General features: G+C 63.3%; 51 protein-coding genes and 1 riboswitch (1 of these 52 running past the window's edge). Of the genes, 17 read left to right on the top strand and 34 right to left on the bottom strand.

Annotated elements, in window-relative coordinates:
• Window positions 1-43: 43 nt before the first annotated feature.
• The 4 genes from metF to ACTJKE_RS25695 form a co-directional block, all read right to left on the bottom strand.
• Complete coding sequence (gene metF / locus ACTJKE_RS25680; protein ID WP_113514412.1) at window positions 44-994, bottom strand: methylenetetrahydrofolate reductase [NAD(P)H]; 951 nt, start codon at window positions 992-994, stop codon at window positions 44-46.
• Window positions 995-996: 2 nt separating this feature from the next.
• Complete coding sequence (locus ACTJKE_RS25685; protein WP_113133027.1) at window positions 997-2,016, bottom strand: metalloregulator ArsR/SmtB family transcription factor; 1,020 nt, start codon at window positions 2,014-2,016, stop codon at window positions 997-999.
• Window positions 2,017-2,245: 229 nt separating this feature from the next.
• On the bottom strand, window positions 2,246-3,895 hold the full coding sequence (ettA, locus tag ACTJKE_RS25690; RefSeq protein ID WP_057253423.1) for an energy-dependent translational throttle protein EttA: 1,650 nt from the start codon (window positions 3,893-3,895) through the stop codon (window positions 2,246-2,248).
• 167 nt (window positions 3,896-4,062) lie between these two features.
• The gene (locus ACTJKE_RS25695) at window positions 4,063-4,845 is read right to left on the bottom strand and encodes a ribonuclease T2 (RefSeq protein WP_440692868.1); all 783 of its coding nucleotides are present in this window, start codon (window positions 4,843-4,845) and stop codon (window positions 4,063-4,065) included.
• Window positions 4,846-5,030: 185 nt separating this feature from the next.
• Between ACTJKE_RS25695 and ACTJKE_RS25700 the strand changes: the two genes are divergently transcribed.
• Genes ACTJKE_RS25700 through ACTJKE_RS25710 form a run of 3 tightly spaced genes read left to right on the top strand, consistent with a single transcriptional unit; the run spans window position 5,031 to window position 8,623 of the window.
• Window positions 5,031-5,966 carry an alpha/beta fold hydrolase gene (locus ACTJKE_RS25700; protein WP_440692870.1) on the top strand — a complete coding sequence of 312 codons (936 nt, stop codon included), beginning with the start codon at window positions 5,031-5,033 and terminating at the stop codon, window positions 5,964-5,966.
• 11 nt (window positions 5,967-5,977) lie between these two features.
• Window positions 5,978-6,931, top strand: coding sequence for a DMT family transporter (locus tag ACTJKE_RS25705; RefSeq protein WP_113514468.1), 954 nt, complete (start codon window positions 5,978-5,980; stop codon window positions 6,929-6,931).
• A 45-nt stretch (window positions 6,932-6,976) separates the two neighbouring features.
• A complete protein-coding gene (locus tag ACTJKE_RS25710; RefSeq protein ID WP_113514416.1) occupies window positions 6,977-8,623 on the top strand; it encodes a thiamine pyrophosphate-binding protein in 1,647 nt (548 codons plus the stop codon).
• A gap of 264 nt (window positions 8,624-8,887) precedes the next feature.
• On the opposite strand, the gene ACTJKE_RS25715 is transcribed toward ACTJKE_RS25710, so the two are convergent.
• From ACTJKE_RS25715 to ACTJKE_RS25725, 3 genes are all read right to left on the bottom strand, one after another.
• Entirely contained in the window at window positions 8,888-9,238 is a 351-nt protein-coding gene (locus ACTJKE_RS25715) for a cupin domain-containing protein (RefSeq protein ID WP_113514418.1), read from the bottom strand.
• A 65-nt stretch (window positions 9,239-9,303) separates the two neighbouring features.
• Complete coding sequence (locus ACTJKE_RS25720; RefSeq protein ID WP_057253408.1) at window positions 9,304-9,642, bottom strand: TIGR01244 family sulfur transferase; 339 nt, start codon at window positions 9,640-9,642, stop codon at window positions 9,304-9,306.
• 90 nt (window positions 9,643-9,732) lie between these two features.
• Window positions 9,733-10,578, bottom strand: a complete 846-nt coding sequence (locus ACTJKE_RS25725) for a DUF4432 family protein (RefSeq protein ID WP_113514420.1) — start codon at window positions 10,576-10,578, stop codon at window positions 9,733-9,735.
• Between the two features lie 164 nt (window positions 10,579-10,742).
• Here ACTJKE_RS25725 and ACTJKE_RS25730 point away from each other — a divergent pair, with 164 nt between their 5' ends.
• From ACTJKE_RS25730 to ACTJKE_RS25740, 3 genes are all read left to right on the top strand, one after another.
• Entirely contained in the window at window positions 10,743-12,170 is a 1,428-nt protein-coding gene (locus ACTJKE_RS25730) for a L,D-transpeptidase family protein (RefSeq protein ID WP_113514422.1), read from the top strand.
• Between the two features lie 500 nt (window positions 12,171-12,670).
• On the top strand, window positions 12,671-13,960 hold the full coding sequence (locus ACTJKE_RS25735) for an NAD(P)/FAD-dependent oxidoreductase (protein ID WP_113514424.1): 1,290 nt from the start codon (window positions 12,671-12,673) through the stop codon (window positions 13,958-13,960).
• 402 nt (window positions 13,961-14,362) lie between these two features.
• Window positions 14,363-14,893, top strand: a complete 531-nt coding sequence (locus ACTJKE_RS25740) for a dihydrofolate reductase family protein (RefSeq protein ID WP_093234444.1) — start codon at window positions 14,363-14,365, stop codon at window positions 14,891-14,893.
• Window positions 14,894-14,988: 95 nt separating this feature from the next.
• Here the strand turns inward: ACTJKE_RS25740 and ACTJKE_RS25745 are convergent, their stop codons facing one another.
• The 8 genes from ACTJKE_RS25745 to ACTJKE_RS25780 form a co-directional block, all read right to left on the bottom strand.
• Window positions 14,989-16,509, bottom strand: coding sequence for a globin-coupled sensor protein (locus tag ACTJKE_RS25745; RefSeq protein ID WP_162764782.1), 1,521 nt, complete (start codon window positions 16,507-16,509; stop codon window positions 14,989-14,991).
• Between the two features lie 452 nt (window positions 16,510-16,961).
• Window positions 16,962-17,681 carry a ParA family protein gene (locus ACTJKE_RS25750; RefSeq protein ID WP_113514429.1) on the bottom strand — a complete coding sequence of 240 codons (720 nt, stop codon included), beginning with the start codon at window positions 17,679-17,681 and terminating at the stop codon, window positions 16,962-16,964.
• A 188-nt stretch (window positions 17,682-17,869) separates the two neighbouring features.
• Window positions 17,870-18,616 (bottom strand): ParA family protein, encoded by a 747-nt coding sequence (locus ACTJKE_RS25755; RefSeq protein ID WP_113514431.1) that lies wholly within the window; start codon window positions 18,614-18,616, stop codon window positions 17,870-17,872.
• A gap of 237 nt (window positions 18,617-18,853) precedes the next feature.
• Window positions 18,854-19,999 (bottom strand): iron-containing alcohol dehydrogenase, encoded by a 1,146-nt coding sequence (locus tag ACTJKE_RS25760; protein WP_113514433.1) that lies wholly within the window; start codon window positions 19,997-19,999, stop codon window positions 18,854-18,856.
• The gene (locus ACTJKE_RS25765; protein ID WP_112994771.1) at window positions 19,996-21,381 is read right to left on the bottom strand and encodes an aldehyde dehydrogenase family protein; all 1,386 of its coding nucleotides are present in this window, start codon (window positions 21,379-21,381) and stop codon (window positions 19,996-19,998) included. Before ACTJKE_RS25765 ends, ACTJKE_RS25760 begins: the two co-directional genes overlap by 4 nt.
• 83 nt (window positions 21,382-21,464) lie before the next feature.
• Window positions 21,465-22,829 carry a glutamine synthetase family protein gene (locus tag ACTJKE_RS25770; RefSeq protein WP_093234439.1) on the bottom strand — a complete coding sequence of 455 codons (1,365 nt, stop codon included), beginning with the start codon at window positions 22,827-22,829 and terminating at the stop codon, window positions 21,465-21,467.
• 150 nt (window positions 22,830-22,979) lie between these two features.
• Window positions 22,980-24,527, bottom strand: coding sequence for an amino acid permease (locus tag ACTJKE_RS25775; RefSeq protein WP_057253390.1), 1,548 nt, complete (start codon window positions 24,525-24,527; stop codon window positions 22,980-22,982).
• Between the two features lie 113 nt (window positions 24,528-24,640).
• Window positions 24,641-25,414 (bottom strand): N-formylglutamate amidohydrolase, encoded by a 774-nt coding sequence (locus tag ACTJKE_RS25780; protein ID WP_083203687.1) that lies wholly within the window; start codon window positions 25,412-25,414, stop codon window positions 24,641-24,643.
• 174 nt (window positions 25,415-25,588) lie between these two features.
• Between ACTJKE_RS25780 and ACTJKE_RS25785 the strand changes: the two genes are divergently transcribed.
• From ACTJKE_RS25785 to ACTJKE_RS25815, 7 genes are all read left to right on the top strand, one after another.
• Entirely contained in the window at window positions 25,589-26,467 is an 879-nt protein-coding gene (locus ACTJKE_RS25785; RefSeq protein WP_057253386.1) for a MurR/RpiR family transcriptional regulator, read from the top strand.
• A 205-nt stretch (window positions 26,468-26,672) separates the two neighbouring features.
• On the top strand, window positions 26,673-27,779 hold the full coding sequence (locus ACTJKE_RS25790; protein ID WP_057253383.1) for an ABC transporter substrate-binding protein: 1,107 nt from the start codon (window positions 26,673-26,675) through the stop codon (window positions 27,777-27,779).
• Between the two features lie 186 nt (window positions 27,780-27,965).
• A complete protein-coding gene (locus ACTJKE_RS25795) occupies window positions 27,966-28,847 on the top strand; it encodes an ABC transporter permease (RefSeq protein ID WP_057253381.1) in 882 nt (293 codons plus the stop codon).
• Complete coding sequence (locus ACTJKE_RS25800; protein WP_057253380.1) at window positions 28,844-29,626, top strand: ABC transporter permease; 783 nt, start codon at window positions 28,844-28,846, stop codon at window positions 29,624-29,626. Before ACTJKE_RS25795 ends, ACTJKE_RS25800 begins: the two co-directional genes overlap by 4 nt.
• Window positions 29,627-29,637: 11 nt before the next feature.
• Entirely contained in the window at window positions 29,638-30,699 is a 1,062-nt protein-coding gene (locus ACTJKE_RS25805) for an ABC transporter ATP-binding protein (RefSeq protein WP_057253378.1), read from the top strand.
• 95 nt (window positions 30,700-30,794) lie between these two features.
• Window positions 30,795-31,139, top strand: a complete 345-nt coding sequence (locus tag ACTJKE_RS25810; RefSeq protein WP_162261321.1) for a TfoX/Sxy family protein — start codon at window positions 30,795-30,797, stop codon at window positions 31,137-31,139.
• A gap of 490 nt (window positions 31,140-31,629) precedes the next feature.
• Window positions 31,630-31,780, top strand: a riboswitch (FMN riboswitch).
• A gap of 91 nt (window positions 31,781-31,871) precedes the next feature.
• On the top strand, window positions 31,872-32,345 hold the full coding sequence (locus ACTJKE_RS25815) for a 6,7-dimethyl-8-ribityllumazine synthase (protein WP_058321849.1): 474 nt from the start codon (window positions 31,872-31,874) through the stop codon (window positions 32,343-32,345).
• Window positions 32,346-32,721: 376 nt separating this feature from the next.
• Here ACTJKE_RS25815 and ACTJKE_RS25820 read toward each other — a convergent pair whose 3' ends face one another.
• The 19 genes from ACTJKE_RS25820 to ACTJKE_RS25910 form a co-directional block, all read right to left on the bottom strand.
• A complete protein-coding gene (locus tag ACTJKE_RS25820; protein WP_113514435.1) occupies window positions 32,722-34,005 on the bottom strand; it encodes a low temperature requirement protein A in 1,284 nt (427 codons plus the stop codon).
• Between the two features lie 155 nt (window positions 34,006-34,160).
• Window positions 34,161-34,601 (bottom strand): D-erythrulose-4-phosphate isomerase, encoded by a 441-nt coding sequence (derI, locus tag ACTJKE_RS25825; protein WP_057253372.1) that lies wholly within the window; start codon window positions 34,599-34,601, stop codon window positions 34,161-34,163.
• Window positions 34,602-34,644: 43 nt separating this feature from the next.
• The gene (locus ACTJKE_RS25830) at window positions 34,645-35,412 is read right to left on the bottom strand and encodes a triose-phosphate isomerase (RefSeq protein WP_113514437.1); all 768 of its coding nucleotides are present in this window, start codon (window positions 35,410-35,412) and stop codon (window positions 34,645-34,647) included.
• Window positions 35,409-36,194 carry a DeoR/GlpR family DNA-binding transcription regulator gene (locus ACTJKE_RS25835; RefSeq protein ID WP_113514470.1) on the bottom strand — a complete coding sequence of 262 codons (786 nt, stop codon included), beginning with the start codon at window positions 36,192-36,194 and terminating at the stop codon, window positions 35,409-35,411. Before ACTJKE_RS25835 ends, ACTJKE_RS25830 begins: the two co-directional genes overlap by 4 nt.
• A 100-nt stretch (window positions 36,195-36,294) precedes the next feature.
• Complete coding sequence (locus ACTJKE_RS25840; protein WP_058326774.1) at window positions 36,295-37,233, bottom strand: sugar phosphate isomerase/epimerase family protein; 939 nt, start codon at window positions 37,231-37,233, stop codon at window positions 36,295-36,297.
• A 14-nt stretch (window positions 37,234-37,247) separates the two neighbouring features.
• Entirely contained in the window at window positions 37,248-38,093 is an 846-nt protein-coding gene (locus tag ACTJKE_RS25845) for a TIGR01459 family HAD-type hydrolase (RefSeq protein WP_058326775.1), read from the bottom strand.
• Window positions 38,090-39,370, bottom strand: coding sequence for an FGGY-family carbohydrate kinase (locus tag ACTJKE_RS25850; protein WP_440692876.1), 1,281 nt, complete (start codon window positions 39,368-39,370; stop codon window positions 38,090-38,092). The genes ACTJKE_RS25845 and ACTJKE_RS25850 overlap by 4 nt, the downstream gene beginning before the upstream one ends.
• On the bottom strand, window positions 39,367-40,419 hold the full coding sequence (locus tag ACTJKE_RS25855) for a class II aldolase (RefSeq protein ID WP_113514441.1): 1,053 nt from the start codon (window positions 40,417-40,419) through the stop codon (window positions 39,367-39,369). Before ACTJKE_RS25855 ends, ACTJKE_RS25850 begins: the two co-directional genes overlap by 4 nt.
• A gap of 11 nt (window positions 40,420-40,430) precedes the next feature.
• A complete protein-coding gene (locus ACTJKE_RS25860) occupies window positions 40,431-41,966 on the bottom strand; it encodes a glycerol-3-phosphate dehydrogenase (RefSeq protein WP_440692879.1) in 1,536 nt (511 codons plus the stop codon).
• A gap of 12 nt (window positions 41,967-41,978) precedes the next feature.
• Window positions 41,979-42,641: a class II aldolase/adducin family protein gene (locus tag ACTJKE_RS25865; RefSeq protein ID WP_058326777.1), complete on the bottom strand. Its 663-nt coding sequence runs from the start codon at window positions 42,639-42,641 to the stop codon at window positions 41,979-41,981.
• Between the two features lie 10 nt (window positions 42,642-42,651).
• Window positions 42,652-43,689, bottom strand: coding sequence for a 2-hydroxyacid dehydrogenase (locus tag ACTJKE_RS25870; RefSeq protein ID WP_440692881.1), 1,038 nt, complete (start codon window positions 43,687-43,689; stop codon window positions 42,652-42,654).
• Window positions 43,686-45,263, bottom strand: a complete 1,578-nt coding sequence (locus ACTJKE_RS25875) for an FGGY-family carbohydrate kinase (protein WP_440692883.1) — start codon at window positions 45,261-45,263, stop codon at window positions 43,686-43,688. The genes ACTJKE_RS25870 and ACTJKE_RS25875 overlap by 4 nt, the downstream gene beginning before the upstream one ends.
• Window positions 45,263-46,387 (bottom strand): ABC transporter ATP-binding protein, encoded by a 1,125-nt coding sequence (locus tag ACTJKE_RS25880; protein WP_113514445.1) that lies wholly within the window; start codon window positions 46,385-46,387, stop codon window positions 45,263-45,265. The genes ACTJKE_RS25875 and ACTJKE_RS25880 overlap by 1 nt, the downstream gene beginning before the upstream one ends.
• The gene (locus ACTJKE_RS25885) at window positions 46,384-47,502 is read right to left on the bottom strand and encodes an ABC transporter ATP-binding protein (RefSeq protein WP_113514447.1); all 1,119 of its coding nucleotides are present in this window, start codon (window positions 47,500-47,502) and stop codon (window positions 46,384-46,386) included. Before ACTJKE_RS25885 ends, ACTJKE_RS25880 begins: the two co-directional genes overlap by 4 nt.
• Before the next feature lie 3 nt (window positions 47,503-47,505).
• Entirely contained in the window at window positions 47,506-48,363 is an 858-nt protein-coding gene (locus ACTJKE_RS25890) for a carbohydrate ABC transporter permease (RefSeq protein WP_057253349.1), read from the bottom strand.
• An 11-nt stretch (window positions 48,364-48,374) separates the two neighbouring features.
• Entirely contained in the window at window positions 48,375-49,298 is a 924-nt protein-coding gene (locus ACTJKE_RS25895) for a carbohydrate ABC transporter permease (RefSeq protein ID WP_113514449.1), read from the bottom strand.
• Between the two features lie 185 nt (window positions 49,299-49,483).
• The gene (locus ACTJKE_RS25900) at window positions 49,484-50,926 is read right to left on the bottom strand and encodes an extracellular solute-binding protein (RefSeq protein WP_440692886.1); all 1,443 of its coding nucleotides are present in this window, start codon (window positions 50,924-50,926) and stop codon (window positions 49,484-49,486) included.
• Between the two features lie 122 nt (window positions 50,927-51,048).
• Window positions 51,049-52,014 (bottom strand): sugar-binding transcriptional regulator, encoded by a 966-nt coding sequence (locus tag ACTJKE_RS25905; RefSeq protein ID WP_057254368.1) that lies wholly within the window; start codon window positions 52,012-52,014, stop codon window positions 51,049-51,051.
• Window positions 52,015-52,578: 564 nt separating this feature from the next.
• Complete coding sequence (locus ACTJKE_RS25910; RefSeq protein WP_440692941.1) at window positions 52,579-53,349, bottom strand: helix-turn-helix transcriptional regulator; 771 nt, start codon at window positions 53,347-53,349, stop codon at window positions 52,579-52,581.
• A gap of 219 nt (window positions 53,350-53,568) precedes the next feature.
• On the opposite strand from ACTJKE_RS25910, the gene ACTJKE_RS25915 reads away from it, so the two are divergent.
• The 4 genes from ACTJKE_RS25915 to ACTJKE_RS25930 form a co-directional block, all read left to right on the top strand.
• Window positions 53,569-54,651, top strand: a complete 1,083-nt coding sequence (locus tag ACTJKE_RS25915; RefSeq protein ID WP_110878442.1) for an ABC transporter ATP-binding protein — start codon at window positions 53,569-53,571, stop codon at window positions 54,649-54,651.
• Window positions 54,652-54,721: 70 nt separating this feature from the next.
• Window positions 54,722-55,882 carry a polyamine ABC transporter substrate-binding protein gene (locus ACTJKE_RS25920; protein ID WP_440692888.1) on the top strand — a complete coding sequence of 387 codons (1,161 nt, stop codon included), beginning with the start codon at window positions 54,722-54,724 and terminating at the stop codon, window positions 55,880-55,882.
• Window positions 55,883-56,148: 266 nt separating this feature from the next.
• Window positions 56,149-57,015: an ABC transporter permease gene (locus ACTJKE_RS25925; RefSeq protein WP_058321833.1), complete on the top strand. Its 867-nt coding sequence runs from the start codon at window positions 56,149-56,151 to the stop codon at window positions 57,013-57,015.
• Window positions 57,015-57,671: the 5' portion of an ABC transporter permease gene (locus tag ACTJKE_RS25930; RefSeq protein ID WP_440692890.1), read on the top strand. It continues 162 nt past the right edge of the window; 657 of the gene's 819 nt are visible here — the first part of the coding sequence; its start codon is at window positions 57,015-57,017; the stop codon falls past the right edge of the window. The genes ACTJKE_RS25925 and ACTJKE_RS25930 overlap by 1 nt, the downstream gene beginning before the upstream one ends.

The raw sequence follows: 57,671 nt of genomic DNA on the forward strand, positions 1-57,671 counted from the left end.
CTTTAATCGGCTACGATTAAAGGACAAAAACATGCAGTAGGGTTCAGGCGGCGGCGCCCGCCGCCCTCGTCCGTGGCGCTTCGTCGAGAGCATCGTTCGCCTCGAGCGCTACCTGCTCGAAACCGACGAGATCCAGGACCGCGGTCACCAGCGGCGAACGGTTCATTGTGTAGAGGTGGAAGTCGCGAACACCGCGTCGGGCGAGATCGACGATCTGCTCGGCAGCGATATGGGTCGCCTCCTTGAAACGCTCGACCGGCTGGTCTTCCAGATGCACGAGCCGGGTGACGATCGCCTCCGGCACGCTCGCGCCACAGAGGCCGGCAAACTTCTGCACCTGCGCCAGATTGTTGATCGGCAGGATGCCCGGCACGATCGGAATGTTGATACCGGCGCGGCGCACCCGTTCGAGATAGCGCTCGAAATCGTTGTTGTCGAAAAAGAACTGGGTCAGTGCCCGGTTGGCTCCGGCATCGACCTTGCGCTTCAGCATGTCGATATCGGCGGCCACGTCAGGGCTCTCCGGATGCTTCTCCGGATAGGAGGAGACGGAAATCTCGATATCGTCGCCCCGCGCGCGGATCGCCCGCACCAGGTCGGTGCTGCTCGCATAGCCGTCCGGATGCGGCTGATAGGCGCTGCCGATGCCGCCCTGCGGGTCGCCGCGCAGCGCCACGAAATGGCGGACGCCATAATCGATGTACTCATCGATGACCGCATCGACTTCCGCCTTCGGTGCGCCGACGCAGGTCAGGTGCGCGGCCGTATTGGCAAAGCCCTTCTCCTCGACCATCCGCCGCACGGTCGTCAGCGAGCGCGCCTTGGTCGAGCCGCCTGCGCCGTAGGTAACCGTCACGAAGGCAGGACCGAAGATGGAAAGATCTCCCGCCGTCTGGAAGAGTTGCACTTCCATTTCGTCGGTCTTGGGGGGGAAGTACTCGAAGGAGAGCCTCAGATTGCCACGCTCGGCCGGATAAAGCGTCTGTGCCGTCATTCTCAAACTCCCCCTGCATGGACGCGCGGCCGCGGCGTTTCATTCTCATTCACGGCGCGCCGGTCGCGCGCCAGCCAGATCGTCACCGTCAGCTTTTCTTCCTCGGCCCCTTCCGGCGAAAGGTCCGTGGTCTTTTCGAGCACCAGGCCGGCCTTGGCGAGCCAATCGGAGATTACCTGATGCGAGAAGCCAAGGCGCGCATGGGCGTGTTCGTCGCGCAGATGCTCGAGCCCGTGCGGCGCAAAGTCGATGATGACAAGACGACCGCCCGGCATCAGCATGCGTGCAGCTTCCGCAATCGCCGCCTCCGGCTCGTCGAGGAAATGCAGCACCTGGTGAATGGTGACGAGATCGAAGGCGTGCCCGTCGAGCGGCAGGTTGAAGATATCGCCGTGGCGGATTGACGCCTTGGTAATGCCGGCGCGTTCGAGATTGGAGCGCGCCACGGCCAGCATGTCGCGGCTGGCATCAACGCCGACGCCGCGACGATAGAGCCCTTCGAAGAGCTGCAGGATGCGCCCGGTGCCGGTTCCGAGATCGAGCAGGCTCTCGACCGGTTCGTCGCCGACCATCTCGCGCAGCTTCGCCTCGACATCGCGCTCGCTGACATGCAGGCGGCGAAGCTCGTCCCAGCCGGCGGCGTTGCGGCTGAAATAGGCCTGCGCCTTCTCGGCCCTCGCCTTCTTCAGGGTGGTCAGCCGCGCCGCATCGCGCGAAAGCACCGCGTCGTCAGCGGACGCCGACGCCAGCATGGCCCGCACGAGCCCAACACGGGCACCCTCCTGCCTGAGACGGAAATAGGCCCAGGCGCCTTCCTGATAACGGTCGATGAGCTCGACTTCGGCAAGCAGCTTCAGGTGCCGCGAAATACGCGGCTGCGATTGCCCGAGAATTTCGGTGAGATCGGTAACGGTGAGGTCGCCGGCGGCAAGCAAGGCGACGAGACGCATGCGGGTCGGCTCTCCTGCCGCCTTCAGCACGTCCACCAGCGCATCCAGACCCAGTTCTTTCTGAACAGCCATCGCGATCCCCATCAACACATAAAGATATGTTTATGTGATTTGCGAGGTCGGTGCAAGCGGATTTGCGCGGAAAGGCCGAACAATGACGCTTGCGGAACAGGGCATGCAAAGGAAAACGGGCGGAGCCTGCGCTTCGCCCGTTCCCGTACAATAGACTTTCAGTTCCAGCGTTCGCGGCGCTGCCGCGGTGCGCTGGGCGCCGCAAGGAAATGCGGCGCCTTGGCTCTGATCAGCGCGTCAGGCGCTTGTAGGTGACGCGCTTCGGGTTGACCGAGTCCGGGCCGAGGCGGCGGATCTTGTCCTTCTCGTAGTCTTCGAAGTTGCCTTCGAACCATTCGACCTGGCTGTCGCCTTCAAAGGCGAGGATGTGCGTTGCCAGGCGGTCGAGGAACATGCGGTCGTGGCTGATGATAACGGCGCAGCCGGCGAAGTTTTCCAGCGCGACTTCGAGTGCTGCGAGCGTCTCGGTGTCGAGGTCGTTGGTCGGTTCGTCGAGCAGCAGCACGTTGCCGCCGGCCTTCAGCATCTTGGCGAGGTGAACGCGGTTGCGCTGACCACCTGAGAGGTTGCCGACCTTCTGCTGCTGGTCGCCGCCCTTGAAGTTGAAGGTCGAGCAATAGGCGCGCGAGTTCATCTCGTACTTGCCGAGCTTGATGACTTCGGCACCGCCGGAGATTTCTTCCCACACGGTCTTGTTGCCGTCGAGCGCATCGCGGCTCTGGTCGACATAACCGAGATGCACAGTGTCGCCGATGCGGATCGAGCCGCTATCGACCTGCTCCTGGCCTGTGATCATGCGGAAAAGCGTCGTCTTACCGGCGCCGTTCGCGCCGATTATGCCGACGATGCCGCCCGGCGGCAGCTTCAGCGACAGGCCGTCGATCAGCAGGCGATCGCCGTAGCCCTTGGTAACGCCCTCCATCTCGATGACCACCTGGCCGAGACGTTCGCCGACCGGGATGATGATCTGCGCGTCGCCCGGACGCTGGTTTTCCGCCGCGTTGACCAGTTCGTCATAGGAGCGGATACGTGCCTTGGACTTGGCTTGGCGGGCCTTGGGGCTCGATGCGATCCACTCCTGTTCGCGGGCAATCGCCTTCTGGCGGGAGGCCTCTTCACGGCCCTCCTGCTGCATGCGCTTGGCCTTGGCGACGAGATAGGCCGAGTAGTTGCCTTCGTAGGGAATGCTGCGGCCACGGTCGAGCTCGAGGATCCAGCCGGTGACGTTGTCGAGGAAGTAGCGGTCGTGGGTGATCATCAGCACGGCGCCCGGATATTCGCGCAGGTGCTTTTCGAGCCAGGCGATGGTCTCGGCGTCAAGGTGGTTGGTCGGTTCGTCGAGCAGCAGGAGGTCCGGCTGCGACAGCAGCAGCTTGCAGAGCGCGACACGGCGCTTTTCACCGCCGGAAAGGCTGGTGACGTCGGCATCACCCGGCGGGCAGCGCAGCGCTTCCATGGCCATCTCGACCTGGCTTTCGAGATCCCAGAGGTTCTGGCTGTCGATGATGTCCTGGAGCTTCGCGCCCTCTTCCGCCGTCTCGTCGGAATAGTTCATCATCAGTTCGTTGTAGCGCTCGACGATCGCGGTCTTCTTGGCAACGCCTTCCATCGCGTTCTCAAGCACCGTCTTCGTCGGATCGAGCTGCGGCTCCTGCGGCAGATAGCCGACGGTGGCACCCTCGGCTACCCAGGCTTCGCCGGTGAATTCCTTGTCGAGGCCGGCCATGATGCGCAGAACCGTCGACTTACCGGCGCCGTTCGGGCCGAGGATACCGATCTTGGCGTCCGGGTAGAACGACAGATGAACGTTCTCGAGAACCTTCTTCGCGCCGTAGGACTTATTAAGTCCGGCCATATGATAGATGAACTGACGTGCCATAAGGGAATGCTCCGCAGGGAAAGGAAATTTGCCCGCTATGTAGGCGAATTATAGGAAGGGGGCAATGAGCAAAGGCATTCGCCTCGGCTTGTCCCCCCACCTATCCCATGCGGCAACCCTGCGCCTCCAGCACATTCGCTGCCGAAGAACAGTGCCTGCAAAGCGGGTCAGCTTCGCCCGGCCGTATCGGCAATACCCTTGGCGCATTTGAACTCGGTCGGCCCCGCCGCCTGGATCAGCGGTGCGAGGCTGGACGCCTTCATGACGTCGCCGGTCAGCCCGATCGTCAACCCGGTGATGATGCTGCGCCCCTGAACCGTCTGGCAGCGCATGCGCACCCGGTCGCCGGCGCCAGTGCCAAAACTCTGGTCGAAGGCCTGCTTGATCGTCGCCTCGTCGAGTTCGGAGCCGATGCGCTGACGGAACAGCGCGCCGACCGCCGAGCGGTTGAGCTCCTCCAGCATGCGCAGCTGCGCCGAGAAATAGTCGTCGATCGAGCCGCTCTGGCAGGTGCCGCTGCGCAGCCACTGGTGCCGGTCGAGGCCGGATTGCACGCCGGGCATGGCGATCAGCAGCCGCGCCGCCGTGTCGTCTGCCATGGCGAGTTTCGGCAGTTCAAGCCAGCTGCCCTTGCGATCCTGCGCGCGCACCTCGGCCGTTACCCCGCAATAGCTTTTGCGCAGGGGCCAGAGGCCATGCAGCGAGAGATTGGTGGCGTCGAAACGCTCTGCGGTCTGGCTTTCGCATTCCTTGCGTTGCGGCCGCGTTTCGCAGAAGCCCGGCTGCCAGCTCACCGCCAGCACATATTCCGTGCGGCTGGTCGCGCCTTCGGAACCCCCTTGTTCCGACATTTCCTCGCCGGCAGCAAAGGCGGCCGGCGCAAGGAACAGCGCCAACGCCGCCAGCAGTCCTGCCATCGGACCCGATATCGCCTTACAGAAACTAACCATGATATCCTCCTGCGGAAACAAAACAGGAACGAATATCGCTCAAAACGGGAAAATTGCAACTCTTAATTAAGATGAGCGCACATTCGCGTGTGACCTCATGCGCAACGAGCAACAAGCGGCGATTGCCTTTGCCTTGCAAATCGATTTGATATCGAATTGGTCTGTCGTTGTTGCCGGGGGAAATCGTGTTCGGGCAGGTGAAGACACATCAGAGCCCGACCGGAGCCACCTTGAGCTGGCGCCATTTCCCCGCGACCGCTCATGCGCGCGGCATCCTCCTCATCAGCCACGGCCTTGCCGAACATTCCGGCCGCTACGCCCGCTTTGCCGAAGCGATGGCCGCGTATGGCTTCCAGGTCTATGCCCACGACCATCGCGGCCATGGCGAGACGCGCGCGCCCGACGCCCCGCTCGGCATGTTTTCGAGCCGCGACGGCCTCGACAAGATCTTCGCCGATATCCGGGCTGTGCGCGAAATCGCGACCGCCGCCCATCCGGGTCTTCCGGTCATCCTCTTCGGCCATTCCATGGGCGGGCTGATTGCGCTGAACGCAGCCGAGGCTGATCCCGGCCTCTATGATGCGCTCGCCGTCTGGAACTCCAATTTCCGTCCCGGCCTCGCCGGCCGCGGCGGCCAGATGATCCTGAAAATCGAGAAGGCGCTGAAGGGTTCGGATGTGCCGAGCCCGCTCCTGACCAAGCTTACCTTCGGCATGTGGGGCGGCGCGATCAAGGATCGCAAGACCGATCTCGACTGGCTCTCGCGCGACGATGCCGAGGTCGCGAAATACGCGGCCGACCCGCTCTGCGGTTTCGATGCGACCGTCTCGCTCTGGCTCGACCTTTTCCGGCTATCCTTCGGCGGCGCCCGGCCCGACCGGCTGACGCGGCTCCGCAAGGACCTGCCCATTCATCTCGTCGGCGGCAGCGCCGACCCGTCAACCGAGATGGGCAATGCCATTCGCTGGCTCGGCGCCAAGATGAAAGCGGCCGGTCTGACCAACGTTACCGTCACCGTTTATGACGGCATGCGCCACGAGACCCTCAACGAACTCGGCCGGGAACAGGCGACGGCGGACTTCGCCGCCTGGTGCTTGGGCGCCATCGCAGGCAGGCGCTGACCGGAAATATCATGGCCGACATGTCTCTTCAAAAGATCGCCACAGACCACAACCGCATCTCCTTCGGGCTGACGCTGATGGTGATCTCGGTGCTCCTGTCGCCGCTGATCGACATCTTCGCCAAGCTGGCGATCGCGACCGTCCCCTCGGCCGAAATCACCGCCGTCCGGTTCCTGCTTCAGGTCGTCTTCATCCTGCCGATCGTGCTCTTCCGCGGCAGCCTCTTTGATCTCACCTGGCGCAAGACCGGGCTCCATGCGTTGCGCGGCGGCCTCCTGGTCGTGACGATGCTCTCCTTCATCACCACGCTGAAGGTGATGGAGGTTGCCGACGCAATTGCGATCTTCTTCGTCGAGCCGATCATCCTGACGATCCTCGGCAGCATCTTCCTGAAAGAGACCATCGGCTGGCGGCGTTACACCGCCTGCGGCGTCGGCTTCTTCGGTGCGCTGCTCGTCATCCAGCCGAGCATGCAGGAGGTCGGCTGGATCGCGCTTCTGCCTGTTGTCGCCGCCTTCGGCCTTGCCGTGTTCCTGCTCGTCACCCGCATGGTCGCGCAGAACGAGGACCCCTGGTCGATGCAATTTCATGCCGGCATCTGGGGCGGGCTCTTCTGCCTCGTGCTGCTCTATTTCGGCGAAGGCACGGGTTCCGGCATCTTCGATCCGGTCTGGCCGCAGGACTACACCTGGTACTATCTGCTCGGCGTCGGCGTCACCGCCACCATCTCCGGCGTGCTCGGCGTCTATGCCTATCGCGCCGCCCCGGCTTCAGTGCTGGCGCCGCTGCAATATCTCGAAATCGTCTCGGCGACGATCTTCGGCTGGCTCGTTTTCGGCGATCTGCCTGATGCACTGAAGTGGCTCGGCATCGCCATCATCATCGGCTCCGGCCTCTACATCATCTGGCGCGAGCGCCGCATACACAAGGACACGAGCGTCGCTCCGGTGTCGCCAGCCATCTGACAACAACAATCAGACTACAAAAGAAAGACCATCGGGAGGAAGATCATGAAAACTGGAGGCCAGCTCGTCGTCGACGCACTCGTCGCCAATGGCGTGAAACGCATCGCCTGCGTGCCGGGGGAAAGCTACCTGGCCGTGCTGGATGCGCTCTATGACACCGACATCGACGTGCTCGTCTGCCGCCAGGAAGGCGGCGCCGCAATGATGGCGGATGCCTGGGGCCGGCTGACCGGTGAGCCCGGCATCTGCATGGTGACCCGCGGCCCCGGCGCGACCAACGCTTCGGCGGGTCTCCATGTCGCACGGCAGGACTCGATTCCGATGATCCTCTTCATCGGCCAGGTGCAGAGCGAGGCGCGCGAGCGCGAAGCCTTCCAGGAGATCGAGTACCGCCGCGCCTTCACCGAAGTGGCCAAATGGGTGGGCGAGATCGACGATCCCGCCCGCATTCCGGAATTCGTCACCCGCGCCTTCGCCGTCGCCACGTCCGGCCGCCCCGGCCCCGTCGTGCTGACGCTGCCCGAAGACATGCTGACCCGCAGCGCCGAGGCGCCGGCCGCCAAGCCCTACCAGCCGGTCGAAGGCCATCCGGGCCCGGCGCAGGTAAAGCGGCTCGGCGAAATGCTTGCCGCCGCCAAGCGGCCGATCGCCATTATCGGCGGCACCCGCTGGACCTCGGAAAGCGTGGCGGATTTCCAGCGCTTCGCCGAGCGCTGGAAGCTGCCCGTCGGCTGCTCCTTCCGCCGCCAGATGCTCTTCGATCACCTGCATCCGATGTATGCCGGCGATGTCGGCATCGGCATCAACCCGGCACTCGCCAAGGAGATCAAGGAAGCGGATCTCGTGCTGCTTCTCGGCGGCCGCTTCTCCGAAATGCCGTCCTCCGGCTACACGCTGATGGATAGCCCCTACCCGCGCCAGACGCTGGTGCATGTGTATCCCGATAGTTCCGAACTCGGCCGCGTCTACCGGCCGGAGCTGGCGATCGCCGCAAGCCCGAACGACTTCGTCGCCGCCCTCGAGGGCCTTGCGCCCGCAGGCGAACCCGTCTGGTCCGAGCGCAGCGAAATCATGCACGCGGCCTATCTCAAGTGGTCGACCCCGCCGGAGACCGGACCTGGTGCGGTGCAGATGGGCCAGATCATGAACTGGATCGAGGCGAACGTGCCTCAGGATACGGTCTTCACCAACGGTGCCGGCAACTATGCCACCTGGGTGCATCGCTTCCACCGCTTCCGCCGCTTTGCGACGCAGGCTGCACCTGCTTCCGGCTCGATGGGCTACGGCCTGCCGGCGGCCGTTGCCGCCAAGCAGCTGCATCCGGATCGCGAGGTCATCTGCTTTGCCGGCGACGGCTGTTTCCTGATGCATGGACAGGAATTCGCGACCGCCGTGCGCTACCGCCTGCCGATCATCACCGTTGTCGTCAACAACGGCATCTACGGCACGATCCGCATGCACCAGGAGCGTGAATATCCCGGCCGCGTCAGCGCCACCGACCTCACCAATCCGGATTTTGCGGCGCTCGCCCGCGCCTATGGCGGCCACGGCGAAACGGTCGAGAAGACGGAAGAGTTCGCCGATGCATTCCTCAGGGCGCGCGCCAGCGGCAAGCCGGCAATCATCGAGATCAAGCTCGATCCCGAAGCGATCACGCCGACGCGCACGTTGACGGATATCAGGAACGGCTGATCGGGTCTTGTTGGCGAAGGTTCAATCACGGCGCGGACGCGCCGTGGCTGGATTCCTGTGACAAGCACAGGAATGAGGGCGTTGGGACCTAGCACCCCGGTCATCCGACGTAGTCAGCCTCCGTGGAAACCAGGCATAACTATGCGGCAGCATCTCCTGGCATTCCCTCATTCCTGTGCTTGTCACAGGAATCCAGCAGCGCCGCGTCGGCGGCGCGGGAAATAGCCACGCCTGCAACCGACCCTATCCTGCGACCCGAGCCGCCTACTCCAGCCATTCCGTCGAGAACGTACCGGCCGCATGCAGGTCGGTCGTCTCCAAGCGCCCCGGCCCGAGATTCTCGAACTTGTGCGGCACGTTGGCCGGCGCCACGACGATCTGGCCGGCTTCGGCGTTGATCGTGCGATCGCCGACGGTGAAGCGCGCCCGGCCGACGCGTACGATGAAGGTCTCGGGATAGGGATGGCGGTGCAGCTTCGGCCCGTAGCCGATCTCGTCCGTGGAAACGAAGATCACCGAGAGTCCGGCGCCAAAGGCGCCGCCCTCGAATTCGCCCTTCCAGACCTCGGGCTCATCCGCCCATTGCTCACGCGAAATCAGATGCGCTTCGGCCATGCCGATCCTCCGTCGTTCGATCACACGAACGCGGCCGAGCGCGATCTATAGAACTGGAGCCTGGCTCAGCCGCGGATATGCTGGGTCTGCTGGTAGACGGCCGTCGAGCGCGCGCCGGAGCGGCAATAGCCGAGCATCGGGCGCTGGAACTCGTCGAGCGCATCGACCATGCTCGTTACCGCGTCTGCCGTCACGCCCATCGGGCCGACGGGGATGTGCTTGGTTTCGATGCCGAGCTCTTCGGCGCGGGCAGCGATCGAATCGAAGGTCGGCTGATCCGGCGCCTCGAAATCCGGGCGGTGGCAGACGATGGACTTGAAGCCAAGCGCCTTGATCTGGTCGAGATCCTCGACGGTGATCTGGCCGGAGACCGAGTATTCGTCGTTGATCTGGCGGATGTCCATGGTCGTCTTCCTCAGGAAATGTGGTGGCCTCTGATGTAGGCGCAGCCCTTCCCCGCGTCAATTCAAAAGCCGCGTGTTCCAGATGCCAGATCAGGCAACTGAGAAGGCGATCGCGTAGCTCCGTGCCTCACCCGGCGGGAGCGGGATCAACTCTCCGGCCGCCGCCAGCTCCGGACGTTTGGCGATACGGTGCGACACCGGCTCGATGCTGATCACATCCGCCTCGCCGCGCTGGCAGCGCCACATCTGCAGGAAGGGCAGCGTGTCGATGCGGAACCGCACCTGGAGATTGCGCCCACCGAGTCCGGCAAGGCCCACAAGCGTGACGTCCGACCAGCCGTCGGAACCGATGGCCGCTGGCAGGCAAAAATGCGCGCTCTCGCCATTGCCGAAGCGCCAGGCGCTCTCCCCGCCTGCAAGCGAAGCGCTGAGGATACGGGTGTCCGGCCCGAGCAGCCTGCCGGCGATGTTGACGTGATACATCATCATCGGCGGAAAGGCCGAGGTCCCCACGTTGACGACGCGATCCTCGAGCACGACTTCGTGCCGCCCCGCATCGATCCGCCACCGCCGCTCGATCCGCGCCTGCCCGCCATCGGCGAGCGCCACCTCGATCGTCGCCGTGCACTCGGCTCCATCGCTCGCCATCTGCGTGTGGCTGACCGCAGTCCCGGCAAGCGACCCATGCAGCGGGTAGCGCGCGCCGTCCGCGCCGCCCTCGATCGGCTCAGGATGGCGGATATGCTCGGGGCCGCAGGTGAAGAGAAAGCCGGCAAGCGCCCGGTCGATCCTGATATCGCCGTCAGAGGGGATCGCGGCACCCGGCGACAGGTCGACGCCATCGACGACGAAGGCGGCGATGTCGAGCGCGGAAAGACGATCGAACAGCACATGATTCCATTGGCCGTCCGCAGGTTCTTCGAGCGTTCTCAGCATGTCCTCTTCCTCAAATCGGCCGTAGAATCACTGCAATCACAAAGCGATGATATCTGAGGAGAGCCACATTTCATTGGTTGAAGCCGAAGTCTGCTCCGCCTAGATAGAATTTAACCGCTTGTTCATGATGAATTCATTTTTTTCACATTAACGTCGAAATCCAAATGTACCGCGCCACATTCGCTACAATGAAAACAGGTTCTCACGTGACGTCAGCGACCCGCATCGGCCTCTCGCTTCTCGCCGCAGCCGGCTTCTTCGCCGTGGATTTGACGGCCGCTTTCGCGCAGGATTATCGCGGCAGAAATCGCTATGGCGACGACGTCATGCTGGTCACGCCCGATGGCGAAATTCTCGACTACGTGCCGCGCGCCGATGAGGTGCAGACCATGCGCGACAGCCGCGGCCGCACGCTGCTGATCGATAGCTGGGGCAATGTGGTGGCGACCGTCGTGCCCAATCGCGGCCGCCAGGATGGCTATGGCGGCTATCGCCGCGAGGGCGACGTCGACATCTATTCGAACCGCCGCAACCGCGACACCGAGCGCGGCTACGGCTATTCCGAGCCTGGCGAAGTCACCGGTTCCATCCCCGACTACCGCGACGTGGTGCCGCCATCCACCGATGGCAACGAGCTGCCGAACAGCCTTCCGGGCCTGATCGACGGCACCGAAGAGGCCGCGATCGATCCGAACGACACCCAGCCCATGCGCCAGTCGATGCCGCCGGCAATGACGGTCAAGTCGAAGTCGCGCGCCGAGATCACCGCGCTGCAGGTCTTCCTCGACCGAGAAGGTTTTTCGCCCGGCGTGATCGACGGCAAGATGGGCTCGAACGTGACCAAGGCGATCGAGGCCTGGCAGCAGTCGACCGGCGAGACGCTCGACCCCAACAATACCGAGGACATCCTCGAGCGGCTGCGCATGAGCGGCGGCATGCCGATCACCAGCTATACGATCACGGCGGCCGATGCTGCCGGCCCCTATGTCGCGTCGATCCCGGAGGACTACGCGCACAAGGCGATGCTGCCGCATATGTCCTTCACCTCGACGACGGAAATGCTCGGCGAAAAGTTCCACATGGACGAAGCCTATCTGCGCGAGCTGAACCCGGGCGTCGACTTCACCATCCCGGGCACCATCATCAAGGTGATCAATCCGGGTGCGAACAAGGCCGGCAAGGTTGCCCGCATCCTCGCCGACAAGGCGCGCAAGCAGGTGCTCGCCTATGACGACACCGGCAAGCTGATCGCCGCCTATCCGGCAACGATCGGCTCGTCCGACACGCCATCGCCTTCGGGCACCGTCAATGTCGAGCGCATCGCGCTCAATCCCGGCTACACCTACAACCCGAAGATCAACTTCAGGCAGGGCAACAACGACAAGATCCTCACATTGCAGCCCGGCCCGAACGGCCCGGTCGGCACCGTCTGGATCGCGCTCTCGAAGCCGACCTACGGCATTCACGGCACGCCGGAACCCTCCAAGATCGGCAAGACCCAGAGCCACGGCTGCGTGCGCCTGACCAATTGGGATGCGACCGAGCTCGCCAAGATGGTCAGCCCCGGCGTTACCGTCGAATTCGTCGATTGACGCCATTGCGTTCGGCTACTGCATGTTTCCTTTCATCGTAGCCGATTGAAGGACAAAAACATGCAGCACTTCAAAGCGCACAGCGAACTTTGCGCGTCTTGATAAGACGCTCGGCGCTGTAGGCCAACCACCGCTGCCGAAAGTTTTTTTGCACCATTTCCCCCAATTGGGTGAGTGACTTCGGCCAAACGGCATAGAAGATGGCATTGCCTGATTGACCATCCACGACAGGCACATTTTTAAAGATGTATCGCCGAAGCGAGACGACGTTTCGGCAAAGATTTTTCAGACGTATACATTTACAAGACCGCAGCTGCCGACGACCCAGCTGCGGTTTTTCTTCATCACCCCCCATCGCACAGCGCCCCGATGCCTCTCGCGCCGGCCTTGCATCATGACTTCATGAAACATTGTCATGAGAATTTTCCCCGCAATCGGCTATCACCGACAGAACCCTGACCTATAGCCGGACGTCCGGCCGCACTTGAAGGAATGCCGCGATGGCGACGGAGCGCACCCTGCCCAACCTCTGGCATGCGACGGCACCGGCCGCGCCCGAAACCAGGCCGCTCAGCCGCGACCTGACGACCGATGTCGCGATCATCGGCGGCGGCTTCACCGGCCTATCGGCAGCGCTGCACCTCGCCGAAAAGGGCGTGAAGGCGACGGTGATCGAGGCGAAGATGATCGGCTTCGGCGGCTCCGGCCGCAATGTTGGCCTCGTCAATGCCGGCATGTGGGTCAAGCCCGACGATCTCATCTCGACCCTCGGTCCGGCCGCCGGCAACCGCCTGCTCACCGAGCTCGGCGATGGCCCGTCGATGGTCTATGCCCTGGTCGAAAAACACGGCATCGCCTGCGAGGCGGTGCGCAACGGCACGCTGCACATGGCCGTCGGTAGCGAAGGTGTCACGGAAATCAGGGATCGCGAAGCGCAATGGCAGAAGCGCGGCGCCCCGGTAGAGGCGCTCTCCGCCGAGCGGGCGCATGCGCTCACCGGCGCCGAAGGCTTTTCCGGCGCCCTGCTCGATCGCCGCGCCGGCACGATCCAGCCGCTCGCCTATGCCCGCGGCCTGGCACGCGCAGCCCTTGCTGCCGGTGCCGAGATCTACACCGACACGCCGCTGACAGGCGCCGAGCGCCAGGGCGAGACCTGGGTGCTGAAGGCCGGCAACAGCGTCATCCGCGCCAAGCAGGTGATCCTTGCCACCAACGCCTATGGCGGCCTCTTCGCCGAAAGCCCGTGGCAGGCGCATACGCAGGAACTGACGATCCTGCCCTATTTCCAGTTCGCCACCAATCCGCTGCCCGATGCGGTCGCGGGCCGTATCCTGCCGGAACGCCAGGGCACCTGGGACACCGGCCTCGTCATGACGTCGTTCCGCATGGACCAGCAGAACCGGCTGATCTTCGGCTCGATCGGCCGGCTCGACGCGATCGCCGAAGGCACGCATCGTGCCTTTGCCGCCCGCTCCGTGCGCAAGCTCTTCCCCTATATCGGCGATTTCCGCTTCGAATACTGGTGGGACGGCCGCATCGGCATGACCACCAACAACCTGCCGGCCGTGCATACACTCGCGCCCAACGTGGTTTCCGTCAGCGGCTACAACGGCCGCGGCATTGCGCCGGGCACCGTCTTCGGCCGGGCTCTGGCGAACCACGTCACCGGCGAGACCTCGGCGATCCCGCTTGCCGAAACACCGGTAACCCCAGACACCTGGCGCACCGTGAAGTCGGCCTTCTACCATGCCGGCGCCCAGGCCAAACATTTCATCGACCGGCGCTTCTGAGCAGCTACCAGAGGATGCACCGGACCGGTCGTGCCGGTCCGTTACCTCGATGACAGCTTTCTTTCTCTGTCATCCCGAAGGAAAGCTCCGCGACCATTCTGGGTCGGTTCCGGCAGACCGGCCTTCTCCGGGCCACCAGCCGGCCGGCCAGAATGGTTCCGGCTATCTGCACCTCTGACCGGGTCAACAACTCGCGGAAGTTACGGCCGTCAGGCACATCGGATCGCGAGATGACGATCAAGCTCCAGCGCCCCAGCCCTTGAGAGTCACTTTGATCGAGTAGCGCGGGCGCTCATGCGCCCCCCAAAACCGATTGCGTTACAAAAGCAGTCGATCTATCCTACACCGATTGCAATCCACAATCAGATGCGTGCGATATTCCATGTAGGGAAGGATGCGGTTATGGCAAAGCTCGTGTTCGGAATGAACCAGTCGCTGGACGGCTACGTCGACCACATGGAGTTTGCGCCGAGCCCCACGCTCTTCCGCCACTTCATCAAGGAGGCCGAACAGCAGACGGGCAGTCTATACGGTCGCGGTATTTACGAGATCATGCGCTACTGGGACGACGAGCATCCTGAATGGGATGAAGACGAACGGGCCTTCGCGACGGCGTGGCGGAAGCAGCCGAAATGGGTCGCCTCGCGCTCCCTGACCTCTGTGGGCCCCAATGCCCGGCTCGTCGACGGTGATCTAGCGGCCGCGGTGCGCAAGCTGAAGGCCGAGCACGACGGCGAGATCGAGGTGGCTGGCCCGGTCCTCGCGCACAGCCTCACCGAGCTTGGCCTGATCGACGAGTACCGGATCTACCTGCACCCGGTCGTGCTCGGTCGCGGCAATCCCTATTTCGCCGGCCCCCGACCGCCGCTCCGTCTCGTAGCTCACGATCCGATTGGCGAGGATGTGGTGAGGTTGACCTACGTTCCTGCTTGATCTCGCTGGCGAAAACGCAGGCCGCCCAGTCCTACAAATAAACGCCCCGGATCATGCCTGACCCGAGGCGTCGTCTTTCAAGACGGAATGCACGATCACGCCGCCGCGCGATAACCCGAACCAGCACTGACCTGTACCTGCCCAGAGGTCCGGAAGGCGCGCAGGCGCATGGCGATGTGCTCGGCCTCGCCCGTCAGCGCCTGGCTTGCGGCGTTGGCCTGCTCGACCATGGCGGCATTCTGCTGGGTGATCTGGTCCATCTGGGTGATGGCGGTGTTGACCTCCTGCAGGCCCGTCGCCTGTTCGGCGGTGCTGGCGCGGATGGCGCCGAAGACGGAGCTGACTTCCACCACCTGGGCGACGATCTGCTGCAGCGACTGGGCCACCTGATTGACCGAGTTCACCCCGTCGTCCACCTGGCCGCGCGACTTGGCGATCAGGCCCTGGATATCCTTCGCAGCGTCAGCGCAACGCTGAGCAAGCGCGCGGACTTCGGACGCGACAACGGCAAAACCCCTGCCCGCCTCGCCGGCCCGCGCCGCTTCGATACCGGCGTTCAGCGCCAGGAGGTTGGTCTGGAACGCGATCTCGTCGATCACGTCGACGATCCGGGCGATGCTGGCCGACGACGTCTGGATCTCCTGCATCACCTCGATCGCGTGGCTGACGATCTCGCCGCTCTGTTCGGCATTGGCGCGCGCGGCAATGACGGTCGAGTTCGCCTGGTTGGCGCCTTCGGCCGTCTGCTTGACGGTGCGCGTCACCTGCTCGACGGCTGCCGCCGTCTCCTCGAGATTGGCGGCCTGCCGCTCCGTGCGCTTGGCCAGATCGTCGGCGGCCGCGGCGATTTCCTTGGCACTCGTATGGATCTGGCTGGCGCCGGCCTCGATGCCGCCGATGGCACGAGAGAGTTCGCCGATCGCGTGGTTGAAGTTTTCGCCAAGCTCCTGATAGGCGACCGGCAGATCGGCGCCGATGCGCGCTGTCAGATCGCCGTCGGCGATCTTCTTCAAGGCGGCGCCGAATGTCTTGCTGATCAGCGCGCGCTCGGCCGCCAGCACTTCTTCCTGGACGGCGCGCTGCTTGGTGACATCGGACGCATCCATGTAGACGGAGATCGACAGATCCATATCGAGGAAGACGCCCTTGACGAGGCTCGACAGCATCGCGCCCATGTCTTCGGCCGAGGTGGTCTGGCGCGAAAACAGACCGGCCTTCGGCCAGTACGCCCTAACGATTTCGGTAATCAGATGTTCGGCGATCAGCGCATAGCCGCCGATGTACCAACGGGGCTCGAGGCCGATGCGCGCGTGGACCTGGCCGATGGTGCAGACCTTGGCGCTGTAGTCTTCATTGAAGTTGGCGTCGGCGATGTTTGCCCAGTGGCCGACCTGCGCGCCCTTGGCACGATCAATATGGCTGTCGGACGAGAAGAAGCGCTTCGTCTCAGGCGTCGCCTTCACCTTGCCATAGAACTTGTCGAGCGCCGGCTTCAGTTCCTTCTCGAGGATCGGCTTCAGCGCCTTGAGGCTCGTTCTGGCGGCATCATCGAGCGCCATGAAATTCAGACGACCGGCAACATCCTGCGTGCCGGCAGCGGTGTGTTCCGTTTTCATGCGCGAACTTCCCTGCATGCTCTGCCGCATGTTTTTTCGATCTGGGGACGAAAACACGCAGCAGTTCGAAGTGATACAACGACCTTGGCACCTTTGGTTGGGCGCGGCGCTGTTGTGGATCATGGAGACAGGATCGACGGCGCACTGCATGTTTCCTTTAATCGTATTCGATTAAAGGACAAAAACATGCAGCACTTCAAAGTGCTACAGCGACCTTTGCGCGTCTGATAAGACGCGCGGCGCTGTAGGCGTCTGAGATCATCGCCGCAGTCATGGCGGCCGATTGCCGATTGCGGTGATCGCGAGGGGCAAGCTGTGTCCTTGGCCACTGTTAGAAGCCTAGGGTAAAGGAAGCCTTACGGGCGACAGCTATTTCGCGAGTGCTGAAACAGGATTCAACCGGAACTGACGAACGTCAATTCCGGTTGAAAGGGAACAATTCGAGGAAAAGATCAGGCGGCGTTGCGCGACGCCCAGGACGGAATGCGTGCGGCCCAGGAACGGCGCGCCTTGACCGGCAACAGCGACTGCACTTCCTTTGCCAGCGCAAACGCGTTTTCGCGCGCCTTGTCGAGGTTGCTGACACGGGTCGGATCCATCGTCTGCAGCGTGCCGCCGCAGTCGAAGATCTCGCGATAGGCGGCGCGTTCGACGATCGGCGTATCGAGCACCGAGACGCCGCGTTCTGCAAGCATGGCCTTGATCGTCTGCAGCGCGCGCGTGGTGACAAGCGAATTGACGCGGGTGAGCACGACCGAATGGTTGATGCGTTGCTTGGACCGATCCTCGATCTGGCGGATGAGTTCGAGGATCTGCGCCGCGCCGCGCGCGTCCATGGCGCAGCCCTGCACCGGGATCAGCACCTGATCGGAAATGGCCAGCGCCAGTGCGACAATTTGGTCTTTCGCGCCCGCGAGATCGATGACGATGTAATCCGCCTCGTCCTTCATCTCGCGGATATGACATTCGAGCGAGCCGGGCGTGATATGCGAGATGACCGTGAGATTGGCGATGTGGCCGGAAGCTTCGGCCCAGCTTGTGATCCAGCGCTGCGGATCGGCATCGAGAACCACGACACGATGTCCTTGCCTTGCCAGCTCCGTCGACAGGATCAGCGCTGCCGTCGTCTTGCCCGCGCCGCCCTTTGCATTGGCGAAAGTGATGACCGCCATGATATTCCTCATTCTGTGCGTGTTCCGCGCTGAACCCGACGGCCACGGCCGGTGGTTCGCTTCTTAACGAAACCTTTCAGAACATGGTTAACGAATTGGTAACGCACGAACGTGAAACCTGACAGTCACGCGGCCGGAAGACCGGCGGCACGCTGCAATGAAGATCAAAACAGCAGAGGTTCCGGCTCTCAGGCCGGCAGTACGACCGGGTCCGCCGTCCGCTCCGAGCGGTAGCACATCGACGAGAACGGACCGTGCCGCATTGCTTCTCCGGCCGGGTTGAGCAGCCTCAGCACGTCATCGGCAAAGGCGCGGGCATTGGCCTGGGCCTTTGCCAGATTGCTGACCCTGGCAGCATCGAGCGAATAGAGCGTATCGCCCTGCTCGAACAGTTCGCGGAAAGCCGTGCGTTCTACCAGCGGCGTATCGACGAGGCGGATCTTGCATTCGGCCAGCATCAGCTTGACCTTGCGCATCGCCCGCGTCGTCACGATGGCATTGACCCGCGTCAACAGCACCGCATGGTTGATATTGGCGTGCGCATTGTTCTCGATATAGCGGATCAGCTCGAGCACCTGCGTGGCACCGCGCGCATCCATGACGCAGCCCTGAACCGGGATCAGCGTCAGGTCTGAAAGACCGATCGCAAGCGCAACCAGCACGTCGGCCGCTCCCGAGAGGTCGATGACCACATGCTCGACGCAACCTCGCAGCCGTCTGAGGTGGTCGCTAAGGGTCGTCGTGGTGACACCGGAGATGACGGAGAGATTGCTGTCGCTTCGACCGTGCCTAAACCAGTCGGCCATGCAGGCGAGCTGGTCGCAATCGAGAACCGCAACCCGGTCGCCGCGCCGGACAAGCTCGCTGGCGAGCAGCAACGCCGCCGTCGTCTTGCCAGCTCCCCCCTTCGCATTCGCGAGGGATATAATCGCCATTGCTCGACCCTAACTCACCGCGGCCCTTGGTTCCGGGCCGAAACATACGCATACCCTAATGGAAGCGTTTCAGATCGCGGTAAACGAACTGTGAAGGACGCACTTCCAGCGAACCAAATCGTGACAGTTCCGTGACAATTAGGTACAAATCGGCTGCAATGGCAAGTGGTATTTTCGATCCCTCTAAACTAAGGGGGATCTGGCGCCTCACCCGGGCGAGGCGCCAGCAACACTATGTCAGATGCACTCGCGGAAGAGTTTCTTCGCGGCATCCAGCGTCAGTTCGACCGGGTTGCCGCCCGCCGTCGGGTCGACGATCGCCATCTCCGACATTTCGTCGATGCGGTCCGTACCGACGCCGAGTGCCGACAGCTTATCCGGAACGCCGAGTTCCTCGCGCAGCTTCAGCACGTAGTCGTAGAAACCGTCGAAACCGCCGGAAATGCCGAGATAGGCGGCGGCGCGCACGATCTTGTCCTCAATCGTCGGGCGGTTGAAGCGCAGCACCGGCGGCATCACCACCGCATTGGTCATGCCGTGGTGGGTGTTGTAGATCGCGCCGACCGGATGCGACAGCGAGTGAATGGCGCCGAGGCCCTTCTGGAAGGCGACGGCACCCATGGCAGCCGCACTCATCATGTTGGCGCGGGCCTCAATGTCCGTGCCGTCCTTGTAGGCGCGCGGCAGATACTCTTTCACCAACCGCATGCCTTCGAGCGCGATGCCGGCCGACATCGGATGGTAGAAGGGCGAGGAATAGGCTTCCAGGCAATGGGCGAAGGCGTCCATGCCGGTGCCGGCGGTGATCACCTTCGGCATGCCGACCGTCAGTTCCGGGTCGCAGATCGTCACTGCCGGCAGGAACTTCGGATGGAAGATCACCTTCTTCACGTGGCTTGCGGAATTGGTGATGACGCTGGCGCGTCCGACTTCCGAGCCGGTGCCGGCCGTCGTCGGCACGGCGACGATCGGCGCGATGCCCTCGACGCTCGCGCGTGTCCACCAGTCGCCGATGTCCTCGAAATCCCAGACGGGGCGGCTCTGGCCGGCCATGAAGGCGACGCACTTGCCGAGATCGAGGCCCGAGCCGCCGCCGAAGGCGACGACACCGTCGTGGCCGCCGTCCTTGAACGCCTTGACGCCGGCTTCAAGGTTGACGTCATTCGGGTTCGGATCGACGTCGGCGAAGATCGCCCTACCGAGATCGGCGGCTGCGAGGATGTCGAGCGCGTTCTGGGTGATCGCCATCGGCGCGAGGCCCCGGTCGGTGATCAGAAGCGGCTTCTTCATGCCGACCGCCTTGCAATGGTCGGCAAGCTCCTTGATCCGGCCGGCACCAAACTTGATGGCGGTCGGATAGCTCCAGTTGGCGGTGATGGTCATGCGGTGACTTTCTTCAGATGGTAGGATTTCGGACGGGTAAGGTTCTGGAAGCCGATGACCGAGAGCGAGCCGCCACGGCCCGTTTCCTTGACGCCGGTCCAGCAAAGCGCCGGGTCGAGATAGTCGGCGCGGTTCATGAACACCGTGCCGGTCTCGATGTCAGCGCCGATGCGCGCGGCGCGCTCGGCATCCTTGGTCCAGAGCGATGCTGTCAGACCGTACTGGCTGTCGTTCATCAGCTCGATCGCCTGGCTGTCGCTCTTCACCTTCATGATGCCGACGGCCGGACCGAAGGTCTCTTCGCGCATGAAGGCCATGGAGTGATCGACATTGGTAAGGATCTGCGGCGCGAGATAGGCGCCACCGTCATCCTGCGGGAACAGCTTCGGGTCGATGAGAGCCTTGGCGCCCTTGGCAACCGCATCGGCGATCTGCTCGCGCACGGTCGCGGCGAAGCGCTTGTTCGCCATCGGCCCAAGCGTCGTTTCCGGATCGAGCGGGTTGCCGAGCTTGTAGTTGGAAACCCAGGCGACCGACTTCTCGACGAAGGCGTCATAGAGCTTTTCATGCACGTAAATGCGCTCGATGCCGCAGCAGCACTGGCCGGAATTGTAGGTGGCGCCGTCCATCAGCGTGTCGACGGCCGCGTCGAGATCCGCGTCTTCCATGACGTAGCCCGGATCCTTGCCGCCGAGTTCGAGCCCGAGCCCGGTGAAGGTGCCAGCGGCCGCGCGCTCGATCGACCGGCCGCCTTCGACCGAACCGGTGAAGTTGACGAAATCGAAGCTCTTGGCAGCAATCAGCGCCGCTGATGTCTCATGGTCGAGGAAGATGTTCTGGAAGACGTCGGCGGGAACGCCGGCCTCGACGAAGGCGCGCACCATGCGCTCGCCGACGAGGATCGTCTGACTTGCATGTTTGATGATGACGGTGTTGCCGGCCATCAGCGCCGGGGCGACCGTGTTGATCGCGGTCATGTAAGGATAGTTCCACGGCGCGACGACGAAGACGACGCCATGCGGCTCGCGCGCGATGCGGCGCTCGAAGCGGTCGCTCTCCTCGATCACCAGCGGCTTCAGCGCATCGGCGGCGATCGTGGCGACATAGTTCGAGCGCTCGTTGAAGCCTTTGAACTCGCCGCCGTAGCGCACCGGCCGGCCCATCTGCCAGGCAAGCTCCGGCACCACCTCGTCGACCATTTCATTGAGGCGGGCGACACCTGATAGCACCAGGTTGACGCGCTCGTCGAGCGGACGGCGCGCCCAGGCCTTCTGCGCCTGGCGGGCGCGGGAAACCACCTGTTTTGCCAGCTCCAGCGGCATCGCCGGGCGTTCCGCGTAGACTTCGCCGTTCACGGGCGAAATGCACTTGATCATGCTCATGATCGTTTTCCTGCTTTCATTGCGAATGATGCGGTGGCCGACCCTGCCAGGATCGGCCACCGTGTGAGAGATAGGGACCAGGATCAGGCCCGTTCGAAACCGCGTGCGACCTCCCAATCGGTGACGCGGCGGTCATATTCTTCCTGTTCCCAGTGCCCGGCCCGCGCGTAGTGCTCGATGACCTCATCACCAAAGGCGTCGCGCAGCATCTTGGATTCGCTAAGCGCCGCCGTCGCGTCTCTGAGCGTGCGCGGGATCTCGCGCACGTCCTTGCCGCCATAGGCGTCGCCGACGAAGGGCGCTTCCAGTTCCATCTTGTTTTCGATACCGGAAATGCCGGCGGCGATCAAAGCCGCGAAAGCGAGATAGGGATTGAGATCGGAGCCACCGACGCGGCATTCGATGCGGATCGCCTTGGTGTCCTCGCCGCAAAGGCGATAGCCGGCGGTGCGGTTATCCTTGCTCCAGACCGCCTTGGTCGGCGCGAAGGTGCCGGCCATGAAGCGCTTGTAGGAGTTGATGTAGGGCGCAAGGAAATAGGTGATCTCGCTCGCATGGGTGAGCAGCCCCGCCACATAGTGGCGCATCATCTCCGACATGCCGTATTTGCCGCTCTCGTCGAAGAATTTCGAGGTCTTGCCGTCGGCACTCCAGAGCGACTGGTGGATATGCGAGGAGGAGCCGGCGGCCGAATAATTCCACTTGGCGAGGAAGGTGATGGCCTTGCCGCGCGACCAGGCGATCTCCTTGCAGCCATTCTTGATGATCGCGTGCCGGTCGGCCATTGTCAGCGCGTCGGCATAACGCACGTTGATCTCTTCCTGCCCGGCCGACGCCTCGCCCTTGGAATTTTCGACCGGGATGCCGGCGCCCTGCAGGCCGTTGCGGATCGCCCGCATCACATCTTCTTCCTTGGTGGTCTGGAAGATGTGGTAGTCCTCGTTGTAGCCGCTGACGAGTTGCAGGTCGCGATAGCCGGATTGGCGGGCATCGTCGTAGGACTGGTCGAACAGGAAGAATTCGAGCTCGCTCGCCATGTAGGCCTTGAGCCCCATCTTCTCGAGCCGCGCCACCTGCTTCTTCAGGATCGCGCGCGGCGAGTGCGGCACTTCCTCGTGGGTGTGATGGTCGAGCATGTCGCAAAGCACGAGCGCCGTGCCTTCGAGCCAGGGAATGCGGCGAAGTGTCGAAAGGTCCGGCTTCATCGTATAGTCGCCGTAGCCCTTCTCCCAGCTCGTCGCCTTGTAGCCGGGAACGGTCTCCATCTCCATGTCGGTCGCAAGCAGATAGTTGCAGCTATGCGTTTCCTTCCAGGCGCCGTCGACGAAGAACTGCGCGTGGAAGCGCTTGCCCATCAGCCGGCCCTGCATGTCGACCTGGCAGGCGAGAACCGTATCGATGCGCCCGGCGGCGACGTCTTCCTTCAACTCATCAAACGTATAGCTCATCAACTTCCATCCCATGTTTGGTCACGCGGCCGTTCCCTTGGGTCACGATATTTTTGGGCCGCGTGGACGTGATCCGTTCAAGTAACCGGACAAGCTCCGGAAAAGAAAAGGCGGAAGTCGCGGTCGCGCTCCCGCCCATTTTGTTGGTGTTCAGACTTCGCCGACGGCCTTTTCGGCAGCGGCAATCTCGGCCTGGCGGCGCGCCACTTCGTCGCCGATCGGCGGGCCGCGGAAGCGGCGGGTTTCGAAGCCGAACCAGATCAGAGCCGTCAGCACCAGGAAGCCCACGGTGATGTAGAGCGCCCAGTCGTTCGGCGGTTGGATACCGAGAACGAAGATCAGCACCATGGCGATGATCGACAGAACCGCGAAGAGTTTGAACATCGCCTCGCCCAGGTTCCACGGGCCCATTTTATCCCACTTCGAGGTTCCCCAGGCGAAAAGGCCGAGCGTGATCGGGATCGCGAAGGAGAAGAACAGGAAGATGACCGTGCACGAGACGACGATCGTATAAACCGGCGTTTCGCCGATCGACACGAGCGACGAGCCCCAGACGAACAGGACCGAGAGGATCGAGCCGGTCCAGATCGCCGCAACCGGCGACCGGTGGGTCGGGCTGACCTTGGCGAGCGCCCTGGAGGCCGGCAGACCGCCGTCACGCGAGAAGGCGAAGATCATGCGTGATACCGAGGTCACCGTCGCCAGGCCGCACAGCCACTGGCTGACGAGGATGGCGAGATAGAGGATGTCCTTTATGACCGGGTTGACTTGGGCGTCCATCGCCCAGAAGAACACGTTCCAGCCCTGCTTGGCAGCTTCGTCCATGTTCGGGATCATCAGCACGAAGGCGCACAGCATGATGTAGCCGAAGAGCGCCGACCAGAGCACGGAAGAAACCATACCGCGCGGCACGGATTCCGCCGCCTTGACGGTTTCTTCCGAGGTGTGGGCAGAAGCGTCGTAGCCGGTGATCGTGTAGATCGGCAGCAGAAGGCCGAGCAGGAACACCCAGGTGCCCGACGTCTGCGGCCAGACGTTGCCGCCGGCTTCACCGGAATAGTTGGAGAAGGTGAAGAGCCTTGCGATGTCGTAGCTGTCGGCGGCCGCGAGGCAAACGACGGCAAGCAGGATCGCAGTTGCGAAGATCAGGTAGCCGGAGAAATCGGTGAGCTTGGCGGTGAGCCCGATGCCCATGTGGTTCACGAGCGCCTGTGCGCCGGTGATGATCGCCAGGAAGACGATGCGGGTAGTGGTTGTGTCCTCCAGCGCGAAATAGGGCGTGCCGAAGGAACCCATGAAGAAGTAATAGGTGCCGACGTTGATCGCGCCGAGAACGGTGACGAGACCGAGCAGGTTGAACCAGGCGGTCACCCAGCCGGTAAAGCGGTTACCAAGGATCGAACCCCAGTGGTAGAGGCCGCCGGCCGTCGGATAGGCCGAGCTGATCTGCGCCATGGCGACCGCAAAGACCAAGGAAATGAAGCAGCCAAGCGGCCAGCCGATGCCGATCGCGGCGCCCCCTGCGCCGGCGGTCGCCTGGGCGAGCGAATTGATGCCGCCGGAGAGAATGCAGATGATCGAGAACGACACCGCGAAGTTCGAGAACTGGCTCATGCGCCGCTCGAGCTCCTGGGCGTAGCCCATCGAGTGCAAGACACTCATGTCCTGCTTTTTGTCCAAGTCGCTGTAGTCTGACATTTTTCTTCCCCTGATTTCTTCAGACCAGGCCGCCCCATTGCGGCTGGGTCCCATCAACCACCTGTCCCGGCGAGCCGGCACAGGACCGCGGCCAAGCCGCTCCCCAGGGTCTTTTATTGTGCTGAAAGTGCCGCTGCGCCTTTGCGCAGCAATCCTTCCAGATAGTCGGCCATGACCCTTTGGCCGATGTCATTGCGAATGAGATCGTTGCGGATCTCGATCATCACATTCGGCAGTCCGTTGAGGACGCCGTATTCAATCAGACTGTGAGTAACGCCGTCGGCCGGGCCATAGGGCTCGTTGCGGCGGATGTCGTAGGCGACCTGCCCCTTCGTCGCCACCGCCAGCATGTGGTCGGCAAGGCGGCTGTCCGCATCGTGTAGGATACCGACCTCGACGGCCCGCGGCTTGCCGAAATAGACGGGCGTAAAGCTATGCATCGTCACCAGGATCGGCGGCCTGCCGGCGGCCTTGCGCGCGGAAACGAAGCGCGCGACCGAATCGTGAAACGGGCGATAGATCTCATCGACCCGCGCCTGCCGCTCATCGTCTGTCATCGTCCGGTTTCCCGGGATCTCGTAAACTTCGCTCAGAACCGGCATCGCCGCCTCCGCCTCGGGCGGACGGTTGCAATCATAGGCAAGCCGCGAGAAGCGCTGGTAGATCAACGCCGCATCGAGCTTGGCGGCGAGAAGCTTGGCGACGGCGAGCGCGCCCGGGTCCCAGGCGATATGACTTTCGAGCGCCTGCTCCGTAAGCCCGAGCGTACCAAGGCGCTCCGGAACCCGGCGCGAGGCGTGCTCGCAGACGAGCACGATATCGCCCTTCCCTGTGGCGTTTTCGATCGCAACCGGATCGCCATCTGCTTCGGTCAAAAGTCGCGTCAACACCGGCATCCCCTTTTGCCCGTTAGACGTTCGTTAATGAAAAGAATTCTTCAGAGATTGGCGAGTGTCAATCGAAATCTGAAACGATCTCTTCAAAATTGCGATTGACTCCAATTGTGACAGCGATGTTTAATCTGTCACAAACCGGCTCTAGATCGGTTCAGGGGAGACATTTTGAGCAGCAAGGCGACATCGACGACGGTGTCGGATGTGATCAATGCCCACTTCACCGCGCTGACCCGCGCGGAGAAGCAACTGGCGGAGACACTTCTCGACAATTATCCCGTATCGGGACTCGGCTCGATCACCACGGTCGCCGAGAACGCCGGCGTATCGACTCCGACCGTCGCGCGCATGGTGCAGAAGCTCGGCTTCCGCGGCTTTCCGGATTTCCAGGCGCGGCTGCACCAGGAACTGGAAGCGACGATCTCCAATCCGATCACCAAGCACGACCGCTGGGCCGCCAATGCGCCGGGAACCCACACGCTCAACCGCTTCGCCGACGCGATCACCAGCAATCTGCGCGAGACGCTGACCCAGATCGATCCACGGGAATTCGACGAGGCCGCCGCCCTCATCGCCGACCGCAAGCGCAGCATCTATCTGCTCGGAGGCCGCATCACCCATGCGCTTGCCGACTATCTCTTCACCCATCTTCAGGTCATTCGTCCGGGTGTCACCGAGATCGCCTCCAACGCCAGCGCCTGGCCGCACTACGTGCTCGATATGCGCCAGGGCGACGTCTTGATTCTGTTCGACATTCGCCGCTACGAGCAGGAGATGGCGACGCTCGCCACATCCGCCCGCGAGCGTGGCGTCGAGATCATCCTCTTCACCGATCGCTGGACTTCGCCGGTCGCCAAATCCGCCTCCCGCGTGTTCCGCTCGCAGATCGAAGTACCGTCGGCCTGGGACAGCTCGGTGGTGATCCTGTTCTTGATCGAGGCTCTGATCGAGGCGGTGCAAAGTTCGAACTGGGAGGAAACCCGGGATCGAATGAAAACGCTCGAAGGCCTTTTCGATTCCACCCGCATCTTTCGCAAACCCGTCTAGGAGTGCTCGCCGACCCGTTCACGGAATTTCATACAGTTGTGCGACAGTGAGCCACCCCGCCAGAAAAAGAAATGTTCTTCCAACGACATAGGCGGCGCGAACGGATAAACCGCTGTCACATTACTTTCATGGCATCTCTTTAACAGCCTAGCCGAAATCGACTGAATACCCCACGAATTTGACTAAACCCATAAGGAGAACACCAGTGATTTCAAGAACCCATCGCCTGCTTTCGCTTTCCACCGCCGTTTTCCTGGCGACGACAGCAATCGCCGCCGCCGAGCCGAGCGCCGAACTCATCGAAGCCGCCAAGAAGGAAGGCATGCTGACCACCGTCGCCCTGCCCCACGACTGGTGCGGCTATGGCGACGTCATCGCCTCCTTCAAGGCCAAGTATCCGGAAATCCAGGTCAACGAACTGAACCCGGACGCGGGCTCGGCTGACGAAGTCGAAGCCGTCAAGGCCAACAAGGACAACAAGGGTCCGCAGGCCCCTGACGTCGTCGACGTCGGTCTCGCCTTCGGCCCGCAGATGAAGGCCGAAGGCCTGCTGCAGCCCTACAAGGTTTCCACCTGGGACGAGATCCCGGACAGCGTCAAGGACGCCGAAGGCTACTGGTACGGCGACTATTACGGCGTGATGTCGTTCCTCGTGAACAAGGACCTTGTCCAGACCGCTCCGAAGGACTGGGCTGATCTCCTGAAGCCGGAATATGCCGGTCAGGTCGCTCTCGCCGGCGATCCGCGCGCGTCGAACCAGGCGATCCTCGGCGTTCTCGCCGCCGGTCTCGCCAAGGGTGCGAAGTCGGGCAAGGAAGCCGGTGAAGCTGGCCTCGGCTACTTCGCCGAACTCAACAAGGCCGGCAACTTCGTTCCGGTCATCGGCAAGTCCGGTACGCTCGCCCAGGGCTCGACCCCGATCATCGTTGCCTGGGACTACAACGCGCTCGGCTGGGCCAAGACCCTCAACGGCAACCCGCCGACCGAAGTCGTCGTTCCGGCCAGCGGAGTTCTCGCCGGCGTCTACGTTCAGGGCATCTCGGCCTACGCGCCGCACCCGAACGCAGCGAAGCTGTGGATGGAGCACCTCTATTCCGACGAAGGTCAGCTCGGCTGGCTCAAGGGCTTCTGCCACCCGACCCGCTTCAACGCGATGGTCAAGGCCGGCAAGGTTCCGCAGGCACTGATCGACGCCCTGCCGCCGGCAGCGTCTTATGAAAAGGCCTACTTCCCGACGCTCGAAGAAGTCGATGCCAACAAGGCTGCCGTCACCGGCGGCTGGGATTCCGTCGTCGGCGCGAACGTTCAGTAAGTCTTTCCACAGACATGTCGCCTCGGCCGGTTTTCCGGCCGGGGCGACATAAGTTATTCGTAAGGAATTCAAGTCTTTGGAGCGGAATGAGGAAAAATGTGCGCGGGTTTCAGCCCGCACCCCGCTCTAACTTGCAAGTATCAATAACGCCCGCGTCGATAACGCGGTTTCAGGGGCGCGAACGGAATGTCATCTGCTAAACCCGACGCCAGCCCGCCGGCGCGTCGCCTACCGCTTCACTGGCTGGGCATTCTGCCCTTTGCCGCCTTTGTGACGCTGTTTCTGATATTGCCGACGGCAAAGATCGTGGTCGGCGCCTTTCAGACACCGGATGGCAGCTTCACGTTCGAGAACATCCGTGGCCTGTTCACGCCCTCGATCCTTGCGGCCTACTGGATCTCGATCAAGATCAGCATAGCCTCGGCGCTCCTCGGCTGCCTGATTGGCTTTGCCATGGCCTCGGCCATTGTCTTCGGCGGCTTGCCGAAGGGCATCCGCGGGCCGCTTCTGACCTTTTCCGGCGTTGCCTCCAACTTTGCCGGTGTGCCGCTCGCCTTCGCCTTTCTCGCTACCCTCGGCCCGGTCGGCATCGTTACGGTGTTCCTGCGCTCGAACTTCGGTCTCGACCTCAGAATGCTCGGCTTCAATCTCCTGTCCTTCTGGGGGCTGACAGTCACCTACCTCTTTTTCCAGATCCCGCTGATGATCCTCATCATCACGCCGGCGCTCGACGGCCTGAAGCGCGAATGGCGCGAGGCCGCCGAAATCCTCGGTGCCACCGGCCTGCAGTACTGGCGCATGGTCGCCTTCCCGATCCTGCTTCCCTCGCTGCTCGGCACGCTGGCGCTGCTCTTCGCCAATGCCTTCGGCGCCGTTGCGACCGCGATCGCGCTCACCGGCTCGTCGCTGTCGATCGTGCCGATCCTGCTGTTCGCCCAGATCCGCGGCGACGTGCTCGGCAATCCGCATCTCGGCTATGCGCTCGCCTTCGGCATGATCGTCGTCACCGGCATTGCCAACGCGATCTACATCTGGCTGCGCGGCCGCAGCGAAAGGTGGCTGAAATGAAGAAGATCTGGGCCTGGGGGGCCCTCGTTTTCGGCCTCCTCTATTTCACCCTGCCGCTCATCGGCATGACCAACTTCTCCTTGAAGATGCGCCGCGGCGAATATTCCTTCGACGCCTATCAGAAGGTTTTCGCCGATCCGCGCTTCCAGGAAACCTTCAGCTATTCGGTGCTGCAGGCGCTGTTCACCATCGTCTTCGGCGTGCTGCTCGTCGTACCTACCGCCTATTGGGTCCGGCTGAAGCTGCCGCGGCTGCGCCCCTATATCGAGTTCATCACGCTTCTGCCGCTCGTTATCCCGGCGATCGTCATCGTCTTCGGCTATATCCGGCTCTACAACACCTCGAGCTGGCTGCCGCTGACGGGCTCGCTGACGGGGACCAACATCCTCCTGATGTTCGGCTACGCGACGCTCGCTCTGCCCTACATGTACCGCGCGGTCGACACCGGCCTTCGCACCATCGACGTCGCCACCCTGACCGAAGCCGCCCAGAGCCTCGGCGCCGGATGGGCCACGATCCTCGCCAAGATCATTCTGCCGAACGTGCTCGTCGCGGTGCTTTCAGGCGCCTTCCTGACCTTTGCCATCGTCATCGGCGAGTTCACCATGGCGGCACTTCTGAACCGCCCGGCCTTCGGCCCGTACATGCAGCTCTTGGGCGCCAACCGCGCCTATGAGCCTGCCGCACTCGCCGTTATCGCATTCGGCATCACCTGGGGCTGCCTCGGCCTCATCCAGCTCGTCTCGCGCTTCCAAAAAAGCGCGCCTCCCAAGGCCTGAGGACCGCACCCATGAGTTTTCTGTCACTCACCAGCATCAAGAAGTCCTTCGGCCCTGTTCACGTCGTGCACGATTTCGACATGGACATCGAGAAGGGCGAATTCGTCTCCTTCCTGGGTCCGTCCGGCTGCGGCAAGACGACCGTCCTGCGCATGATCGCCGGCTTCGAGACACCCTCCGCCGGCTCTATCGTGATCAACGGCAAGGACCAAGGGTCGTTGAAACCCAACCAGCGCAACATCGGCATGGTGTTTCAGGCCTATGCGCTGTTTCCGAACATGAACGTGCATGACAACGTTGCCTTCGGCCTCAAGGTCGCAGGCACTGACAAGTCGGAGATCGACGCACGGGTGAAGCAGATGCTCGGGCTGATCAAGCTCGAGCACCTGGCGGACCGCTTCCCCTACCAGCTCTCCGGCGGCCAGCAGCAGCGCGTGGCGCTTGCCCGCGCCATTGCGGTCAAGCCGCAGGTGCTGCTGCTCGACGAGCCGCTTTCGGCGCTCGACGCCAAGATCCGCGTGTCGCTGCGCGAAGAAATCCGGCAGATCCAGCAGCAGCTCGGCATCACCACGGTCTTCGTCACCCACGACCAGGAAGAGGCGCTGTCGATCTCCGATCGTATCGTCGTCATGAATGCCGGACGTGCCGACCAGATCGGCACCCCCTTCGAGATCTACAACACGCCGTCAACGCGCTTCGTCGCTTCCTTCGTCGGCACGCTGAACATCATCGAGGGCAAGGTCGCGGATCCGGCCTCGGGCGCCGTAACGATCGGCAACCAGCAGGTGGCTCTGAAAGACCCGATTGCCGGCATGAAGGGTGGCGACAGCATCTCGCTGGCGTTGCGCCCTGAAGCGGGCTCGATTGCCGAAGGGGCGCAAGGCGATACGGCGCTTGCCGGCGAGGTCGTCTCGACGAGCTTCCTCGGCTCGGTCATCCGCACGCGGCTTCGCGTCGGCGGCGATGTCATCTCCTTCGACATGTTCAACAATCCGGGCGTAACCCCGCCGGTCTCGGGCGACAACGTCACCCTGCGCTTCGCCGCCAAGGACCTGCTCGTTATTCGCGAGTAGGCCTTGCAGAAGACCGATGAACGCTGGCGCGCAGGGCGCCAGCGAGTATGCAGCGGTTCGTTGCACCATTGCCGGAGACCCGCGAGGTTGCAATCATGGCCAAGGCTGAACCAAGTGCCTTCGTCAGGCATATCCAGGATGAACTCTCCGATCTCGGGCCTGTTCAGATTGACCGCTTCTTCGGCGGCTGGGCCTACGTCGTCGCAGACAAGCGCTTTGCCGTCAGCATCAAGGACCGCCTCTATTTCAGGGTTGATCAGGCGCTGAAAGACGCGCTGATATCAGAGGGTTGCCAGCCGTTCACCTATGAGAAGGGCGGCAAGACCGTGGTCGTGCATCGCTTCTACGAAGCGCCTGTCGACTGCCTCGACGACCGGGATGCCCTCCTCCACTGGGCCGGACGCGCGGTTACCGCGGAAGACGACGATCTGCGCGGATAGCGCTTCACCAAATCCCAAACGCCTTGCCACCCATAAACAGCAAGGCGATGACAAAGACACACGTGATGGGATACCGCCCAATCGCGGATGCCTCAAGAACCCAAAGCTTCAGCTTGAGGTGCTCACTGTCGGGTTTCGTGGGGAGTTTTGCCAATCGGAGCGCCTTTCTGTCACCAAAAGAAAAATTGATGAAGGCTGCTTCTGCTTCGCACTAACTATGAATCGTCCTGGGCGCGAGTGGTTTCTGGGTTCTCATCCCCAGGTGAGGAACCGTTGATATCTCGCGCTTGTTATTCGACCTTTCCACAGGTGATGCATCGATCCCCGACAGCTGATCGCCCTGCAGATAAAGTCGGCCGCAGCCAGCGCGAAAATACCGGAACGAGAAAGAGTTTCTCGCGCTCCGGCCGGACATGCAAAAATCTGTCGTGATTTCCCCTCTTTTCGTCGCGCCGTGCGTTTGATCGCTCGCAGGCGGACTATATAGTCGCGTTGTTCTCAGGGCGGGGCGAAATTCCCCACCGGCGGTAGCGGCCGAAAGGCCGAAGCCCGCGAGCGCTCTGGAGCTTACGCTCCAGAGGTCAGCAGATCCGGTCGAATTCCGGAGCCGACGGTCACAGTCCGGATGGAAGAGAGCAAGCAGGAACGTGGGCCCAGCGACGGGACCTCGCGCGCATGCATGTTCGCCCGACGGGATCATTGGAAACGCCAAACCCTGAAAGGCTTGAGACCATGACCATTTTTTCCCACCCCGCCGCCAAGATCGCGATCGTCCGTGCCCGCTGGCATGCCGATATCGTCGACCGCTGCGTCGATGCCTTCGTCGCGCAATGGACGAAGCTCGGCGGTTCGGCTGCCGACGTTGAGATCTTCGATGTGCCGGGCGCGCTCGAAATCCCGCTGCATGCGCAGACGCTGGCAAAGACCGGCCGCTACGCCGCGATCCTCGGCACCGCCTTCGTCGTCGACGGCGGCATCTACCGCCACGACTTCGTCGCCGGCACCGTGCTCGACGGCATGATGCGCGTGCAGCTCGACACCAATGTGCCGGTGCTTTCGGCCGTACTGACGCCGCACAATTTCCAGGAAAGCGAACCGCTCATTGCCTTCTTCCGCGAACACTTCGTCACCAAGGGCACGGAAGCCGCCAACGCCTGCTCGCAGATTTTGGATGCCCGCGCCAAGCTGGCGCTGGTCAACGCCTGATCGTCTGCGGCTCCGAAGTGAGCCTGCCTGGCGGGTGCGCCGTAAGCGCGCTCCCCCTCATCCGGCTGCCGCCACCTTCTCCCCGCTTGCGGGGAGAAGGACACGCGTGGCTCCTTGTCACCCAAACTCATCCTCTCTCGAGAACGGCCGGCCCCCCTGAGGTCAATCAGAGCCATCCCGCCAGCGAGAGCTCTCGTCCCCTCTCCCCGCCTGCGGGGAGAGGGTTAGGGTGAGGGGCAGAATTGCTCTCAGATCATGCCGAACTCGCAGCCCCCCGGAACGCCACAAGCACTCCCGTTGAATCAACTTGTGAGCCACCTGATTCAAGCCGACAGCCCCAGCCGATAAGCCCCTGTCTCGACTCTCAAATTCGCGCCTACCGCGCCGCCTCGCCGTCCTGCAGGCTGCGCTCCAGCGCCGCCATCCGGTGACGGTGGCCACCGGCCTCGTAGCCGACGATGGTGACGACGGGCGCGAACATCAGGATGATCAGGCACATCGCCATATCGAGCCAGGCCATCGCCGCAACGACGGACGCGGCCAGCACCAGCGCCGTGCCGAAGAGCAGCCAGAGATGCAGCCGGTCCGTCTGTCGCAGCAGATAGGCGTACATTGCGTAGAGCAGCCCGATATAGAGCGCGACGGGGACGGCAACGGTCAGCACGGTCGCCACCGAACTGATATGGGCCTTGTGCTCGATATAATAAGCCGCCACATGCAGCCTGGCGCCGGTGGCCACGATCGAGGCGAAGATCGGGATGTGGCCATAGCCCCAGACGAAGGACCGCTTGAGGCGGTGATGGTGCAGGACCTCGGCGCTCGGCAGCAGAAAATAGATCCACCACATGCCGAAGGTGAGCCCGGTGCCCGCCAGGCAGACAAGAGCAACGTCAAGGTTCCAGCCATCGCCGTCGACGACCGCGGAGATCGAGGCGACCGTGCCGACCACCCCCTCCCCGAGCGCGATGATCGCCAGCAGCCCGTAACGCTCGGCGATGTGATGCGCGTGCCAGGGCGTTCCGCCGTAGCGCATCTCGGCGATGCAGGGGCCGACCATCTCGACCGCGGTCAGCGCGACGACCATGGCAAAAGTCACGACGAGGGAGAAGTCGAAGAAGATCAGTACGATCCAGCCAAGCTGGGCGGCGCTGATCGCCTTCACATAGGCCATGCAGGCTTGCCGCCGCGCAGGATTCTGCCGGCTGGCGCGCAGCCACTGGAAGACCATGGCCACGCGCATGACGACATAGCCGAGCACCATGACGCCGTTGTTGAGGTGCTCGCCCTTGTCGATCGATTCGAACATCGGCGGCAGTCCGATTGCCAGGATCAGCACGCCGACCATCTGCACCATGGTGACGCTGCGAAAGATCCAGTCGTCGGTGTCGTAGGCCGATGCGAACCAGCTGAAATTGATCCAGGCCCAGCAGATGGCAAAGGTGGCAAAGCCGAAGCCCATCAGCCCCGCCGTGAAATGGCCCTCGGCAAAGAGATGCGCAAGCTGCGACGCAGCCAGGCTGAAGGCGATGACGAAGGTGAGGTCGAACAGAAGCTCGAGTGTCGTCGCGGTCCTGTGATGCTCAAGCGTATCGCGACCGCTCATGCGGGCCACGTGGTGATGAGCGCTCGGATGCGGTTCAATCGAGGTTGGTTCGCTCATGCGATAAGGTCCCTGCTGACATCTGCAAGCACATTCAAATATTTGCGGAAGCGTCGTCAAGGCGTGGTGCGCGCCAGAAATGAAAACGCCCGGCATCTCTGCCGGGCGTCTCGTCACGATGCCTGAGGGAGGATCAACGGGCGTCGCGATGTTCTTTATGCCTTGGCAGCATCGAGACGGTCGATCGCTTGCACGTTGCCGGCCGAAGCGCCCTGCGGATCGAATTCGGACGCGAGCCAGGTGTCGACGATCGATTTCGCCAGCTCCGGCCCGATGACCCGCGCACCCATGGTGATGATCTGGGCGTTGTTCGACTTCGCCGCACGCTCGGCCGAATAGGTGTCGTGCGTCAGTGCTGCACGGATGCCCGGCACCTTGTTGGCCGAGATGCAGACGCCGATGCCGGTACCGCAGAAGAGGATGCCGCGGTCGTGCTTGCCCTCGACGACCTGCTGCGCCAACTTCTGCGCGAGATCCGCGTAAAAGCCGGACTGGCTGAGGTCCACGACTTCGACGTCGGCCCGGCCCGCGAGATGGGCGGCAATGACGTCCAGCAGGGGCTTGCCGGCGCTGTCTGCCCCGATTGCAATCTTCATGATTGTTCCTTTCCATTCTTCAGGAACTGCCGCGGCCGAAGGCTCAGATCGCCTTTGCGACACGCTGCAGAATGTCAAGATAGCCGGCGACGTCCCAGGCGGAGCGGCCGATGAAGAGGCCGTCGATATGCGGCTCAGTGATCAGTTCTTCGCAATTGCCGGGATTGACGCTGCCGCCGTAGAGCACCGGCACGCGCCGGCCGAGCGCCGCTTCGGCGACGTCAGCGATGCGCTTGTGGCGCTCGTTGGCATAGTCTGATGTCGCGGGAATGCCGTTGACGCCGATCGCCCAGACCGGCTCGTAGGCAAGCAGGATGGTCGCGTTCTTCGCCTCGCCTTCGAGCAGCGCCAGAGCGCCCTCGACCTGACGCTTCAGCACCGCGTCCGCTTCGCCCGCCTCACGCTCGGCCAACTTCTCGCCGATGCAGATCAGCGGCACCAGGCCATGGCGCACGGCCGCCGCCGTTTTCAGGCCGACGGTGCGATCCGTCTCGCCGAAATGTTCGCGCCGCTCGCTATGGCCCAACTCGACCACGTCGAGATTGCAATCCTTCAGCATCAGCGGCGACACCTCGCCGGTCCAGGCGCCGGCATCGTCCCAATGCATGTTCTGCGCGCCGACCTTGACGCTGGCGCCTTCAAGCCGCGCCTTGACCTCACGCACCGCCGTGAACGGCGGGATGACGAAGCGCTGGATCCGTTCGTCGCGCGCTGCGTCTGCCGTAGCCAGGCCTTCGGCAAAGGCCATCGCCTCGGCGAGCGTCTTGTTCATCTTCCAGCTGGTGCCGACCCAGAGCCCGGACTTGTTCATGCTTTCTCCGATGTCTTGCTATTGCCAACCCTGACCAGCCGGATGCCCGCCTCTTCGAGGGGTGCTGCATGCTCGGCAGCCACTTCGGCGCCGGTCAGCACCGCGTCGAAGGCATCGAGCCCGGTCAGGAAGTGGAGCGCCGAGCGCCCGAATTTGTCGTGGTCCACCAGCAGGTATTTGCGCTTGGCCGCCTTCACCATCAGGCGCTTGGCCTGCACCACCTCCTGGTCCTGGTGGAAGGCCGTCGTCCCTTCGATCGCAGAGCTGGAGAGAAAGGCGATGTCGACGCGCAGCGACCGCAGCGCCTCGTCGGTGACGATGCCGAAGAAGCCATTGAACTTCTTACTGTACTGGCCACCGAGCGCGATGACATTGATGCCCGACGCACCCGAGAGGCTGGTGATCACGCCGAGATTGTTGGTGATGACCGTCAGCGGGCGAATGTCGCGGATACATTCGGCAATCGCGCCGGTCGTCGAGCTGTCGTCGATCAGGATGCTCTGCCCGGGCTCGATCAGCCCCGCCGCATATTCGGCGATCCGCCGCTTTTCGGCGGTGGCGATCTTCTCACGGTAACGGAAGTCGCTTTCGAATTGTGGGCTCGACTGGATCGAGGCGCCACCATGCACCTTGCGCAGCAGGCCCGCCTGTTCGAGGTCGTCGAGGTCGCGATGCACCGTCATCTTGCTGACGCCGAAGCGCAAGGACAGGTCTTCGACGGACGCCGCTCCGGCCTCCATCAGCACATCCATGATCGCCTGTCGCCTGTCTTCCGGCTTCATCATCTCGGTCCCGATCACGCGCAGCCATGGCCGCGCTCACCGTGAGAAGATAACACCTATTTGTGATATTTCAATTTCTATGGTGTGATTTTGTGATATTTCAATGTGATTTCTGTGGGCGATTAAAGCCCGTGTCGATGTAAGGTTCCCAGAATTCGACGGACTCCCGGATCATCTCGACCACGTTGTGATCGGTCGGCTCGCGCTCGCGGAAGGAAAGCTCCAGGCAGATCTCGTTATCGGTGCCGCCACCGGCTTTGACTGCGCCGATCAGCTTGTCGGGCGTGATGCGGCCGTCCCTGTTGTAGGCGGCGGTGAACGGCCAGTGGCCGCCCTTATTCATCGACGACTGCTTGATGTGGATGATCGGCGAGCGCTCGGGGAACGCCCCGGCCCAGGCATAGGGATCGATATCATCGGGATTGTCCGAGGTGACGTCGCCATGGTCGATATCGACCATCATCTTCATCGGAATCGGCAGATCGGCCTCGGCCAGCCGCCGGTCGAGCGATCGGCATTCCTCGATCGTGTGGCCGAATTCGCGGCCGACCGACATCGGCTCCCAGAAGACGTAGGAGAGCCCCGCCGCCTTGCCGTGCTCTGCCACTTCGCGCCAGCATTCGATGGCGATCCGCATCATCTCCTCGCGCCGCGCCGGATCGTCGTAATCCTTCAGCGTGAAGATCGCGAACTGCGTGCCCATGCCGGACGCGCCGAGTTCGGCGGAGATATCGGCAAAGGTCTTGAACCAGTCGACATAGTATCGTCGGACATCCGGGTCCGGATGGCCGAAATGGTTGAGCCGGCCATAGGGCCCGGTCATGCCCGAGGTGACCTTCACGCCGGTGCGATCAAGCGCCCGCCGAAACTGTCTGAGGGTCTTGGCGATCGTCGCCGCCGGCCAGCCGGGATTGACGAATTCATGGGTCAACTGCACGTAGCCGATGCGGATCTGGTCGGCGATGGTGTCGATCAGGTCGTCGGCCTCGGCGAAGCGGTTGACCAGCGGATTGGTGTTGAGCGACAGCGTGAAGGCCACGACCTTACTCCCGGCTACCAGTGAAATTTCGGAAGGATGAAATCGGGAGACGCGCCGTGCTCGGCAAAGAGCCGGCGACGTTCCTCGTCCACGGCGTGTTCCAGGATCCCAGTCATCACCAGCACGGAATGCAGCCCCGCATTCGCCGCACCGGCGATGTCATGCTCTATGCTGTCGCCGATGGCACAGACCCGCGTCGGATCGGGATGACCGAGGAAGTCGAGCGCGAGCGCGTAGATGTCGGCGAAGGGCTTGCCGATCCAGCGCACCTTGCCGCCAAGTTCTTCGTAGAGGTCGGCGATGCGACCGGCACCAAAGGCGGTACCCGTCTTCGTCAGCATCACCTTGTCGGGATTGGTACAGAGGCAGGGAACGCCACGCGCGGCCGCCGGTGCCAGCAGCGCCTCATAGTGAGAGAGCGGATAGAGATCGCCTTCGCTCGCCGAAAGCAGCACGATATCGGCATCAGCGCCGCTTGTCGTGCGCTCGAGGTCGAGCCCTTTGATCGGCGACAGATCGTTGTCACGGCTGATCAGCAGGCACTTGCGCGGCGTGCCTGCGCTGCCTGCGCCTTCTCGCTTGAGGATCTGCCAGGCGACCTCCCCCGAAGTCAGGAACCAGTCCCAGCTGCCGGCGGCAAAGCCGATGTCTACAAGGCGACGGTCGTTCTCCGCGGAACGTTTGCCCGAGTTGGAGAGGATGATGATGCGTTTTCCGGCATCCTTCAGCCGCACCAGCGTGTCGGCCGCCACCGGATACGGACCGCGCCCGTCGCGCAGCACGCCGAACTGGTCGATCAGGAAGGCGTCGTAGCGATCGGCAATCTCGCTGAGGCCGGCGATCGTCTCGATAACCGTCACAGCACACCCGCCTTTCTGGCGCCGGCAAGCGCAAGCCGCGCCGTGCCGGCGGCTGCCTCTTCGGACAGAACCGGCAGGAATGGGACGCCGAGCTTGCGCATGCGGATTGCGGTCCAGGCCGCATTCTTCGCGCCGCCGCCAACGCTGCGGAGCGAACGGAGCGCCGGTCCGCCGAGCTCGGTCAGCCGCTGGTAGGCAAGGCTCTCGACCCCGGCGATGCCTTCGAAGATTGCCTTGAGAAAGGTGGCATCATCGGCCGGCCGTGGGCTCATCCGCGGCAGAAAATCCGGATCGGCGACCGGAAAACGCTCGCCGGGTTTGACGAGCGGATAGTAGTCGAGCCCGGTATCGACGACCGGGTTGATCTTCTCAGAAAGCACGGCGATCCTTTCCGGCGAGAAATGCTCGGCGAGCACCACCCCGCCGGTATTGGATGCCCCGCCCGCAAGCCACATCTCGCCGATGCGGTGGCTGTAAAGCCCGTATTCCGGCGCAAACAGCGGCCGTTCGGAGAGCATCTTCACCGTCAAAGTCGTGCCAAGCGCGCTGACGCCGTCCCCCGGCTGATCGGCGCCCGTTGCCAGGAACGAGGCGCACCCGTCCGTGGTGCCGGCAACGACCACCACGGCGGCTGAAAGCCCGAAGGCTTCAGCCGCTGCCGGCGCGATGGTCGCGATCGGCGCGCCGGCTGGCAGCACGTCTGGCAAAAGCTCGACACGCGCTCCCGTCCTTCCGATCCACTCCGGCCACGAGCGTGATACCGGGTCGTAGCCAGTCTTGAGGGCATTGTTTTCGTCGGAGACATCATAGAGCCCGGTGAAATGCCCAGCGAGCCAATCGGCTTGATGGATCACCCGGAAAACATCCGGCACCGACTGGAAGGCGAGAAGCTTGGCAAGGCCGGATGTGGCGCCATGGGCGGCGCTCTCCCGCGGCGCATGGTTAGCGATCGCATCGAGAAGAGCGCGGTCGCCAACCGGGTCGTTGTACATCATCGGCGTCGCCAGCGGCGCACCGCTTTGATCGACCGGCAGCATCGTTCCGGACGTGCCGTCGATCGCGAGCGCTGTAACCTGTCGCCTGTCGATACTTCCGAGCGTTTCGCCGAGCGCCGCCTGCACCGCCTTCCACCAGCCGATGGGATCGCGATGATCCCCGGAGAAGGACGCGAGTCTCGCCGCACCCGATGCGACGACGACGCCATCCGCGGCCATGGCCACTGCCCGCGCGCCCGAGGTGCCAATATCGATGCCGAGGACCAGCTTGTCACCGCTCATTGCAGCACCTGTCCGGCGCAGTTGAGCTGCTGGCGGTATTTCTCAGCATCCCATCCGAGAAGTTCCGCGTTTTCCGCTTCCGTCAGGTAGCGCAGGCGAGCATCCGCCGGAATGCGTGCCGTCACATCGGCAAGGCACCGCGCCATGGCGAAGGCGCCGGCGGACATCTCCTTCTGCACCAGCACGCCCTTGCCGGGGAAAAGCAGCAACGGCGGCAGGCTCTCGCCGGCAGCACGCCGCTTCGCCTCGATCGCAAGCGCGGTCTCGCCGGGAGCGGCTACTACGACGCCCTTGCCGAGGAAAATCACGTGGTCGGGATAGAGGCTGCCGCCGGCGGCAAGCCGGCAACTGTCGAGATCGGCCGCCACCGTGTGCAGGTACGGATCCTCCGGCAGCCGGTAGTCGCTGTCGACGGCAAGCCGCGAAAGCGCCGCCACATCAGCAGCCGGCGCCTCCCGCCTCTGCCCGGTCAGGCAGCGCGTGATGTCGGTCAGCAGGATGGTCGCATCGACCACGCTCTCGGCAGCGACGACAAGGCCATGATTGCCGAGGACCAGCACCGATGTGTTGTCCTGCACCCGTTCGGCGATCGCCCTGGCCAGCGGCAGGCCCGGCCGCGCATAGGGCACAAAGACATGCGGAAAGCCGGCAAGCCGCTCGGCAGCGATCGCAGCACCGTTGGTCTGCACGGCCGTCGCGATCGTCTCGACGCAGTGCACATGCACGACCACTCTTTGCGGCATCAGCGCATGCACCGTCGTTTCGATCGAAGGGCGCAGGCCCGAGGGGTTGCGCTCGGCAATCACGAAGTCCTGGGCCTTCTCCGTCGCCGGATCGCTCCGCTCCAGCGCATCGAGCAAGGGATCGAGCGCCACCGGCACCATGACATCGCGCTGGCGCGCATGGGCCAGCCAGAAGCCCGAGGCCTTGATCCAGAGCGCCCCACCCTCCTTGATCGAGGTATTGCCGCCCGCCCCCTGCACCAGCAGCGGATCCGACCCGATACGGGCCGAAAGATCGAGAAGCGCTTCGAATTCCAGACTTCGCATCTCAGTCTCCTTCAGGCCGCCGCCTGCTGGCGTTCCAGCCAATGGGTGAAGGCCTGCCGCTCGGCCAGTGTCATGTGCAGGCCGTGTTTTGTCCGACGGTCGAGAATGTCGTCCGCCGTCAGCGCCCATTCGTTTTCGATGAGGAAGCGCGCCTCGCGCTCACGAAGGAGCGAACCGAAGGCCCGCCCGAGATCCTCGACCGCGGTGGCACCGGCGAGCAGCGCATGCGTCCGCGTGCCGTAGAGCCGCGCATAATGCTTGGCGAGATCGGCGGGCAGCCAGCGGTAGCGCGCCTTGAGATCACCCAGGAACTGCTCGAAATCGGCATCCGCCATATCGCCGCCCGGCAGATGCGCGCTCGCCGTCCAGGCTGGCCCCATCTTGTGGAAGAAGGGCTTCAGCCGTTCCAATGCATGTTCGGAAAGCTTGCGGAACGTGGTGATCTTGCCGCCGAAGACCGAGAGCAGAGGCGCCTGGCCATCGGCCGCATCGACCTCGAAGATGTAGTCGCGGGTGACGGCGGAGGGGTTTTCGGCATTGTCGTCATAGAGCGGGCGCACGCCGGAGAAGCTGTAGACGATATCGTCAGAGGTCAGTTGTTGCTTGAAGTAGCGGTTTACCGACTTCAGCAGATAGCTGACCTCGTTGCCGTCGGCCGATACGTCCTCCGGCCGGCCTTCGTAAGGGATATCCGTCGTCCCGATCAGCGCCAGGTCATTCTGGTAGGGGTTGATGAAGATCACCCGCTTGTCCGGGTTCTGCACCAGGTAGGCCTGCCGTCCCTCCCAGAACTTCGGCACGACGATGTGGCTGCCCTTGACCAGGCGCACGCTGCGGCTGGAGTTCAGCCCGCCGATCCGGCCGATGACGTCGTTGACCCAGGGGCCGGCCGTGTTGACCACACACCGCGCCCTCGCCTCGGTCTTCGCCCCGGTTCGCGTATCGGTCATCTCGATAAACCAGAGCCCGTCCCGCCGGCGGATCGCGCTGCAGGCGGTGCGCGTCAAGACCCGGGCGCCACGGGAGCGTGCATCGAGCGCGTTCAGAACCACGAGGCGGGCGTCATCCACCCAACAGTCGGAATACTCGAACGCCCTGCGATACTCGCGCTTGATCGGCGCGCCCTCAGGCGCGGTCGAAAGATTGAGGCTCCGCGTCCCCGGCAGCCGTTTGCGTCCGCCGAGATGGTCATAGAGGAAGAGCCCGAGCCGCACGAGCCAGGCCGGCCGATCCTCCGGGTTGTGCGGCAGCACGAAACGCATCGGCCAGATGATGTGCGGCGCGGACTGAAGCAGCACCTCGCGTTCGATCAGCGCCTCGCGCACCAGACGAAACTCGTAATATTCGAGATAGCGCAGACCGCCATGCACCAGCTTGCCCGAACGCGAGCTCGTGCCCTGCGCCAGATCGTCCTTCTCGCACAAGAGAACCGAAAGCCCTCGCCCGGCGGCGTCGCGCGCAATGCCCGCGCCATTGACGCCGCCGCCGATGACAAACAGATCATACACTCTGGTCTCGGAACCCACCGTCGTTACTCCTGTCGCCATCGCCGCCATGCCTCACGCCGCCTTCGTCTTGTCCTGCAGGCCATAGGTGGAGAAGCCCTCGATCACGCCTGATATCTCGGCCTCCGACAGGAGCACCGGGCCGCCGATCAGCAGCGTGTGGTAGTACTGCTTGGCGATCGTCTCGAGCTCGACCGCCGCCCACATCGCCTTCTCCAGGCTCGCGCCGGTCGCGATCATGCCGTGGTTCGCCATCAGGCAGGCACTGCGGCCTTCGAGGGCGCGCAAGACGCTGTCGGAGAGCGCCTTGGTGCCATAGCGCTCGTAGTCCGCGACGCGCACATCACTGCCGCCGAAGGCCGCGATCATGTAGTGGCACGCCGGGATCGGCTTGCGGGCGATCGCCAGAATGGTCGAATACATCGCATGGGTGTGGACGACGGCACCGACCTCCGGCCGAGCGCGCAGGATATCCAGGTGAAACGGCCATTCGACCGACGGCTTCTTCGGCCCTGACCAGCTTCCGTATTCGCCCTCGATCTGCATGGCGACGATCATCTCGGACGTCATCTCGTCATAGGGAATGCCCGAGGGCGTCACCAGCATGGTCTCGCCGTGACGCAGGCTGATATTGCCCGACGTGCCCTGGTTGAGCCCGATGGCGTTCATGTGGCGGCAATGGTCGACGATCGACTGGCGCAGTTCGCGTTCGCTCATAACTGTCACCTCAGCAGGGATGAACCGGCGGCAGGCCGGCGATGTAGCGGCGGACTTCCTCGGCCGCCATTTCGGCGGCAAAGGTCACGGTGCGCACCGAGGCGCCGGCGATATGCGGCGTCAGCGTCACATTGGGGAGTTGCAGCAGCGGCCAATCCTCCGGTACCGGCTCCACGGCGAAGGTCTCCAGCATCGCCGCCGAGAGATGGCCGCTCAGCAGGTTTTCATAGAGCGCGTCGTAGTCGCAGAGCGGGCCACGCGCCGTGTTCACGAAGATCGCGCCCGGCTTCATCTTGGCGAAGGTCTCGGCGTTCATCATATTGCGCGTCTCCTCCGTGACGCGGGGATGCAGCGTCACGAGGTCCGAGCAGGACAGAAGATCGTCGAGCGAGACCTGCTCGACGCCAGCATTGAGGTCGTCCGCCGAAAGCTGCACATAGGGGTCGTGCACCAGCACCTTGGTGCCGAAGGCGCGCAGCAGACGCACGACCTTCGTGCCGATATTGCCGTAACCGATGACGCCAACGGTCATTTCGCAGAGTTCGCGGCCGGTGCGGTCGGCGCGATAGAGATCGCCGCGCCATTCGCCCTTGCGCAGCGCCTCATGCCCGGTGCGGATCAGCCGCGTCTCGGCGAGGATCGCGCCGAGCGTGAATTCGGCAACGGCGCTCGCATTGCGGCCGGGCGTGTTGACGACGCGCACACCTGCGTCGCGCGCCGCACCCATGTCGATATTCACAGGTCCGCCGCGCGAGACCGCGACGAGCTTGAGGCCGGGCAGTGCCGCAAGCATCCCTCGCGACAGCGGCGCCAGCTGCGTCACCAGGATTTCCGCGTCACCGATGAATTCGACGATGTCCTCGGGCTTGCCGAGGTATTCCTTCAGCCCGTCCATGCCTTCGACGGCATAGCCGTGCTCCATCGGCACATCGGGCCAGGGCAGTTCGAGCGTGCGGATGTCATGGCCGTTGCCGGTCGCCTCGACGATCTTGTCGCGGAAGACGTCCGGCAGCATGAACCGGTCGCCGATAATGGCTATCTTCTTCATTTCGGTCTTTCCTGTTGATTTCCGGCGTCAACACCTTGGGAGAGTGCGTGCCAGACGGGTCTGAGCGCTGTTCGCGACTGCTGGTAGGCGGGGAAGAGTTCGTCAAAGCGACAGCTAAGCACCGGATCGGCGGCTTCCGCCGGTCGTTGGTAGGGGGTGACCCAATCGCCGAGGCAATCGGCCATCGAGGGATAGATGCCGAGCGAGACGGCGGCGATCATGGCAGCACCGGCAGCACCCGCCTCTTCCCGTTCGCTCGTCTGGACGCTGGCGCCGAGCGCCGCTCCGAGGATGCGGCGGAGCGAGGCGCTGCGGGCAGCACCACCCGTCAGCTGGATGCGCGCCGGCAGCGGCCCCATTTCCGCGTAGCAATCGCGCGCCGCCATGGCGAGCCCGTCAAAGACCGCCTTCACCATGTCGCCGAAACCGTGGGTGATCGAGAGGCCGACGAAGGAGGCGCGGGCCGAGGCGTCGACGAAAGGCCCGCGCTCGCCCGCCTCCGAGATATAGGGCTGGAAGATCAGCGGCGTGTCCTTGGCGTCCGCAAGCCAGCCGTCGACATGGGAAAGCAGTTCGTCCTTCGATTTTTCGACGCCCATGCCCTTGAGCAGCCCGGATGCCACCGACAGGATCCAGTCGATGTTGAGCGTCGCTGCCATATTCGACTGCATCTGCGCATAGGTGCCCGGGATCGGCATGCACATGGTGTAGCCGGTCAAGTCGCGGTTGAGGCGCACATCGTCGGCACCGTTGGCCAGTCGCATATGCATGCCGGTCGAACCGATGATCGAGCAGCCAGTATCGGTGCCGGGATCATAGAGGCCGGCACCGAGCGCGGTGCAGACCACATCGACGTAACCGAGCACAACAGGCGTGCCTTCGGTGAGCCCCGTGATGCGAGCGGCTTCGGCCGAAAGCAGGTGATGGGTCGAGGCACCATCGACGATCTCGGGCAGCACATGCTTCAGCTTTTCGAGGCCGAGGAAGGCGATGACGTCGTCGTTGTAGCTGCGGGTGCGGAAATTGCCGAAGCTGAAATTGGCCTCGGATGGGTCGGTCGCCCGCTTGCCGGTCAGCCTGAAATAGAGCCAGTCCTTGCAATGGAACGTCGTTGCGACGCCGTTCAACATGTCGGGCGCATGGTCGTGCATCCAGCGAAGCTGCGGGCCCTGCTGGCAGGCGGCGAGCCCCACGCCGGTGCTTAGAAAGCGGGCGATATCACCGCTGTCGGCGCGTAGCCGCTCCACCGTCTCGCCGGCGCGCGCATCAAGCCAGAGCCAGCCCTTGCCAACGGGCTCGCCTGCCCTGTCGATCATCCAGGTGCCATCCCCCTGACCGGTCACCGCGATCGCGGCAACACGGCCAGGGAGGTTTTCGATCTTGTCGGAGAGCTGCTTGAGCGTCGCGGCCGCATCGGCCCAGGTGCGGTCGAGATCCTGCACGCTGCCGGCGCGGCCCACGGCCTCATAGGCGTTCGGCAGGGCCGCCATGGCGATCTGCCGACCGCGCAGGTCGAAGGCCACCGATTTGATGACCGACGTCCCCGCATCTATGCCGATGAGGATATCCCGCATCAGGCGAGCTCCTGTCCATGGCTGATCGCCCGGCCGCTTTCGCCGTCGAAGACATGCAGGCTCGACGGGTCGAGATGGATACCGATCGGCTGGCCGACATCAAGCTCCGTCCGGTCGTGCTCGACCAGCACCATGGTGCCGCCGGCAAAATCCGCGGCGATATGGGTCTGGTCACCCAGCCATTGGTTGACGGCCACGCGGCCGGTGACGCCGTCGGCGCTGCGGCGCACCGAATAGGGCCGGATGCCGAGCACCACCTTCTGCCGCTGAACCAGCGCATCACGCACCGCATGCGAGAAGTCCGAGGCTGGATATTCGAGCCGCACGCCATCCTTGAGGCCGAAGGCAACTTTGCTCTCCGATCCCGAAACGCTGGCCTCGAAGACGTTCATCGGCGGCTCGCCGACGAAGGTGCCGGTGAAGAGATTGGCCGGCCGCTCCTTGATCTTCTGCGGGGTGTCGAACTGCTGCAGCACCCCGCCTTCCATGACGGCGATGCGGTCGGCGAGCGCGTTGGCCTCGGTCTGGTCGTGGGTGACGAGGATCGCCGTCAGCCCGCGCTCCTTGATGTAGTGCTTGATGCGGCCGCGAAGCAGCGCGCGAAGCTGCGGCTCCAGTTGTCCCATCGGCTCGTCGAGCAGATGCAGGCTGGCATCGCGGATGAGAGCCCGCCCAAGCGAGGCGCGCTGCTGCTGGCCGCCGGAGATCGAGCTCGGGTAACGGCCGAGAATGTCCTCGATTTCCAGAAGCTTGGCGATACCAGCCACCTTCTCGTCTACGACGCCCTGCGAAAGCTTCGAAGCCTTCAGCGCGAAGGCGATGTTCTCGCGCACCGTCAGCGGCGGGTAGAGCGAATAGCCCTCAAACGCCATGGCGACGTTGCGGCGCACCGGAGCAAACGTCTGCACTTCGCGCCCGGCAAGCGAGATCGTGCCACGCGAGACCGCCTCGAAGCCGGCGATCATCCGCAATGTCGAGGTCTTGCCGCAGCCGGACGAGCCGAGCAGCGCGATGATCTCGCCCTTCTGAACATCCATGTTCAGCTTCTTCACGGCATGCACGCCGTAATCGACAGGGCCGTAGAACTTGTCGACGTCCTTGATCAAAAGAGCGGTGTCGGTCATGCCGCTTCTCCATTGCGCTTGGCTGCAAGGTCGGCGCGCGGCAGCAGGGCGCCGCTCGTCTTGTCGAAGAGGAAGGCCTGCGCGCCATTGACGGCAATATGGGCCGGGCCGGCGACCGGACCAGGCGTACCAGCTGGACGCGACACCAGGATTTCGCGGCCGCGGGCGGTCAGTGCCAGCGTCACGGTCTTTTCGTTGAGCGGCGTTTCCGCCTCTACCGTCACGGGAATGGCGCCAGGTGCTGCCGCATCGACGAAACTGATCGCCTCCGGCCTGAGCCCGAGAACGCACGGACTGCCGACGACATCGGCGCCATAGTCGCCGAGCCGCACCCGGACATTCGAGAGCTCGACGAAGACGTCTCCGCCGCCACGCTGCGGCACGACATCGAGCAGGTTGATGGTGGGATCGCCGAAGAGCCGCGCGATCTCGATATCAGCCGGCGCATTGTAGATTTCCTGCGGCGTTCCGACCTGGCGGATGCGGCCAGCGGCCATGACGGCGATGCGGTCACCGAGCGCCATCGCCTCCTTGTAGTCCTGGGTGACGTAGACGACGGTTGCGCCTTGCGCCGCGAGCAGCCGCGGCAGTTCCAGCCGCATCTCGAAGCGGAGCTTTGCATCGACGTTGCGCAAGGGATCATCGAGCAGCAGAAGCGGCGGCGAGCCGACGAGCGCGCGGGCAAGCGCGGTCCGCTGCTTCTGGCCGTTGGAAAGCGCCTTTGGGTGATGGCTCAGCACATGGTCGATCTTCAGCAGTTTCGCGACCTTCTGCACGCCGGCGGCGATCCTGTCCTTCGACGATTTCGTCGCCGTCAGCGGGCTTGCGATATTGTCGAAGGCGCTCATGTGCGGGAAGAGCGCAAAGTTCTGGAAGGCCATGCCGACACCGCGATGCTCGGCATCGACGTCGGTCATGTCCTCGCCGCCGATCAGCACCCTGCCCTCGTCCGGCTCGATGACGCCGGCGACCAATCGCAGCAGCACGGTCTTGCCGGCACCGGAAGGGCCGAAGAGCACCAGCCGCTCGCCATCGGCGACGTCGAGCGTCAGGTCGTCGAGAACCGTCTGGCTCTTGTAGCGCTTGACGATATTCTTCAGTTGCAGCGTGGTCATGAGTTACCCTTTCACCGCGCCGAGCGACAGGCCTTCGACGAGGTAGCGCTGGGCGTAGAGTGCAAGTGCGAGCGTCGGCGTGACCGAGAGCACGATGGCGGCGGCGATCTGCCCGTACTGGATGCCCGAGGACGTGACGAAGGCGAGCGCGCCCACCGTCACCGGCTGCTTGTCGGCGGACGCCAGCACCAGCGCGAAGACGAAGTTGTTCCAGGCGAAGATGAAGGCGAGCAGGCCGGCGGCGGCAATGCCGGGTCCGGCGAGCGGCAGGGCGATCTTGCGGAAGGTCGCAAACCAAGAATGGCCGGCGATGCGATAGGCATATTCGACGTCGGCCGAGATATCCTCGAAGTAGCCGCGCACGATCCAGAGGATGAGTGGCAGGCAGATGAGCTGGTAGACCCAGATCAGGCCGAAATAGGTGTTGGAGAGGCCGAGCCACTGGAAATACTGCGTCAGCGGCAGTAGCACCAGGAGCGGCGGCGCGAAGCGGAAGGACAGCAGCGTAAACGCGATGTCCTCCGAACCTTTGAACTTGTGGCGGGCAAACGCATAGGCCGCGGGCACGCCGAGCACGAGCGCTACGGCAACGGAGGCGACCGACAGGAAGATCGAGTTGCCGAGATTGCGCATGAAGGCGATGTCGAGCGTACCGGCCGCCGTCTGCAGCTTGCCGGTGATCAGCGCCGCATAGTTCGAGAGCGTCGGCGAGAACACGATCGACGGTGGGATGGCGAGGATCGTCTCGTTCGTCTGGAACGACATCAGGAAGATCCAGAAGATCGGGAACATGAAGAAGACGACGACGAGCGTGAGGGCGAGACCGCGCAAGACCCGTTCGAGCGGAGACATGGTTTCCATTGGTCCCTCCCTTAAGCTTCGCCGCGAGCGCGTTCGCGCAGCCGCAGCCAGTTCTTGATGAAGACGTTGGACAGCGTGTAGGTGATCGCCCACAGGATGATCAGAAGCGCTGCCGAACGACCGACATTGGTCGACTGGAAGAAGTTGAGATAGGCCTCGACCTGGAAGACGGTGAGCGTGTTGCCGGGTCCGCCTTGCGTCATCGCATAGATGATGTCGAACTGCTGGATGCTGTCGAGCAGCCGGAACAGCGTCGCCGTCAGGATATAGGGCGTCAGCATCGGAAGCGTGATGCGGAAGAAGACGAAGCTGCGCGGCACGCCGTCGAGGGCCGCCGCCTCGAAGGGCTGCGTCGGCAGCGAGCGCAGACCCGCCAGAAGCAGGATCATGATGAAGGGCGTGTAGACCCAGATATCGACGAGCACGACGGTCAAGAGTGCCGTATCCGGCGACGACGCCCAGCGGAAGTCATGCAGGCCGATGAGGCTTGCGAGATAGCTGAGAATGCCGAAGCTCGGATTGGTCATCAGCTTCCACATCAGCGCGGCCAGCGCCGGCGCGATCATCAGCGGCAGAAGCAGCATGATCGAGATGAAGTTGTTGATGGTCGAGCGCCGCTGCAGCAGCAGCGCGATGCCAAGGCCGAGCAGCAGTTCCAGCGTCACGGTGATGCCGGCATAAAGCAGCGACACCTTGAGCGTGTTCCAGAAGGCCGGGTCGGTGACGAAGTTGAGATAGTTTTCGCCCCAGTTGAACTGGCGCGCCCAGGGCTGGCTCAGCCGATAGCGCTGGAAGGAATAGATTACCGCCGTGAAAAACGGGATGAGGATGCCGATGCACACGAGCAGCGCCGGCAGGCTCAGCACATAGGGAAGCATCTTCCTGCTGATCCTGAAACCGGAGGCCGGTCTGCGGAGGGTTTCTGTTGAAGCCATGTCGAGCTCCGTTCCTGAAGTCTTGAAAGAGCACGCGGCACGCGGGAGCCTTTAGGCGCCGCGCCAGTCCCTCGGCATCTCGGGTTGATTTCGGTGCAACCTCAAACCGGTCGCAACAGGCCGGCTCAGCCGGCATCTCGGGATGCCCGGCACTTGTCAGTGCCGGGCATCGCTTGGGAGGCCTATCAGCCGAGACCCGCCTCTTGGAGCTGGCGGTTGATGCTTTCTGCAAGCTGGTCGAGACCTTCATCGACAGGCACCTGCTTGGCGACCATCTTCTGCAGCGTCGCCGCCCATTCGGTGGTGACGTCGAAGAACAGCGGCTGCGGCGTGAACTTGATGGAGGCGCCGGCGGCCGAGGCGTCGAACATTTCGACGTAACCCGGATACTTGCCGTTCAGCTTCTCGCGGAAGATCTCGTCCTTCCAGATCGACTGGCGAACCGGATCGACGAAGTCCATCTTGGTGGCGCCGAACAGCGCATGCTCCGGACCGGAGGCCCATTGCAGGAAGTACCAGGTGGCGTCCTTGTCCTTGGAGAAGTTGGACATGGCGAGCGACCAGATCCAGATGTTCGGCGTCGAGGCTGTCGCTTCCGGGTTTGCGGCAAAGGCGGCATAGCCGAGCTTGCCAGCCATCTTGTTGTCGCCGCCGTTCATGAAGTAGCCCAGGCAATCGGCGTCGAAGATCATCGCCGATGCGCCGGCGCCAAGGTCGGTGCCGACCTGATACCAGGTATAGGTCGACCAGTCCTTCGGGCCGCTTTCCTGGATCATCTGCACGAACTTGGCGTGATAGGCCTTCGATTCCGCGGTGTTCATCGCCGCCGACAGCTTGCCGTCCGCGCCGACGTTCAGGTCCTTCTGGTTGAAGTTGGCATAACCCGACAGGAAGCCCGGATGGATCGTTGCCCAGGAGCGCGAACCACGCACGCCGATGCCGTAAATGCCGCCGATGTCCTTCTGCAGCTTGGCCGCAACCGCGATCATGTCGTCGAGGTTCTTCGGCAATTCGACGCCGGCCTTGTCGAACATCTCGCGGTTATAGGTGATGTTGTTCTGCTCGAACGCCCACGGAATGCACCATTGCTTGGCGTCTTCGGACCCAAGCGCCCCGCCCGGCTGGCCGTTCCAGGCGCAGGAGTTCTTCACGCCGGCGAGGAAATCGTCCCAATTGTAGTTGGGATTGGTCTTGGTCGGATCCTTGATCCATTCGTTGAGGTCGGCGATCCAGCCGGCCGGGCCATAGGTCCAGGTCATGTAGGCGCCGGTCATGAAGGCGTCGTATTCGGCCGAGCCCGACGACAGCGCCGCCGTCACCTTGTCGAAATAGACGTCTTCCGGAAAGACGTCATAGGTGACCTCGATGCCGGTCAGATCCTTGAAGGCCTGCAGGTTGGCGATCATCGCATCGGCGTAAGGGTGCTTGTTCAAAAGCAGCTTCAGCTTCTTGCCGGAATGCGCCTTCCAGTCGAAATCGGCGGCGAGCGCCTGGGTCGACATCATGTTGAACAACGTGCCGGCCGTGCCGGCGGTCAGGCCTGCGGCACCCAATCCCTTGAGCATGCCACGGCGGTCCACCTCCCCACGCAGGAATGCGCTGATGAGGTCCTTCTCCTTCTCGTACATTCGTCTTCTCCTCCGTTGCGGGTATGATTGCGACTGCCGGCTACCCCACCGGTATTCCTCCCTTTAAGGCCTGGACGGCAGATCCTCCCTGCCCTCCGCAATGGCCCCGAATGTTCAGCGCCTCATGCGCTCTCAGCGGCAAGCGCCCGTGCAGTCCGCTCGTCGGTGATGAGGCCGCTCAGGTGCCCGCTTGCGAGCACGGCGCGAATGGCCGGCACCTTGATCTTGCCGCCGGCCACGGCAACCGTGCGGCGGTTCTTCAGGTCGTCGCGGCTGAGCGTGAAGGTCCGGTCGGACAACGCTGTTTCGACTGGTGCGCCGTCCTTGTCGAAGAAGTGGCCGAGCAGCTCACCCATCGCCCCGCCCTTCTGGATCTCCTCGATCTCGCTCGTCTCGATCATGCCGGTCGAGACCAGCGACGCCTCTCGCTCGACGGTGCCGATGCCGACCATCAGCAGGTCGGCGGTCTTGGCGAGATCGAAGACCTCGCGCACGCCACGCTGGCTGAAGAGCACGTCGCGATCCTCGACCGTGTTGGCGAAGAACGGCACCGGCATGACATAGGCCTCCGCACCGGTGCGCTCGGCGAGCCGGTGGATCACGTCATGCGGGTTGGCCGAGAACTTGCGGGTGAGCCCGCCGAGCAGCGACACGAAGCGGGTGTTGCCGCTTGCCATGCGCGGCAGATATTCGACGCACGCGGCAAGCGTGCGGCCGTGGCCGACGCCGACCAGTGCCGTCTCGCCGCGCTCGATCTCGCGCTTCAGGAACTGCGCGCCGGAAATGCCGAGCGCCTTCAGGGGCAGATCGTCGGAATCGAAGTCCGGCACCACCTCGCAATAGTCGAGGCCAAAGCGGGCCGAAAGCGCCTGCTCGAGTTCGACGCATTCGGAGACTTCGCCGTCGATATAGACCTTCACCAGCCCTTCCTGGTTGGCCTTCATGATCAGCCGGTGGGCTTTGAGCGATGTAAGGCCGAGTCGCTTGGCGACCTCGGCCTGGGTCAGCCCGCCGGCATAGTGCAGCCAGGCCGCCCGCGTCGCCATGCTGGTCTCGTCGTCACGAATGCCTGTCCCACCAATCGTCATTGTCTCCACCCGGTCCTTGTTGCGCTGCATGATAATTTTTGCATCGCGTGATATTTTTATCCGTTAATGAAAGAAATTTCATGGCGTGCAAAAAATGTCAAGCAAGAACGTGCGCGACGCGATCACAGTTTGTGGATCGGCGGGGAGTGATGTGGATTAGGGCGTGTTTGATGCGGGTGTCAGGGGCGGAGACCCGATGATCGCCGCCGGCCGGAACGGCACAAAACCGTAGCGAAGGCTTGAATGCATCGGTCGTCGGCGAAAGCGGCACCAATCCGTATCGACGATAGGAATGTCGGTTAAACTGCTGCCACGGGCGGGCCGGCAGCTGAGGAAACGAACGAAAGCCAAATCCTCCTGATTCCTGTGCCCGTCACAGGAATCCAGTCAGCGCAAGTCTTTGGGCTGAAAGGACTTTTGACCCGGCAGACGCCGGGTCGCTGGATTCCCGCCACAAGGGCGAGGATGAGGGAGAGCGGGGTGCACTGCACCTCAAACAAGGCATTCTCAGCGGCTCGCCGACACGCTGACCGACCAAAACGCCGGCCTGCGGCTCAGCCCTTCTTACTGGCCGAGATTGCGGAGATAAAGCGAGAGAAGCTGCGTCTGCGAGGAAATGCCGAGCTTGCGGTAGACGTTCCGGCGGTGAACCTTGACCGTACCGGTGGAGATGCCGAGCCTGAGGCCGATCGATTCCGACGAATGGCCCTGCAGAACCAGTTCGATGATCGAGGATTCCCGCTCCGTCAGATTGAGATGCTGCCAGACGCCATCGGCCGGTGGATGCGTCGCCTTGCGGCGGCTGCGGCCGGTTTTCGCCAGCGCCGCATCGAACCGTCGGCCGAGACCCGCCCAATGATGGCGCACCAGTGCCGAGACCAGCGGCTCGACCTTCTTCAACAGGGCGAATTCCGCGGCGCTGAACGGCCCCGTCGCCTCGCGCCGCATCAGCGACAGCACGACGGTGATCTGCTCGTCGACCGGCACGAAGAAGCCGACTTCCTCCGCAAGCCCGGTCTGCACATAGTAGGTGCGGTAGTATTCCGAGGAGAAGAACCGATCGGGCGCAAGCTCCCGCATCCGCCAGATGCCCGGCTTGCCCTGTGACGCCGCATGGTAGAACGGGTCAAGCAGATAGGGCCCCGCCTGGTAGAGGCTGACGAAAAGCACATGATCCTTGGCGTTGAAGGTGCTGAAGAGATCGATCGGCCGTTCCTTGCCGCGATAGGCAAAGACGACCACATAGTCGAAGGTCATCAGCGTCGACATCAGCCGCCGATAGGCGGTGCCGACCGCCTCGTCGTCTAGCGCAGGACCTGCCACCAACGGTGCCATGACCTGAAAAAGCCCCTCGAGATCGACGCTCAAACCGCCCTCCCGGCCGATATTTCCTGCTCCGGGGTATACTCCTCACACAGAGCATTCCGCGTTGAAATACCTCTCTCGGGGTATATACCGGCAGGGTACGCGCTGACTAGGCTGCATATCAATGACGGTGGAGTGCCAGGACGGGAGATTCCTGGCTGCATCCGAAAACAACCGCAGGGAACAGACGTGACATCCGCTTCGACGAACGACATCGAATTCCGTTCGGTTGCCAAACGTTATGGCGCCGTGACGGCCGTATCGGACATTAATCTCGAGGTGCCGCGTGGCGCCTTCATGGCGCTTCTCGGGCCTTCCGGCTGCGGCAAGACCACCTGCCTGCGCATGATCGGCGGCTTCGAGCAGCCGAGCGAGGGCACGGTCTTCATCAGCGGCGAGCCGATGAACGGCGTTGCCGCCTACAGGCGCCCGGTCAACATGGTGTTCCAGCACTATGCGCTGTTTCCCCATCTCGACGTCGAGCAGAACGTCTCTTACGGGCTCCGGCAGATGCGGCCGCGCATATCAGGCGCCGAGATTTCGCGCCGCGCCCAGGAGGCGCTGGAAATGGTGCGGCTCGGCGGCTTCGGCAAACGCCGCATCCATGAAATGTCCGGCGGCCAGCAGCAGCGCGTGGCGCTTGCCCGCGCCATCGTCAACAAGCCGAAGGTGCTTTTGCTCGACGAGCCGCTGGCGGCCCTCGACAAGAAGTTGCGCACCGCCATGCAGATCGAGCTGCAGACGCTGCAGCGCGAGCTCGGCATCACCTTCGTGCTCGTCACCCACGATCAGGAAGAAGCGCTGTCGATGAGCGATTTTGTCTGCGTCATGAATGCCGGCCGCATCGTCCAGGTCGGCCCGCCGCAGGAGATCTACGATCGTCCCGCAAGCCTCTTCGTCGCCGATTTCGTCGGCAAGACCAACCGCATCGATGCGACCGTCGACGGCGCCTCGTCGCTTGTCCTTGCCAACGGCGCCCGCTTCGCCACCCCTGCCGTCAATGGAACGAAGGGTGCGGCAACGGTGGCGCTCAGGCCCGAAGCGATCCGCCTGACGCGCAACGGCGCCGCCAGCGCAGACGCGCTTGCCGGCACCGTCACTCACCGGATCTTTTTGGGCTCAGCCGTCGAATACTCCGTCGCGGTCGACGGGCTCGGCGATTTCCTGGTGACGGCCGACCGTCGGACGCTCGGCGACAGCGAACTGGTGGAGCCCGGCGAAAAGGTCGGCCTCGCCTTCGATCCGAACGCGCTGCACGTCTTTCCAGCCTGAACTCTCCCGGCCTCACCAAGCCGGTTCTGCCGCCTACGCATGAACGTCAAACGATAAAGGGAACAGCGTCATGAGCAAATGGTACAGAGAAAATGCCCCTATCACCGCCGATCAGCTCTCGGACGAACTGATGCGCCTGAAGCGCGGCTCGGTTACGCGCCGCCACTTCCTCGGCGTCACCGGCCTCGGGCTTGCGACCGCAGTTCTCGCGCACCAGCCGGGCCTCTTCAACTCCACCGCCTTTGCCGGCGATCTCGGCACGCAGATGTCGATCGCCACCTGGCCGAACTACCATGACCCCGCGACCTTCGAGGCCTTCCAGGCGGCGACCGGCGTCGCCGTCGAGGTCAATGTCTTCGGCTCCAACGAGGAAATGCTGGCGAAGCTCCAGGCCGGCGGCACCGGTTGGGACCTCTTCGTTCCCACCAACTACACGATCTCGACCTATGTGAAGCTCGGCCTCATCGACGAGCTCGATCTGTCGAAGCTGCCGAATTACGACGCCTCGACCGAGACGGCGCGCTTCACAAACGAAGGCGTCGTCGACGGCAAGACCTATGCCGTGCCGAAGAACTGGGGCACAACCGGCATCGCGCTCAACTCCGGAAAGATCAAGACGCCGGTGACCAGCTGGAAGGACTTCTTCGAGATCGCCATGACCGAGGCCGACGGCCGCGCCATGGTCCACGACTACCAGCTCACCACCATCGGCAATGCGCTGGTATCGCTTGGGTTTTCCTTCAACTCGATCAAGCCGGACGAACTAGCCAAGGCCGAGGAGCTGCTGATCAAGGTGAAGCCGCATCTCTACGCCATCAACAGCGACTACCAGCCGTCGATGCGCGCGACCGATGCCTGGATGACCATGTGCTGGACCAATGACGGCGCCCAGCTCAACCGCGACATGCCGGAAATCCAGTTCGTGCTCGGCAAGGACGGTGGTGAAATCTGGTCGGATTTCTACGCGATCCCGAAGAGTGCCGCCAACAAGGCCGCCGGCTATGCCCTGCTGAACTATCTGATGGCGCCGGAAAACGCCATGAAGGAGCACATCGCCAACGGCGCACCGACCACCGACAGCCGCGTGCTGAAGCTGCTGCCGGCCGACGTGACCGGCAACAAGATCGTCTATCCGGACGAGGCATCGCTGACCCCGCTCGAATTCGGCGCCGCCGTGACGCTGACCGACCCCGGCCGCGCCGAACTGATGGCGCGCTTCAAGTCGGCTTGAACCTGGAAATTGCCCCTCATCCGCCTGCCGGCACCTTCTCCCCGCTTGCGGGGAGAAGGAACAAGCGGCGAGCTCCCTGCCCTCTTGATTCTGTCGGAAGAGAGGGACCGAGCGAGGGCCACGAGTGTCCTTCGCCCCGCAAGCGGGGAGAAGGTGGCCGGCAGGCCGGATGAGGGGCGCTTACCCACTGTGTACAGAAGAGGGGCATTTTCCCTCACCGCGCCAAGCAGACCGAAACACGACTGAAACTCGAACGGATGACCTTTATGCCCGCGGCAACGAACACGAAGAGAAACCTGGTGACGGCGGCGCTGGTGGCGCCGGCGGCGGCCTGGCTGATGATCTTCCTCGTGCTGCCATTCATCGCCATGCTGGTCTTCGCTTTCGGCGAACGCGCACCGGAAGGCGGCTATCAGGCGGCCTTCACCTTTGCCCAGTTCGCCAACCTGCCGACACGTGCGGCGGCCTTCTGGAACACGCTCGTTCTCGCGCCGATCGGCGCGCTCGCCTGCCTGCTGATCGCCTATCCGGTCGCCTATTATCTCGCGGTCAAGGCGAACCCGCGCTACCGGCTGATCCTCGTATCGCTGGTGGTCGTACCCTTCTGGACCAGCCTGCTCGTGCGCACCTATGCCTGGATGTACATCCTTGGCTCGCGCGGCATCCCGAACCTTTTGTCGATGATCGGCATCGAGGACGTGAGGATGCTCAACACGCCCGGGGCCGTGCTGCTCGGCATCGTCTACGGCTACCTGCCGCTAATGATCATGCCGATTTATGTGAGCCTCGAAAAACTCGACCGCCGGCTGCTCGAAGCCTCCGCCGATCTCGGCGCCAAGCCGGTCTCGACCTTCTTCGGCGTCACCCTGCCTTTGTCGCTACCAGGGGTGATGACCGGTGTCGCGCTGGTGACCATCCTGCTTCTTGGCGAATACCTGATCCCGCAGCTCTTGGGCGGCGGCAAAGTGTTCTTCATCGGCAATGCACTGGTCGATCTCTTCCTGCAATCGCGCAACTGGCCCTTCGGCTCGGCGATCGCCGTCACCCTCGTTGCCGTTGTCGTGGTGATCCTGATGGTGGCGATGCGCATTGCCTTCCGCGTTGCCGGCACAAGACAGGTGGATCTCGTCTGATGCGCGCCTTTATCTCTTCCGTCTATCTCTTCCTCTACGCGCCGATCGCGCTCGTCGTCTTGTTCTCCTTCAACGCCGGGCGTAACGCCAGCGAGTTCACCGGGTTTTCGACCGCCTGGTACGGCAAGGCGCTGGGCAACACCTTCCTGGTCTCGGCCTTGCAGAACAGCCTGCTAATCGCCTTCACCAGCGCCACGCTTGCGGCGATCTTCGGCACCATGGCGGCCTTTGGCATGGAGCGGCTGGCGCCGCGCAACCGGGCGATCTTCGATGCGCTCTTTGCAGCGGCAATCGTCGTGCCCGGCGTCGTCATCGGCATCGCGACGCTGGTGGCGTTGGTCGCCGTCTTCTCCTTCATCAATCCGGCGCTCGCCACCATCTGGCCGGGCGATCAGCCGCCGCAGCTCGGCCTCGGCTACGGCTCGATCATCGCCGCCCACGGCCTGTTCTCGATGGCGCTGGTGACGATGATCGTGAAGGCCCGCATCGCCAGCCTCGGCCGCGATATCGTCGAGGCTTCGAGCGACCTTTACGCGACACCGCTCACCACCTTCCGGCTGATCGTGCTGCCGCAGATCCTGCCGTCGATCCTCGCCGGCTTTCTTCTGGCCTTCACCTTCTCCTTCGACGATTTCATCATCGCCTTCTTCGTCGCG

Origin of the sequence: Ensifer sp. 22521 (assembly GCF_052044795.1) — a bacterium.
GTDB lineage: Bacteria > Pseudomonadota > Alphaproteobacteria > Rhizobiales > Rhizobiaceae > Ensifer.

Bases quoted from the DNA above. Each gene is read 5' to 3' on its own strand.
- ACTJKE_RS25755 (WP_113514431.1), bottom strand. From the start codon at position 18,616: ATGGCGATTATATCCCTCGCGAATGCGAAGGGGGGAGCTGGCAAGACG.
- ACTJKE_RS25860 (WP_440692879.1), bottom strand. From the start codon at position 41,966: ATGGCGACAGGAGTAACGACGGTGGGTTCCGAGACCAGAGTGTATGAT.
- ACTJKE_RS25760 (WP_113514433.1), bottom strand. From the start codon at position 19,999: ATGACCATCACCGCCAACTGGAGCTATCCGACCGCCATCAAGTTTGGT.
- ACTJKE_RS25805 (WP_057253378.1), top strand. From the start codon at position 29,638: ATGAGTTTTCTGTCACTCACCAGCATCAAGAAGTCCTTCGGCCCTGTT.
- ACTJKE_RS25795 (WP_057253381.1), top strand. From the start codon at position 27,966: ATGTCATCTGCTAAACCCGACGCCAGCCCGCCGGCGCGTCGCCTACCG.
- ACTJKE_RS25735 (WP_113514424.1), top strand. From the start codon at position 12,671: ATGGCGACGGAGCGCACCCTGCCCAACCTCTGGCATGCGACGGCACCG.
- ACTJKE_RS25715 (WP_113514418.1), bottom strand. From the start codon at position 9,238: ATGGCCGAAGCGCATCTGATTTCGCGTGAGCAATGGGCGGATGAGCCC.
- ACTJKE_RS25730 (WP_113514422.1), top strand. From the start codon at position 10,743: ATGTACCGCGCCACATTCGCTACAATGAAAACAGGTTCTCACGTGACG.
- ACTJKE_RS25900 (WP_440692886.1), bottom strand. From the start codon at position 50,926: ATGTACGAGAAGGAGAAGGACCTCATCAGCGCATTCCTGCGTGGGGAG.
- ACTJKE_RS25720 (WP_057253408.1), bottom strand. From the start codon at position 9,642: ATGGACATCCGCCAGATCAACGACGAATACTCGGTCTCCGGCCAGATC.
- ACTJKE_RS25770 (WP_093234439.1), bottom strand. From the start codon at position 22,829: ATGAGCTATACGTTTGATGAGTTGAAGGAAGACGTCGCCGCCGGGCGC.
- derI (WP_057253372.1), bottom strand. From the start codon at position 34,601: ATGAAGATTGCAATCGGGGCAGACAGCGCCGGCAAGCCCCTGCTGGAC.
- ACTJKE_RS25890 (WP_057253349.1), bottom strand. From the start codon at position 48,363: ATGGAAACCATGTCTCCGCTCGAACGGGTCTTGCGCGGTCTCGCCCTC.
- ACTJKE_RS25870 (WP_440692881.1), bottom strand. From the start codon at position 43,689: ATGAAGAAGATAGCCATTATCGGCGACCGGTTCATGCTGCCGGACGTC.
- ACTJKE_RS25880 (WP_113514445.1), bottom strand. From the start codon at position 46,387: ATGACCGACACCGCTCTTTTGATCAAGGACGTCGACAAGTTCTACGGC.
- ACTJKE_RS25710 (WP_113514416.1), top strand. From the start codon at position 6,977: ATGAAAACTGGAGGCCAGCTCGTCGTCGACGCACTCGTCGCCAATGGC.
- ACTJKE_RS25705 (WP_113514468.1), top strand. From the start codon at position 5,978: ATGGCCGACATGTCTCTTCAAAAGATCGCCACAGACCACAACCGCATC.
- ACTJKE_RS25725 (WP_113514420.1), bottom strand. From the start codon at position 10,578: ATGCTGAGAACGCTCGAAGAACCTGCGGACGGCCAATGGAATCATGTG.
- ACTJKE_RS25815 (WP_058321849.1), top strand. From the start codon at position 31,872: ATGACCATTTTTTCCCACCCCGCCGCCAAGATCGCGATCGTCCGTGCC.
- ACTJKE_RS25925 (WP_058321833.1), top strand. From the start codon at position 56,149: ATGCCCGCGGCAACGAACACGAAGAGAAACCTGGTGACGGCGGCGCTG.
- ACTJKE_RS25850 (WP_440692876.1), bottom strand. From the start codon at position 39,370: ATGAGCGGTGACAAGCTGGTCCTCGGCATCGATATTGGCACCTCGGGC.
- ACTJKE_RS25740 (WP_093234444.1), top strand. From the start codon at position 14,363: ATGGCAAAGCTCGTGTTCGGAATGAACCAGTCGCTGGACGGCTACGTC.
- ACTJKE_RS25875 (WP_440692883.1), bottom strand. From the start codon at position 45,263: ATGCGGGATATCCTCATCGGCATAGATGCGGGGACGTCGGTCATCAAA.
- ACTJKE_RS25750 (WP_113514429.1), bottom strand. From the start codon at position 17,681: ATGGCGGTCATCACTTTCGCCAATGCAAAGGGCGGCGCGGGCAAGACG.
- ACTJKE_RS25765 (WP_112994771.1), bottom strand. From the start codon at position 21,381: ATGAGCATGATCAAGTGCATTTCGCCCGTGAACGGCGAAGTCTACGCG.
- ACTJKE_RS25775 (WP_057253390.1), bottom strand. From the start codon at position 24,527: ATGTCAGACTACAGCGACTTGGACAAAAAGCAGGACATGAGTGTCTTG.
- ACTJKE_RS25905 (WP_057254368.1), bottom strand. From the start codon at position 52,014: ATGACGATTGGTGGGACAGGCATTCGTGACGACGAGACCAGCATGGCG.
- ACTJKE_RS25685 (WP_113133027.1), bottom strand. From the start codon at position 2,016: ATGGCTGTTCAGAAAGAACTGGGTCTGGATGCGCTGGTGGACGTGCTG.
- ACTJKE_RS25810 (WP_162261321.1), top strand. From the start codon at position 30,795: ATGGCCAAGGCTGAACCAAGTGCCTTCGTCAGGCATATCCAGGATGAA.
- ACTJKE_RS25855 (WP_113514441.1), bottom strand. From the start codon at position 40,419: ATGCGAAGTCTGGAATTCGAAGCGCTTCTCGATCTTTCGGCCCGTATC.
- ACTJKE_RS25895 (WP_113514449.1), bottom strand. From the start codon at position 49,298: ATGGCTTCAACAGAAACCCTCCGCAGACCGGCCTCCGGTTTCAGGATC.
- ACTJKE_RS25865 (WP_058326777.1), bottom strand. From the start codon at position 42,641: ATGAGCGAACGCGAACTGCGCCAGTCGATCGTCGACCATTGCCGCCAC.
- ettA (WP_057253423.1), bottom strand. From the start codon at position 3,895: ATGGCACGTCAGTTCATCTATCATATGGCCGGACTTAATAAGTCCTAC.
- ACTJKE_RS25920 (WP_440692888.1), top strand. From the start codon at position 54,722: ATGAGCAAATGGTACAGAGAAAATGCCCCTATCACCGCCGATCAGCTC.
- ACTJKE_RS25830 (WP_113514437.1), bottom strand. From the start codon at position 35,412: ATGAACAAGTCCGGGCTCTGGGTCGGCACCAGCTGGAAGATGAACAAG.
- ACTJKE_RS25695 (WP_440692868.1), bottom strand. From the start codon at position 4,845: ATGGTTAGTTTCTGTAAGGCGATATCGGGTCCGATGGCAGGACTGCTG.
- ACTJKE_RS25800 (WP_057253380.1), top strand. From the start codon at position 28,844: ATGAAGAAGATCTGGGCCTGGGGGGCCCTCGTTTTCGGCCTCCTCTAT.
- ACTJKE_RS25745 (WP_162764782.1), bottom strand. From the start codon at position 16,509: ATGAAAACGGAACACACCGCTGCCGGCACGCAGGATGTTGCCGGTCGT.
- metF (WP_113514412.1), bottom strand. From the start codon at position 994: ATGACGGCACAGACGCTTTATCCGGCCGAGCGTGGCAATCTGAGGCTC.
- ACTJKE_RS25820 (WP_113514435.1), bottom strand. From the start codon at position 34,005: ATGAGCGAACCAACCTCGATTGAACCGCATCCGAGCGCTCATCACCAC.
- ACTJKE_RS25885 (WP_113514447.1), bottom strand. From the start codon at position 47,502: ATGACCACGCTGCAACTGAAGAATATCGTCAAGCGCTACAAGAGCCAG.
- ACTJKE_RS25835 (WP_113514470.1), bottom strand. From the start codon at position 36,194: ATGAAGCCGGAAGACAGGCGACAGGCGATCATGGATGTGCTGATGGAG.
- ACTJKE_RS25910 (WP_440692941.1), bottom strand. From the start codon at position 53,349: ATGGCACCGTTGGTGGCAGGTCCTGCGCTAGACGACGAGGCGGTCGGC.